Source organism: Lentibacillus jeotgali (assembly GCF_000224785.1).
Taxonomy (GTDB): domain Bacteria; phylum Bacillota; class Bacilli; order Bacillales; family Amphibacillaceae; genus Lentibacillus; species Lentibacillus jeotgali.
Map to the genome: position 1 here is coordinate 288358 of NZ_AGAV01000014.1, position 57671 is coordinate 346028.

The 57671-nt window shown below is 40.5% G+C and carries 50 protein-coding genes and 5 pseudogenes (1 of these 55 running past the window's edge); 3 read left to right on the forward strand and 52 right to left on the reverse strand.

All coding sequences use genetic code 11. From position 1 onward, the window contains the following. The 5 genes in view from hemB to hemA are tightly spaced (at most 21 nt apart) and all read right to left on the reverse strand, a layout consistent with a single transcriptional unit that may run on beyond the window. Positions 1-202, reverse strand: the 5' portion of a protein-coding gene (gene hemB, locus ON01_RS11205) for a porphobilinogen synthase (protein WP_029329099.1). Its footprint begins 773 nt before the window's first position; only the first 202 of its 975 coding nucleotides appear in the window; the start codon lies at positions 200-202; the stop codon falls past the left edge of the window. A 6-nt stretch (positions 203-208) separates the two neighbouring features. Further along, complete coding sequence (locus ON01_RS11210) at positions 209-982, reverse strand: uroporphyrinogen-III synthase (protein WP_010531139.1); 774 nt, start codon at positions 980-982, stop codon at positions 209-211. Then, entirely contained in the window at positions 982-1911 is a 930-nt protein-coding gene (gene hemC, locus ON01_RS11215; RefSeq protein ID WP_010531140.1) for a hydroxymethylbilane synthase, read from the reverse strand. The genes ON01_RS11210 and hemC overlap by 1 nt, the downstream gene beginning before the upstream one ends. Positions 1912-1932: 21 nt before the next feature. Then, complete coding sequence (locus ON01_RS11220; protein ID WP_010531141.1) at positions 1933-2754, reverse strand: cytochrome C assembly family protein; 822 nt, start codon at positions 2752-2754, stop codon at positions 1933-1935. A gap of 18 nt (positions 2755-2772) precedes the next feature. Then, positions 2773-4143: a glutamyl-tRNA reductase gene (gene hemA / locus ON01_RS11225; protein WP_010531142.1), complete on the reverse strand. Its 1371-nt coding sequence runs from the start codon at positions 4141-4143 to the stop codon at positions 2773-2775. A gap of 236 nt (positions 4144-4379) precedes the next feature. On the opposite strand from hemA, the gene ON01_RS11230 reads away from it, so the two are divergent. After that, on the forward strand, positions 4380-4874 hold the full coding sequence (locus ON01_RS11230) for a LiaI-LiaF-like domain-containing protein (RefSeq protein WP_342632880.1): 495 nt from the start codon (positions 4380-4382) through the stop codon (positions 4872-4874). 153 nt (positions 4875-5027) lie between these two features. On the opposite strand, the gene yihA is transcribed toward ON01_RS11230, so the two are convergent. From yihA to ON01_RS11265, 7 genes and pseudogenes are all read right to left on the reverse strand, one after another. Then, the gene (gene yihA / locus ON01_RS11235; protein WP_010531144.1) at positions 5028-5609 is read right to left on the reverse strand and encodes a ribosome biogenesis GTP-binding protein YihA/YsxC; all 582 of its coding nucleotides are present in this window, start codon (positions 5607-5609) and stop codon (positions 5028-5030) included. Then, positions 5596-7923, reverse strand: a complete 2328-nt coding sequence (gene lon / locus ON01_RS11240; protein WP_010531145.1) for an endopeptidase La — start codon at positions 7921-7923, stop codon at positions 5596-5598. Before lon ends, yihA begins: the two co-directional genes overlap by 14 nt. A 483-nt stretch (positions 7924-8406) precedes the next feature. Further along, positions 8407-9687 (reverse strand): ATP-dependent protease ATP-binding subunit ClpX, encoded by a 1281-nt coding sequence (gene clpX / locus ON01_RS11245; protein WP_010531146.1) that lies wholly within the window; start codon positions 9685-9687, stop codon positions 8407-8409. Positions 9688-10111: 424 nt separating this feature from the next. After that, a complete protein-coding gene (tig, locus tag ON01_RS11250; protein WP_010531147.1) occupies positions 10112-11398 on the reverse strand; it encodes a trigger factor in 1287 nt (428 codons plus the stop codon). A 142-nt stretch (positions 11399-11540) separates the two neighbouring features. Next, positions 11541-12521: a tetratricopeptide repeat protein gene (locus ON01_RS11255; protein WP_010531148.1), complete on the reverse strand. Its 981-nt coding sequence runs from the start codon at positions 12519-12521 to the stop codon at positions 11541-11543. 717 nt (positions 12522-13238) lie between these two features. Next, positions 13239-14720, reverse strand: coding sequence for an aldehyde dehydrogenase family protein (locus ON01_RS11260; protein ID WP_010531149.1), 1482 nt, complete (start codon positions 14718-14720; stop codon positions 13239-13241). 751 nt (positions 14721-15471) lie between these two features. Continuing rightward, positions 15472-15790 (reverse strand): annotated as a pseudogene (locus ON01_RS11265) (BlaI/MecI/CopY family transcriptional regulator); the annotation flags it as partial. Between ON01_RS11265 and ON01_RS18965 the strand changes: the two are divergent. Then, positions 15786-15983: pseudogene (locus ON01_RS18965) on the forward strand (class A beta-lactamase); the annotation flags it as partial. The pseudogenes ON01_RS11265 and ON01_RS18965 sit on opposite strands and share 5 nt — an antisense overlap. A 379-nt stretch (positions 15984-16362) precedes the next feature. Here the strand turns inward: ON01_RS18965 and ON01_RS11275 are convergent. Together ON01_RS11275 and ON01_RS11280 are read right to left on the reverse strand one after the other, a co-directional pair. Next, entirely contained in the window at positions 16363-17076 is a 714-nt protein-coding gene (locus ON01_RS11275; RefSeq protein WP_010531152.1) for a hypothetical protein, read from the reverse strand. Between the two features lie 1405 nt (positions 17077-18481). Continuing rightward, positions 18482-19429, reverse strand: a complete 948-nt coding sequence (locus tag ON01_RS11280) for a quinone oxidoreductase family protein (protein ID WP_010531153.1) — start codon at positions 19427-19429, stop codon at positions 18482-18484. 217 nt (positions 19430-19646) lie between these two features. On the opposite strand from ON01_RS11280, the gene ON01_RS11285 reads away from it, so the two are divergent. Then, positions 19647-20876: an IS256 family transposase gene (locus ON01_RS11285; protein WP_010531154.1), complete on the forward strand. Its 1230-nt coding sequence runs from the start codon at positions 19647-19649 to the stop codon at positions 20874-20876. Positions 20877-21535: 659 nt separating this feature from the next. Here ON01_RS11285 and ON01_RS11290 read toward each other — a convergent pair. The 38 genes and pseudogenes from ON01_RS11290 to ON01_RS11470 all read right to left on the reverse strand — a co-directional run bounded on the left by ON01_RS11290 (position 21536) and on the right by ON01_RS11470 (position 57570). Beyond that, positions 21536-21817, reverse strand: a complete 282-nt coding sequence (locus ON01_RS11290) for a hypothetical protein (protein WP_010531155.1) — start codon at positions 21815-21817, stop codon at positions 21536-21538. A gap of 4 nt (positions 21818-21821) precedes the next feature. Further along, a complete protein-coding gene (locus tag ON01_RS11295; RefSeq protein WP_010531156.1) occupies positions 21822-23963 on the reverse strand; it encodes a type IA DNA topoisomerase in 2142 nt (713 codons plus the stop codon). Beyond that, positions 23960-24478, reverse strand: a complete 519-nt coding sequence (locus tag ON01_RS11300; RefSeq protein WP_010531157.1) for a restriction endonuclease — start codon at positions 24476-24478, stop codon at positions 23960-23962. The genes ON01_RS11295 and ON01_RS11300 overlap by 4 nt, the downstream gene beginning before the upstream one ends. 20 nt (positions 24479-24498) lie before the next feature. Further along, positions 24499-25734, reverse strand: coding sequence for a MobP2 family relaxase (gene mobP2, locus ON01_RS11305; protein ID WP_010531158.1), 1236 nt, complete (start codon positions 25732-25734; stop codon positions 24499-24501). 3 nt (positions 25735-25737) lie between these two features. After that, positions 25738-26199: a hypothetical protein gene (locus ON01_RS11310; RefSeq protein ID WP_010531159.1), complete on the reverse strand. Its 462-nt coding sequence runs from the start codon at positions 26197-26199 to the stop codon at positions 25738-25740. A gap of 14 nt (positions 26200-26213) precedes the next feature. Further along, on the reverse strand, positions 26214-26534 hold the full coding sequence (locus tag ON01_RS11315; protein WP_010531160.1) for a hypothetical protein: 321 nt from the start codon (positions 26532-26534) through the stop codon (positions 26214-26216). Positions 26535-26793: 259 nt separating this feature from the next. Next, a complete protein-coding gene (locus ON01_RS11320) occupies positions 26794-27816 on the reverse strand; it encodes a hypothetical protein (RefSeq protein WP_010531161.1) in 1023 nt (340 codons plus the stop codon). 22 nt (positions 27817-27838) lie between these two features. Then, on the reverse strand, positions 27839-28966 hold the full coding sequence (locus ON01_RS11325) for a M23 family metallopeptidase (RefSeq protein WP_010531162.1): 1128 nt from the start codon (positions 28964-28966) through the stop codon (positions 27839-27841). Further along, positions 28963-29640 (reverse strand): hypothetical protein, encoded by a 678-nt coding sequence (locus ON01_RS11330; RefSeq protein ID WP_010531163.1) that lies wholly within the window; start codon positions 29638-29640, stop codon positions 28963-28965. Before ON01_RS11330 ends, ON01_RS11325 begins: the two co-directional genes overlap by 4 nt. Next, positions 29640-31568, reverse strand: a complete 1929-nt coding sequence (locus tag ON01_RS11335) for a VirB4 family type IV secretion system protein (RefSeq protein WP_010531164.1) — start codon at positions 31566-31568, stop codon at positions 29640-29642. Before ON01_RS11335 ends, ON01_RS11330 begins: the two co-directional genes overlap by 1 nt. Before the next feature lie 14 nt (positions 31569-31582). Continuing rightward, positions 31583-32215: a hypothetical protein gene (locus ON01_RS11340; protein ID WP_010531165.1), complete on the reverse strand. Its 633-nt coding sequence runs from the start codon at positions 32213-32215 to the stop codon at positions 31583-31585. Positions 32216-32244: 29 nt separating this feature from the next. Next, positions 32245-32553: a DUF5592 family protein gene (locus tag ON01_RS11345; protein WP_010531166.1), complete on the reverse strand. Its 309-nt coding sequence runs from the start codon at positions 32551-32553 to the stop codon at positions 32245-32247. Next, positions 32525-34471: a pLS20_p028 family conjugation system transmembrane protein gene (locus ON01_RS11350; RefSeq protein ID WP_010531167.1), complete on the reverse strand. Its 1947-nt coding sequence runs from the start codon at positions 34469-34471 to the stop codon at positions 32525-32527. Before ON01_RS11350 ends, ON01_RS11345 begins: the two co-directional genes overlap by 29 nt. Before the next feature lie 79 nt (positions 34472-34550). Beyond that, positions 34551-35141, reverse strand: coding sequence for a hypothetical protein (locus ON01_RS11355; protein WP_010531168.1), 591 nt, complete (start codon positions 35139-35141; stop codon positions 34551-34553). A 76-nt stretch (positions 35142-35217) separates the two neighbouring features. Further along, the gene (locus tag ON01_RS11360; RefSeq protein WP_010531169.1) at positions 35218-35460 is read right to left on the reverse strand and encodes a YdbC family protein; all 243 of its coding nucleotides are present in this window, start codon (positions 35458-35460) and stop codon (positions 35218-35220) included. Between the two features lie 20 nt (positions 35461-35480). Further along, positions 35481-37763 carry a VirD4-like conjugal transfer protein, CD1115 family gene (locus ON01_RS11365; RefSeq protein WP_010531170.1) on the reverse strand — a complete coding sequence of 761 codons (2283 nt, stop codon included), beginning with the start codon at positions 37761-37763 and terminating at the stop codon, positions 35481-35483. After that, positions 37747-38130 carry a toprim domain-containing protein gene (locus ON01_RS11370; protein ID WP_245545001.1) on the reverse strand — a complete coding sequence of 128 codons (384 nt, stop codon included), beginning with the start codon at positions 38128-38130 and terminating at the stop codon, positions 37747-37749. Before ON01_RS11370 ends, ON01_RS11365 begins: the two co-directional genes overlap by 17 nt. 68 nt (positions 38131-38198) lie before the next feature. Next, positions 38199-38456 (reverse strand): hypothetical protein, encoded by a 258-nt coding sequence (locus ON01_RS11375; protein WP_010531172.1) that lies wholly within the window; start codon positions 38454-38456, stop codon positions 38199-38201. Next, positions 38425-39657 carry an IS91 family transposase gene (locus ON01_RS11380; protein ID WP_010531173.1) on the reverse strand — a complete coding sequence of 411 codons (1233 nt, stop codon included), beginning with the start codon at positions 39655-39657 and terminating at the stop codon, positions 38425-38427. Before ON01_RS11380 ends, ON01_RS11375 begins: the two co-directional genes overlap by 32 nt. Positions 39658-39731: 74 nt before the next feature. Next, complete coding sequence (locus ON01_RS11385; protein WP_010531174.1) at positions 39732-40370, reverse strand: hypothetical protein; 639 nt, start codon at positions 40368-40370, stop codon at positions 39732-39734. Beyond that, on the reverse strand, positions 40348-41121 hold the full coding sequence (locus tag ON01_RS11390; protein WP_010531175.1) for a hypothetical protein: 774 nt from the start codon (positions 41119-41121) through the stop codon (positions 40348-40350). Before ON01_RS11390 ends, ON01_RS11385 begins: the two co-directional genes overlap by 23 nt. Before the next feature lie 39 nt (positions 41122-41160). Then, positions 41161-41760 (reverse strand): hypothetical protein, encoded by a 600-nt coding sequence (locus ON01_RS11395; RefSeq protein ID WP_010531176.1) that lies wholly within the window; start codon positions 41758-41760, stop codon positions 41161-41163. 53 nt (positions 41761-41813) lie between these two features. Beyond that, positions 41814-41999: a hypothetical protein gene (locus ON01_RS11400; RefSeq protein ID WP_010531177.1), complete on the reverse strand. Its 186-nt coding sequence runs from the start codon at positions 41997-41999 to the stop codon at positions 41814-41816. A gap of 14 nt (positions 42000-42013) precedes the next feature. Then, the gene (locus tag ON01_RS11405) at positions 42014-42247 is read right to left on the reverse strand and encodes a pilin (protein ID WP_010531178.1); all 234 of its coding nucleotides are present in this window, start codon (positions 42245-42247) and stop codon (positions 42014-42016) included. 5 nt (positions 42248-42252) lie between these two features. Beyond that, positions 42253-42555: a hypothetical protein gene (locus ON01_RS11410; protein ID WP_010531179.1), complete on the reverse strand. Its 303-nt coding sequence runs from the start codon at positions 42553-42555 to the stop codon at positions 42253-42255. Between the two features lie 432 nt (positions 42556-42987). Continuing rightward, positions 42988-43353, reverse strand: coding sequence for a YhjD family protein (locus ON01_RS11415; RefSeq protein WP_010531180.1), 366 nt, complete (start codon positions 43351-43353; stop codon positions 42988-42990). 385 nt (positions 43354-43738) lie between these two features. After that, on the reverse strand, positions 43739-44056 hold the full coding sequence (locus tag ON01_RS11420; protein WP_010531181.1) for a hypothetical protein: 318 nt from the start codon (positions 44054-44056) through the stop codon (positions 43739-43741). Positions 44057-44198: 142 nt separating this feature from the next. After that, positions 44199-44648, reverse strand: coding sequence for a GNAT family N-acetyltransferase (locus tag ON01_RS11425; RefSeq protein ID WP_029329100.1), 450 nt, complete (start codon positions 44646-44648; stop codon positions 44199-44201). A 370-nt stretch (positions 44649-45018) separates the two neighbouring features. Continuing rightward, positions 45019-46029, reverse strand: a complete 1011-nt coding sequence (locus tag ON01_RS11430; RefSeq protein WP_010531183.1) for a DUF3231 family protein — start codon at positions 46027-46029, stop codon at positions 45019-45021. Between the two features lie 277 nt (positions 46030-46306). After that, positions 46307-46546 (reverse strand): annotated as a pseudogene (locus tag ON01_RS19915) (hypothetical protein); the annotation flags it as partial. Between the two features lie 256 nt (positions 46547-46802). Next, positions 46803-47582, reverse strand: coding sequence for an IS21-like element helper ATPase IstB (gene istB, locus ON01_RS11435; protein WP_010529048.1), 780 nt, complete (start codon positions 47580-47582; stop codon positions 46803-46805). Beyond that, positions 47579-49162 carry an IS21 family transposase gene (istA, locus tag ON01_RS11440; protein WP_010530605.1) on the reverse strand — a complete coding sequence of 528 codons (1584 nt, stop codon included), beginning with the start codon at positions 49160-49162 and terminating at the stop codon, positions 47579-47581. The genes istB and istA overlap by 4 nt, the downstream gene beginning before the upstream one ends. Positions 49163-49254: 92 nt before the next feature. After that, positions 49255-49473, reverse strand: a pseudogene (locus ON01_RS11445) (hypothetical protein); the annotation flags it as partial. An 11-nt stretch (positions 49474-49484) separates the two neighbouring features. Then, positions 49485-50498, reverse strand: coding sequence for a DUF3231 family protein (locus ON01_RS11450; RefSeq protein WP_010531185.1), 1014 nt, complete (start codon positions 50496-50498; stop codon positions 49485-49487). A 1551-nt stretch (positions 50499-52049) separates the two neighbouring features. After that, positions 52050-52886 (reverse strand): alpha/beta fold hydrolase, encoded by an 837-nt coding sequence (locus tag ON01_RS11460; RefSeq protein ID WP_010531187.1) that lies wholly within the window; start codon positions 52884-52886, stop codon positions 52050-52052. A gap of 243 nt (positions 52887-53129) precedes the next feature. After that, positions 53130-53297 (reverse strand): annotated as a pseudogene (locus tag ON01_RS20235) (VOC family protein); the annotation flags it as partial. Between the two features lie 363 nt (positions 53298-53660). Next, positions 53661-55142 (reverse strand): spore germination protein, encoded by a 1482-nt coding sequence (locus ON01_RS11465; protein ID WP_010531188.1) that lies wholly within the window; start codon positions 55140-55142, stop codon positions 53661-53663. Between the two features lie 958 nt (positions 55143-56100). After that, positions 56101-57570: a spore germination protein gene (locus ON01_RS11470; RefSeq protein WP_010531189.1), complete on the reverse strand. Its 1470-nt coding sequence runs from the start codon at positions 57568-57570 to the stop codon at positions 56101-56103. Positions 57571-57671: the final 101 nt, after the last annotated feature.

Genomic DNA, 57671 nt, shown 5'->3' on the forward strand with positions numbered 1-57671 from the left:
CCATCTCCGCTTTTACATGGTCAAGCGAGATTTGAAAAACCCCCGGCATGGATGGTACTTCATTTTTTATGTTTTCACCTTCAATGATGAAAAGCGGATAAATAAAATCATCCATTTTTAGATGATTCTCACGTACCAGTGAACGCATTGCAGGTGAAGAGCGCAAGCGACGATGCCGCCTGAATTCCCATTCGTTCGCCATATCAATCTATCCTTTCTGTTCGAAATATTCTTCCATAATAGTCATCATACCATCGATTGTGAATTCCTCCGGTACTAGAAGGTGAGTTAACCCCCATTCAGAAGCACGGTCCTTGGTAGTTGTTCCAATACAAACAATTGGTGGAAGGTACCTGATCTGCTCTTCTTTCATTTCCATAAATGCATCGATCGAAGACGGGCTTGTAAATGTTAACACATCAAGATTATCCTGCTCCAATATCGCATTTAATTCATCTTTCTTTGAGAAACGAGCGCCGGTCTCGTATACTTCCACCGTTTCAAAACGAGTGCCTTTCTCTTTCAGCCAACATGGAAGAATATCCCGCGACTTGTTCCCCCTAATAACCAGAACCGGTTCTTCAATGCGTGAGTACGCGACGAAAAATTCATGTGTCATTGCTTCGGCACTATATGTGCTCGGAATAAAGTCTGCCTGGAAACCATAGTTTTCCAGTGCATGAGCAGTTTTACACCCGACAGCGGCAAATTTGCTTCCAGTCAAAAAATTATAGTTAATACCTTCTTCTTTTAACAGCTGAAAAAAACAATGCACGCCATTGGCACTCGTAAAAAACAGCCACCTGAACAACTCTGGGCTTTGACTCAGCTCCTTAATTCCTTCATCACGTTTACAGGAAATCTTTAATAACGGCACTTCCACTGGAATGCCGCCAAATTGCAGAATCTTACGTGCGAAATCTTTTGCCTGCTTTTCTTCCCGGGTGATTAAAATTCGTTTATTCTTCAAAGGAAGAGCCATTAACTGTCAAGCTCCTCTTTCACTTGCTCAATAATGTCTCTGGCGCCACGGGCTATCAGCTTTTGTGCTGCCTCTGTTCCGACATTTTCAGGGTCTGTGCCGCGTACTACTTCCTTTAATAACGTTGTCCCATCCGTTGTCCCAACAAATGCGGTCAGGAATATTTCATTACCGTTTAGTGAAGCATAGCCGCCGATTGGTACAGAGCAGCTGCCTTCCAGTAATTTCAGAAAGGTTCGTTCGGCAGTGACTGTTTTAGTTGTCTCAGCATCACTTATACCAGCCAGCAATTTACGTAATTCGTGATCATCTTCCCGGCATTCGATCGCCAATGCCCCCTGTCCAACTGCAGGCACACAGACATCAGGCTCGAGATACTCCGTAATAAGGTCTTCGCTCAAGCCGACACGTTTTAAACCGGAGACCGCCAAAATAATAGCATCATAATCTTCTTCATTCAATTTACGGATACGGGATTCAATATTGCCCCGGATCCATTTAATTTCAAGGTCAGGCCGTTCTGCCAGTATCTGTGCCTTACGTCTTAAGCTGCTCGTACCAACAATCGCACCCTCCGGAAGATCTTTTAAAGCAACATTGTTTTTGGCAATGTATGCATCGCGGTGGTCTTCTCTGACTGGTATTGTTGTGATGACTAGACCTTCAGGCATAACAGAGGGCATATCCTTCATGCTGTGAACGGCAAGATCAATTTCCTTTTCATACAACGCTCTTTCAATCTCTTTTACGAACAGAGCTTTACCCCCGACTTTTGATAATGTCACATTCAGAATCTGATCACCGCGTGTGACAATTTTTTTCACTTCGAACGAATTTGTCAGGCCGGCTTGTTTCAGCCGGTCAACCACCCAATCTGTCTGGGTTAGTGCCAAGTTGCTTTTTCGAGATCCGACCACAATATGACGCATCTGTATTCCTCCTAACGTGATCTATTGTAAATGAAAATTGGATAAATTACTGAACAGAAAAAAGTTAATCAATAACACAAGAAATGCCGCTGAATTGTAAACGGAGATTGCTCTTCCCTGGTACCCCTTCCCCAACCTCAGTAGCAGGTACAAGGTATATACAATAAGCACAAGTATCGATCCAATTGTTTTCAGATCAAACCAATAAAATTCAGCATTTGCCGCATAGGCCCAAGCTACACCTAGAATGATAGCAATCGTCAGAAGCGGCACACCTACTGTCACCGCTTTAAACGACAGCTGATCAAGCTGACTCAGATCACCGATTCGCCAGACCCAGCGAAACCCCTTTTTACGTTTTAAAAACCGGTATTGAACCAGATACATTAGCGAAAAAATAAATGAAATAGTAAAAAAACCATATGATATGAATGCCAGTGTTATATGGGTGATTAGCATTTCATGAACCAGTTCAATGCCCTGGGCCTGCATGTATTCTGTTGCTCTGTTCGAAATGGATAATAAAAGGATAAAAAAACCGAGCAAGTTAATGAAAAACAGCATGAACTGGACCCGGTAAAACTTGCTGAGAATTAGTGACAAAGAAATCAGCACCCAGGCATAAAATGATAAACCATCATATAACGTCAGTACCGGGAAGCTTCTCTCGATAAATATTTGCCGCAATAAAAAAACGGTTTGCAGAAGCCAAACCATACTAAGCAACCAGAAGGCGATCCTACTAGCCTTCCGGTTATTCTGTATAAACTCAATGAAGTACCCTACCAGACTTAAGCCATAAATGATCAGTATGATTTCATAAAGCCATTTTGATTCTTCCATAACAGGAATCCTTTCGTTTTAACGTAAAGATAAGTTTTTTGAAAGAGGAAAGGATACTTTTTCGTCTTTGTCTTTAAGTGTTGGGTTATTTTTTTCAGCCTGTCTTTGCAATTCGTCCTGAACATCCTGCTCAATTCCAAAGATATCAATAAACTGTTGAAGTGCTTCATCTTTATTATCATTTGCTGCTAATTCCTTAGCCTGGGTCACTGGCTCTTTTAACAGCTGATTCACGATACTTTTCGTATGTTTGTTCAGTACTTTCTTCTCACGGGCTGTCAAATCAGGCATTTTCCGTTCGATGCTTTTCATGGTTTCCGACTGTATGGATAACGCTTTTTTGCGAAGTGCCGATATGACCGGAACAACACCAAGCGTTTGAATCCACTCATTAAACGCGACGATCTCGCCTTCAAGGGTGATTTCAATTTTTTCAGCTGCAGCTTTTCGCGCTGTCAAATTTTCATCAACGATATTTTGGAGATCGTCGATATCGTACAGAAAGACATTGTCCAATTCGCCAATGGCCGGATCTAAATCTCTGGGTACCGCAATATCCACGAGAAACAGCGGTTTGCCTTTGCGGTTTTTCTGGATGGCCTCAACCGACTCCTTGGATAACATAACAAAGTCCGCTCCTGTAGAGCTGATCAGAATATCTGCGTCATGCAACAGTTCGTGCAATTCATCAACAGAACCGGCTTGAGCCTTGAATGTTTCTGCCAGCTGATGGGCTTTTTCAAGCGTGCGGTTGACAACCGTGATATTTGATGCTCCGGAGCCATGAATATTTTTGGCTGCTAATTCGCCCATTTTGCCAGCACCAAGTATGACGACATGTTTTTGCTGCAAATCACCAAAAATTTTCTTTGCCAGTTCCACTGCCGCGTAGCTTACTGAGACGGCATGTTCACCAATAGCTGTATCTTTATGAGCTTTTTTGGCAAATGTGATGGCCTGCTTGAACAACTCATTAAAAATCGTTCCGGTCGCCTGATTTTCTTGTGCAGTCAGAAAGGCATCTTTAACCTGGCCCAAAATCTGGGTTTCGCCCAAAACCATTGAATCAAGACCGGATGCCACCCGGAATAAATGTTCAACGGTTGCATCACTTTCGGTAATGCGCAGGTATGGCGAAAGATCTTCTTTATCAACGTCAAGCCAGTCAGCAAGAAATTGTTTGATATAGTAACGGCCAGTGTGAACCTGGTCGGTAACTGCATAAACTTCTGTGCGGTTGCAAGTGGAAACAATGACATTTTCCAGAATGCTTTTCTGCTGCTTCAAATGTACCATTGCCTCAGCAACGCGATCCTCGGAAATCATAAACCGTTCCCTGATTTCCAGCGGGGCTGATTTGTAATTGAAACCAACTTTAAGTAAGTGCACTATAACTACCCCCAAAACATTAAACAACATTAGCTTTTATTATAACATGGACAATACATGTAAATTATTTTAGAATGTGAACAGATTTTGAAACAAAAATAATCGTTCATACGTATTTTATTTGTATGATAATCCGTTTGTACTTTATCATACGCATGTAGAAGACGCAAGGAATCTGCCGGGCTGTGTCAGTGGTGTGACTTATCCGACGAAGCCTGACATTAAAATGAAAGCTGGTGAACATCTTGAAACGGCAACATTCTTTTGCTGCATACTTGCTGATCGGTATTGGTGTTTACTTTTTATTACGAGAGCTTAAGGTTCCCATTGTTACCGATTTTTATTCATGGACAACATTGCTTATTATTATTGGAATTGCCTTGCTTATACATAGTTATACATCCAGAGATTATCAGCATTTATTGAGCGGAACGATTGTGCTGGGGCTGGGCATCCATTTCCACGGACTTAATCATTATACGTTCTGGATTGATCATTGGGCAGTATACCCGCTCATCGCAGGGATTGCATTTATTGTACGCGGACTAAGAACCAAAAGCGGTGTCTTTACTGGAATCATTATGACAGCTATTTCCATCCTTTTAATGTTTTCGGTGCAGCTGCCGGCACCGCTAGACTGGATTTATGACCTCACATCATTGCTTGAGCAATTTTGGCCGCTGATTTTGATTGGCATTGGCATTTATTGGCTCAAAAAGAAAAGTAAATAGAGACCGGTACAAAGAATTTTCACGAAAAAATCCGAACAATGATTCAAACCTTTCACCTCGTTTAAGAATCAGTTCGGATTTTTATAATATCATGCGTTATTATCTGAACCAGCGAACTATTTATTCCGAAGCGGTGTTAGACTTATCCGGTAATCATATAAATTGTCTGATTGCACGCCAGGCATCATCTTTGCCTTCCCCGGTTTCTGCAGAGAAGGGAATCACGATATCCTCAGGTTCAATTTCCAGTGTTTCGTGTGTCCGTTTTAAATGACTAGCACGTTTTCCTTTAGCGATTTTATCAAGTTTTGTTGCTATCACGATTACCGGCAGTTCATAATATTTCAGAAAATCGTACATTAATACATCATCTTCGGTTGGTTCATGCCGTACATCGGTAATCATGACACAGGCTTTCAATGTATCGCGCATTGCAAAGTACTCCTCCATCATGGCACCCCATTTTTCCCGTTCCTTTTTAGAGACTTTTGCATAACCATAGCCGGGTACATCCGTAAAATAAAACTTATTGTTTATTTTATAAAAGTTAATGGTTTGTGTCTTGCCCGGCTTGGATGATGTACGGGCTAAATTTTTGCGCTGGATAAGCCTATTGATGAACGACGATTTGCCGACATTCGAACGACCGGCCAAGGCTATTTCCGGAAGCCGGTCATTCGGATACTGCTTTTTGCTGACCGCACTTATTACAATTTCAGCATCAGTTACTTTCATGTTTCTCCTCCAATGCATGTTCAAGCACTTGATCCAAATGATTAACCTTAATGAAGGTTAAATCATCCCGCACACTTTCTGGTATATCCTCAATATCCTTTTCATTTTCTTCCGGTATAATAATTGTTGTCAGACCTGCCCGGTGTGCACTTAGCGATTTTTCCTTCAAACCGCCAATAGGAAGCACCCGGCCCCTTAGTGTAATTTCACCTGTCATGCCGACTTCCTTTTTTACTGCTCTGCCTGATAGTGCCGAGACGAGTGCAGTCGCCATGGTAATACCGGCTGATGGCCCGTCCTTTGGCGTGGCACCTTCAGGAACATGAATATGAATATCATTTTTTTCATGAAAATCAGGGTCAATATTCAGTTCATCAGCACGAGAGCGAATATAGCTGAAAGCTGCCTGAGCTGACTCCTGCATTACATCGCCAAGCTTTCCGGTGAGCGTCAATTTGCCTTTCCCAGGATAATGTGATACTTCAATTGACAGGATATCACCACCGACCGTTGTGTATGCAAGACCTGTGGCTGCACCCACCTGATTTTCCTGTTCTCTCAAACCATACCGGAAAAGCGATTTGCCCAGAAGCTCTTCCATATTATTTTCAGTCACAACAACACGTTTCTTTTCGCCTGAAATTATTTTTTTCGCTGCTTTACGGCAAAGTGTGGCCAGTTGCCGCTCAAGATTCCGGACGCCGGCTTCGCGTGTATAGGTTCTGACCAATTTCAGCAAAGCATCATCACGAATCTGCAGATTCCCTTTTTTCAGCCCGTTTTCTTTCAGCTGTTTTGGAAACAGATGTTCTTTGGCAATATGCAGTTTTTCCACTTCCGTATAGCCTGCAATCGATATAAGCTCCATGCGATCCAATAGCGGTCCCGGTATGTTATTGACAAAATTGGCCGTGGCTATAAACAGTACATTCGATAAGTCGTATGTTTCTTCGATGTAGTGATCACTAAAGTTGCTGTTCTGCTCGGGATCGAGCACCTCAAGCATTGCTGAAGACGGATCCCCGCGGAAGTCACTGGCCATTTTATCAACTTCATCAAGCAAAAACACCGGGTTGACTGTTTTGGCATTTTTCATTCCCTGAATTATTCGCCCTGGCATGGCACCAATGTATGTACGCCGGTGGCCACGAATTTCAGCCTCATCACGGATGCCCCCAAGCGATATTCGGACAAAATTTCGACCGACCGAACGGGCAATTGACTTAGCCAGAGATGTCTTGCCAACACCCGGAGGTCCAACAAGGCAAAGAATCGGGCCTTTAATGGATTGCGTTAATTTTTGGACAGCCAGATACTCCAGTATCCGTTCTTTTACTTTATCAAGCCCATAATGGTCTTCATCGAGTATGTCCTGAGCTTTATCAATTTCAATCGTATCCTCGGTTTTTTCAGTCCATGGCAGTGCCAAGAGCCATTCAATATAATTGCGTATAACCGAACTTTCAGCAGAGCTCTGCGGGACTTTTTCGAACCGGTCCAGCTCCTTCATCGCCACTTCTTCAACCCGCTCCGGCATGTCGGATGCTTCAACTTTTTCTCTCAACTGTTCGGCCTCGCCGGATGTTCCTTCCTTTTCACCCAGTTCTTTCTGGATTGCCTTTAACTGTTCACGCAAATAGTATTCTTTTTGTGTTTTTTCCATCGATGTTTTGACACGCTGACCGATTTTCTTTTCCAGATCAAGAACTTTCTTTTCATCTGTAATGAGTTGAATCAGATGCTGCAGACGCTCTTTTACATTTACCATTTCCAATAAATCCTGTTTGTCTTTTATTTTCAGGGAGAGATGGGATGTAACAATATCGGCCAGCCTGCTTGGTTCATCAATATCAGAAACGGTGGACAATGTTTCCTTGGTAATTTTTTGCGAAACTTTTATGTATTGTTCGAATTGTCTGAGCAGAGAACGCATAAGTGCTTCTTCTTCATTCTCTTCACCATGTTCATCTTCCAGCTCAGTGAATTCGACCGTAAATTCTTCATTTTCATCGATAAAACGGGTTATTTCCCCGCGTCGAAGCCCTTCAACTAATACGCGTATCGTCCCATTGGGAAGTTTCAACATTTGCTTGACATATGCCACTGTGCCAACGCGATAAATATCTTTTGATTCAGGTTTATCCAGACTGACTTGTTTCTGGGCTGCCAGAAACACGGTCTGATCCCCCATCTTTGCTTTTTCCAGAGCTGCGACGGATTTGTCTCGTCCAACATCCAGATGCAATACCATAGATGGAAAGACGAGCAGTCCCCGCAGCGGCAGGAGAGGCAATTGTACTGGTTCTTTGGTCATTGTTACGTATACCTCCATCTATACTGGAATTTTCCCCGCATATAACGGTCAGTAAGCCGCCAGAGAACGGCGGCCAACTGTCCATAAATGCCCGATTCGGTTCAACTAACATTCAGTGGGGTAAAGCGTTCCACTGAATGAAGTTTCTACTTTTCCCCGCATATAACGGTCAGTAAGCCGCCAGAGAACGGCGGCCAACTGTCCATAAATGCCCGATTCGGTTCAACTAACATTCAGTGGGATAAAGCGTTCCACTGAATGAACTTTAACTCTATGTATATTTCGTTATTGGTTAAAGTCTATATAAAACTTGCTTATTTGTAAATAATTACAGCTGATAATTAGTATTGCCTATGAGGGAAAAATTACTCAGTTTTTCCGTTAACATAGAAAGAGACTGACATTTGCATGCCCTCGAATTTTATTAGAACAGAGGGTTCCCGCAAATGTCAGTCCCGGATTATTCAATTTCATTCATTTGGGTTATGCACTCTCTCTTGGGAGTTTTTCATTCTCATCCCTTACAGTACCGTCACGGAACACCAATTTTGGTCTTCCATTTTCCAGTTCAACTGTATCTTTTGTGATGATGCATTTTTCGATATCGTCACGGGAAGGCAGTTCAAACTGAACATCCAGCATGATGCTTTCAATAATTGAGCGCAGACCGCGTGCACCGGTTTTCCGCTCAATGGCCCTGTTTGCAATTGCCCTGAGCGCTTCTTCCTCAAATTCAAGCTCAACATCATCAATTTCGAAGAGTTTAACATATTGTTTAATCAGCGCATTTTTTGGCTTTGTCAAGATTTCAACCAGTGCATCCTCATCAAGCGGTGTCAGGCTGCCGATGACTGGAATTCTGCCAATAAATTCCGGTATCAGACCATAGCGCAGCAGATCTTCAGGTAATACTTTCTGCAACAATTCGCTTTGGTCCAAGTCCTCTTGCTCCTGATCAGAACCGAAGCCGATAACTTTTTTGCCCAGGCGGCGTTTAACAATTTGATCAATACCATCAAAGGCACCGCCGACAATAAACAATACGTTACTTGTATCGATCTGAATAAACTCCTGATGCGGGTGCTTACGTCCACCCTGAGGAGGTACACTGGCCACTGTCCCTTCCAGAATTTTCAGGAGTGCCTGCTGAACACCTTCGCCTGATACATCGCGGGTAATGGAAGGATTTTCTGATTTGCGGGCAACCTTGTCAATTTCATCGATATAGATGATGCCTTTCTCCGCTTTTTCAACATCATAATCGGCTGCCTGAATCAATTTTAGCAGAATGTTTTCAACGTCCTCCCCGACATAGCCTGCTTCTGTCAGTGATGTTGCATCAGCCATTGCAAACGGAACATTCAGGATTCTGGCAAGCGTTTGGGCAAGCAGTGTTTTACCTGATCCCGTCGGACCGAGCATAGCGATATTACTCTTAGCCAATTCAACATCATCGGCACTGTTTTTCGTTGTATTTATCCGCTTATAATGGTTATATACTGCCACGGATAAATTCTTCTTGGCCTCTTCCTGACCAATGACATAATCATCCAGCGTTTCATTAATTTCTCTTGGCTTAGGAAGCTCTTCAAACTCAGTAGCTTCTTCAGTACCAAGTTCCTCTTCCACGATTTCGGTACATAGTTCAATACATTCATCACATATATAAACGCCTGGACCAGCTACTAATTTACGGACTTGATCCTGACTCTTGCCGCAGAACGAACATTTTAATTGTCCTTTTTCTTCGTTAAATTTAAACATTACATTTTCACTCCTAAAAGTTTAAATCTGCTTCCTGTCTATTTTTGTGTACATTTTAACTTATCGTCATCATACCAAATCAAAATGTGAAAACAAAACAATAACTCTTCTGAAGAAGCTGATTTTTTTAGAAACCTTGGCTTACCAGCAGGCTTAGTGGTGAAAGACTTAGTTGCACTTATGCAGTAGTACAGTTCTTAGCTGCTGAAAAACCGTGGTACAGTATTTTGATCCTTTAAATTATCGTATGTTCAATGGACAGGATAGATAACAAAAAACGGCGAAAGAAAACTTCATTAAGAAGGGGGCTTTCTACCGATGAAACGAATCGAGATACATTGACGGAGATATAGGTCAGAAAGTTTAAAGCAAGGTGTGACGACCACACCTTGCTTTAACATGCTTATTACGTTGAGCTTACTTATTATATGGCTTTGCTATGCTCGACCAAAAATTCAATTGATTTTCTTGCTTTGAGATCTTCTTTTAGGGCATCAGTATTTCCGCCAAGCATTTGTTTAAGCTGATCGACCTCAGTGCCATACATCGATGCCATATTGCCCAGCTCTTCTTCCACATCGTCATCAGTCACTTCAAGATTCTCTTCATTGAAAATAGCTTCAAGTGTTAAGTTCGTTTTGACGCGTTTTTCCGCATCTTCACGCATTTGTTCTTTCAGTGCGTCCTTGTCCTGACCTGAGAACTGGAAGTACATGTCCAATGTCATGCCCTGCATTTGCAGACGCTGTTCAAATTCCTGAATCATGCGATCCAATTCTGTTTCAACCATGGCATCCGGAATGGTAACTTCTGCATTATCAGAAGCTTTTTCAATCAAAGTTTCCCGTTTTTGATTGTCAGCATCCTGCTCTTTTTGGTTTTGCAATTCTTCTTTTTTCTTCTCTTTCAGTTCATCAAGCGTTTCAACTTCTTCATCAACATCTTTTGCAAATTCATCATCTAAATCCGGCAATTCTTTTGTTTTGATATCGTGAATTTGTACGTTAAATACAGCTTCTTTTCCTGCCAGATGTTCAGCATGATAATCCTCAGGGAATGTGACAGTTATTTCAGTTTCTTCGCCTGAAGCTTTGCCGATTAATTCCTCTTCAAAGCCTGGGATGAATTGACCGGATCCGATTTCCAGCGAAAAATCTTCGCCTTTTCCACCTTCAAATGCTTCTCCGTCAATAAAACCTTCGAAATCCATGACGACAGTATCGCCTTCCTCAATGCTTCCCTCTTCTTTAACAGTTAATTCGGCATGATGTTCACGTTGATGTTCGATTTCGTGTTCCACATCTTCATCTGTGACTTCAACTGACTGTTCTTCAACCTCAAGCCCTTTGTAGTCTCCGAGCGTGACTTCCGGTTTAACGTTAACGTTAGCCGTGAAGATAAGGCCTTTTCCTTTCTCGATTTGATCAATGTCAACATCCGGCTGTTCAATCGGCTCAATTCCCGTTTCTTCAACAGCATTTACGTAAGCGTCAGGCAGCACTATATCTACTGCGTCCTGATATAAGGATTCGACACCAAAACGTTTTTCAAAAATTTTACGCGGTACTTTTCCTTTACGGAAGCCGGGGATTTGAACATCTTTAACAACTTTTTTAAAAGCCTGATCCAAAGCTTTGTCAAATTCATCGGCACTTACCTCAAACGTCAGTACCCCTTGATTTCCTTCTTGTTTTTCCCATTTTGCTGACATAACATACCCTCCAAAATCTATTATTCCATTAATGATGACGGTGTATTACAATACGTCCGATTGATAATGAGCAAAATTTCAACCATCTCATTATAACATAATTATGCGCCCTTTCAAGCAATACCGGCAACTGATACGCCGACTATGCTTCGATAACTGTGGAATATAAAGCTTCGCACATTTTAATTTCATCCATATATTGGATTAGACGGTCATCTTCGTTTTCAGTTGTTTTCATATGTATATCCAAATAATCTTCACCTATTTTGGTTAATGCTGCTGCGATAGAGGGAGCCTCACCTTCCGCTGGCATCAACGGGTACCGTACATAAAAATAATGATGCAATAATTGTTCCATTAACCGGTATAAGGTTGGGTTTTTCTGTTCCTCATCACTTATGGACAGCAATGTCTGTTTTAAAGTCGGATGAGTCTCCAACTCCGGTATGTCCTCGGGTGCTGTCTCATGTTTAATGCCCAATTTATGTATCAAAACTTTTTCAGAAACTCCCTTTTCCTGCAGCCAAATAAAAATGGCTGTTTTCGTAACCGGATGTACCCGGTCATCAGTTAAAAGGGACTTTATTTGCCTTGTCGGAGTCAAATCCATTTTACGGATTTGGTCAATAAGTCTGAGCTGGTAATCATGATTTTCCTCTTCAACTGAATTAAATAATTCATTTATGTATTCAGGGGACTTTTCAATCCGGATGTCATACCACATTTTTCGGCTCATATCATATAGCTGCTGGAATTGTTCCTTCATGTCATCCGGTACTGTGCTTTTTTCCAATTCCTGCTCAACCTGATCTATTAATAATTGATATTGACTCGTCTGGAATAAAATCGTTAAGTATATATGGACGTATTGATAGTAATGCTCATCTTTATGTATTAATAACCCCTCACAAAAATCCTGCGCTTCCTTATACCGGTTGAGTTCCATCAGGCACATCAGCTTCCCGATGATAATCTCATGGTTCTTAACATCGAATTCCAGCAGCTGATCAAGTTTGGCCATTGCTTCTTTGTACCTTTTCTCTTTCAGCGCCACAAGGCTTTCCTCTTCCAGGACTGTCCGCCATTTTGGGAAAAGAATGACATTTTCCCGGTTACTTTCCATAAATTCACACCTTTCTGTAACAATTGCCTTAATAAATAGCCATACCCCGGATCAAGTAATTTAAAACCTGCAAATTTTGACCCGTAACGATTTTTGCCCCGCATGTAACGGGCAGTAAGACTTTATTATGTATGAAAAAAGAAACCCACTTCAAACACTTGGGGTTTCTGAGGCTGACATACGTCCCAGACAGGATTCAGATCTGTGACCTACAGCTTAGAAGGCTGTTGCTATTCCTAAAATAGAAATGGACATTCTAAGATGAACCCTGATTTCACAGTATTTTATTATACACTAATCAGATGAAATATGATAGGTCCCAACCCCAACTAATGAATTTCAACCCCAATTCAACCCCAAATTTTTAATAACGTATACCGAATTTCTTCATATCTTGCATATACTAATTGTGTCCACTAGCGTTGCATTAATATAGATTGAATATTCAGTAATTAATTTAGCTCTATTTTTTGCCAAAAAGACAAACCTTAATGAAAAAGTGGTGTTGTCCATTTGGTAAAATTATACATTTATTCCAGGAGAAACAGCGACAACACCTCTAATTATGGTTTCAACACTTCCAATATTAATAGGTTTTTACTTTATTGTTTTGTGTGTTCTAGACTAACCATAAATTCACCTGAGTAAATTGGTTCTCTTAAAGAAGTGTAACCTGTCTCTTCCTTAACTTCTCCTTTTAAAATGGATTTAACGGCTTCATTCCGGTATATACGGTAAGTCCAAATCGTTCGGTAAATTGATGACATGTGTTTCTGTGTAAGCAAGCAATCCTTCTTTACCATATTCCCGGCCCACACCTGATTGTTTCACACCTCCAAATGGGAAGCGTACATCCAGCCCTTGAACGGCTGCTGTATTAATCATGGTTGTACCAGCCTGTATGTGCTTGGCAACTTTAATGGCATGCTCTTCTTTTCCCCAAACAGAGCTTGTTAAACCGTAAATGCTGTCATTTGCTAATTCAAGCGCATGCTCATCACCATCGAAGGGCAGAATAGGTACAGTTGGTCCGAACTGCTCTTCCTCAACGATTGGATCATGATAGTCAGCACCCAGTACAACAGTTGGCTGCATAAAATACCCTTCATCATATAAATCTGGATCAAGTACTTTTCCAAGTTTAATGACTTCTGCACCTTTACTTTTGGAATCGTCTATTAAGTCTTGAACAATCTCTACTTGCTTTTTGTTATTCACCGATCCAATTGTGACATTATCGTCAAATGGATCTCCGACACGAATCCACTTGTTCGCTGCTTCAATATACTTATCCACGAATTTATCATATATTTTGCGATCAACGTAAATCCGCTTGGCAATCATACAAATCTGTCCGGCTGTTAGGAAATTTGAAATGACCATCCGCCGCATAGCACGTTCGTCTTCCACATCAAAATCATCCAAAACAATAGCAGCATCATTACCGCCTAATTCCAGTGTCATTAGCTTGATGGCTTCCGATGCGGATTTCATGATGTCTTTCGCTGTTTCGGTACCACCTGTAAATGCAATTTTCGCGACTTTCGGATTTGATGTCAGCTCAACACCAACATCTGCGTCCCCGTGCACCAGATTCAAAACACCAGGCGGAAATTCATCAGCAATGATTTCGGCAACTTTGCTGACGGCTAATGGTGCCAAAGGACTAGGCTTGAGTACCATCGTGTTTCCAGTTAATAAGGCAGGTGCCATTTTGATCGTCGACAGCGCAATGGGATAGTTCCATGGTGATATGGCCGAAATCACACCAATAGCATCTCTGGCAATGATTGTTTTTCCACCATTATCATGTTCCTCGACATTATTTTCCAGAACCTCTTTTACATTATCACACGCAAATTCCATCCACGCTAAGGAAACGCCAATCTCCCCTTCTGAATCATAAAGGGGCTTTCCATGCTCTCTGGAAAGCAGCTCTGCAATCTCAGGAGTCCTGTCTTTAATGGTTTGAATGGCTTTTTTCATTCTTTCGACACGGTTATCAATAGATGACTGTCTCCAGCTGGTAAATGCTTCATGAGCTACATCAATCGCTTTAATCGTATCCTTTTTTGTGTTGAGGGGCGCATAACCGACAACCTCATCCGGATGTACCGGATTTTTTCTTGGATCCTGCTCTTTTGCCCTGTATTTTTCACCGTTGATAATCGCATCGATTACGATTGACTTGTCTGACATTGAAAACCTTCCTTTCTTTGCAGATGCCCATTTTATTTTGGTATTCATCGTATTAGTTCCGGTATTTTTTTGCCAGTAATAAAGCATATTATACCCAAAGGGACGAAAGCTGCACACAATTATCATTCTACCCTTAATAAAGAAAATTTAGTTAATCAAAGCTTACGACTTTAATTTTGACGATAACGTTAATTATGAGAAACAAAGGGCAAAAAATGCCTTCAACTTCATTGATAGAAACTGACTATGGTTCTTTGCTTGTTCCACAATCTGGCTCTTACGCGCAAGACGGGTGTAACTCTTATTCCATTCTTGCGCCCTATCGCGACACCCATTTATTGCTTGATTTACATTTCCTCATTGTTTACTTGGATAATAGTTTCTCCCATATTGGATAAATAAAATAACCGACTAAAACAGCTAATACCATAATTAGTACGGAGGTAATAAAGCTGGCATCGTAGGTTAAATACTGTAGAAGGACTATTATTCCAACAACTAAGACTGTAAATAAAGTTTTTTTAAAAGCCATAAAAACACCTCCATTATTAAACATATCTAAACCACTATTATTTCTACAAGAAATTATTCCATTAAATTGCCCTTTAAAGCAATATCGAGCGAAGCTATTTTTCCAGATTAGCGCTCCGGTTTCTGGAATAAGCATATTAACCTAATAAGGCGATGGCGTTAGTTCAAAACTTTAGTCTTCTTCTAACTGTGAGAAGCACAATCATGCTTTCAACCAATTTCATTTTTCGGTTCCCTTTTTGTTAGTCTTTTCGTCCAAAATAGAACGTAATTCATTTATGTCCTCTTCTGACAAAGAATCCTCCTGGATGAAATGAACCAGCATAAACTTTAATGTTCCGCCATAAATTCGCTGAATAAAAGACTGTGCTCTGCACGCTAACACTCATCTTGCGAATAAAGAGGAAAAAAGTATAAGCCCTCTGATCTTTGACACCGATCACTTTTTTGTGAGTAAGACGATCCAAGAGAGTGCGTACGGTTTTTGGCTTCCAATCCGTTTGCTCCTGCATGGAGGATATTACTTCATTGGCCGTTTGTGATAAGAGTGGGGCCGGAAGTTATGGAACAAGAAATGACATTGTAGTTGTTTGGCCACCAAACAGAGAGCCAATCGTCATTGCGATTATGTCCCGCCATGACACGGAGGATGCCAAATATGACGATCTACTGACTGCAGAGGCTGCCAAGGTCGCACTTAATGCTCTAAAGTGGATACTAGAAGCGGGATAGTTTGAGTAATTTTGGAATCACGACAGGTTGATTAAACAAAAAGTGAATAAAAACTTAACCTTAGACCGATCATTCTTTTTAGGGATAGTCGGTCTTTATCCCATTTTCCCTCTGAAAACAGTTCTACTGTATTACCTCTATTCAACAAATTGGCCCTTTTCAGATAAGCACTCCTAATCCAAAGAAACCCACAAGTATCCAGCTATCTCTCCAAAATTTGTAACTCCTTCTCTGAAAGTTATTAAATTAAATGGCCTTTATATTCGGCATTCTCGCTAATTCTTATTCCTGATTAGCGGCCGTTCGTATTATAAGGTCAGCCAGTCATTTATGGTTGACCTATTTTGAATAGATTTTATGCTTAAAGACGTGCGCTTGTCTACCAATTGAAAAAAGCTTTTAATGCAATCATTGTGACGGCGTAGGCAAGAGATGGAATTAAAAAGGAAGGCAGATGCGCATTTTTTTCGAATGGAAGTTCTTTACTGATAACGTTAAATAACATTGCACCAGAACTAAAAGCAACCATCGAATCAACAATTAGGCCTGACGATGGGCCGAAGATACCTGTTAATGCCCCAATCAATGTTGCGCCGGCAAGCATATAACGCCCTCTCTTTTTGTGCAAGCGATAGTGTTCCTTTCCCAAATGATAGGACAACCCAATAAAGTGAAGACTAACAGCCAATCCATAGAACAGTGATTCAACCCGCTGAACATCAGAAGCAAATACAACATAGGTGATAATAAAAGAGTAGGCCATAAAGAAACTTACTTGTACCATATAAATAGTCTGTTCCTTTAGCCGGGATGCTGTCTTTGTCTCAGCGAAGGCGTATACCGCATAATAAATTAGTAAACCAAGAAGGCCAAGAAAATAAATCTCTGTGTCAAGGGCCAACGATCCTCCAAGCTTATCCTGTTTCTCGTGAAGCGTCGGCAAGATATACACAAACACATAAGCGATAGCTACACCACCCGATATCGATAGTAGCTTTTGCTGCCCAATTGGAGAGCGTTCGACTATCGTTAATGCGTATAGCTGTATGACGATAAATACAATACCTATAATGATTGATTCAATTGTAACCATGTCTGTCTCCTTCAACGATTGGTTTTTGAGTTATTCCCATTAATTAAAGTGGAGAAACTACAGTTTAGGTAGAAATCTTGTTCCATAATGACTTAACTAATACAGAATCGGCCACTTTGTTAATTCTCCCTGATGAGAGAGCTTTTACCGCAAGTAACACCTTACAGAAGGGTGGAAAGGGGCAATTCACCCTTTTTCCTTTCACTGTACCGCATCATACTTTTAATATTTCCTTATCGCCCATATATAATGTCGTAATACTTCAGGAATTATGACAGAGCCATTTTTCTACGGATAGCCATTTAACTAAATGTTTCTTGTTAATAGGGATAGGGTATTTTAATTGCAAAATACAAAAATGTGCAAGCATTTATGGATTAGTAGCCGCTGATTAAAATTGAGAAATGATGAATAGTTTTGGATGGAAACAAGTAATATGACATTGGTTGCTATTTTCTGGAGTCGATAAAAGGATCGCAAGCAGCAACTTGCGATCCGGACAGTTATCCGCAAGGCACGGCGACTCCGAATCGGGATTTTCACAAAAGAGTAATTACCCCACGTTTACGGAGACGGCAGGGTGATTACTACTTTTCATGGCTGTCAACAAGTAAAACAACGAGTGTTCCAAACATCAACATCAACTCGAGAGTCTTGTCAATTTCAATCACTCGCTCACCCCTTTCTGAAGGGATTCGAAGCCGCCAAGTAAAAAGAGTAAACTTTTTACTGCTTCCCACGAGAAGCGTCACCCTGTATAGCATGTCTACTTTAGTATACTACAAAACAGATGTTCTATGTGTTAATTTTTAGTAAATAGTACAACATTCTCATAAATTAGTGTTATTAAAGCCTACTGACTGCACAAAAGGATGTTTATTCCGATAGGCACTCGTTTAAGGAGTATTATTAAGCCAATCTTTACTGGAGATAAGTTGTTGTATGAATTTTGATAGTAAAGAAGTGGATTTCTTGGTATAATCCACTGAATTTTATTGCTCCTATTATATAGGGACCAGATTTCTGAATACAAATCCAGACTAGATGGATCTACTTCTGAATAAACCTCTAATTCCGGTGTACCAGCATGCTCATAGCCACTTGATGGGAACTATTCAGAAAATATTTTTTCCATGCTTTCTGTATCGCATCCGGCATCGACCCATTAGCGAGATAAGGTACGTCCAGCTTCAAAATGAAACTGGGTAACTGAATGATACAAAGACGTCATTACTTACGTAAGATGAATAGAACAAAAGCTGTTTAGTATTGGGGCATTATTTAGTCAACAAAGTGGAGGATTAGCCCCCTCCACTTTGCTTTAAAGAAAGATCAAAAAGAAATGAGGTTCATATTCCATTCTCGAGCCCGTTCGTATTGTTGAATGTGAGTGATGTTGTTCAACCTAAACTTTAAGACAAAGTTTTCCCAAATAATGATTATTGAGAGCTAGATGTGCATCACAGGCATCTTTTAATAAAAATGTTTGATAAATATGAGCTGTTAAATTCCCCAATTTAATATAATTGTTGAGTCTACGCATAATCTCGTGATCAGGGTCGCCGTTATAGCCAATTGCCCTTATACCAAATGGAACCTTAGGCTCCGGATATATCCCATTAGGATAGGCAATACGACCATCAGATCGAATACACTGAATTGCTTTTTGTGCAAATTCGCCACCAGCGGTAAGTAGTGCAGTATCAAGGCCATCAGGTGCAAATGAACTAGCTGCTGATAAAATATCATCTTTTCGCCCGTTTACAACATCATCAATTCCTAGATTTTTAACCATAGTGACACCGTCATCACCTGAGGCTACTGCAAAAACCCGTGCCCCCATATTCTTAGCAAGCTGTACCGCTAGGTGCCCTATTCCTCCACTGGCCCCGAAAATCATAATAGTCTCATCTTGTTTCAGTTCTAAAATATCCTCAATTCCACGCAATGCAGTTAAACCTACCCCAGATATTACACTGGATTCCGAAAGAGTTAAACTATCGGGAATGCAAAATACATACTTAGAATCTAAAGCAACGTATTCTGCATAAAAACCGCCTTTTGGGTTAAGAAAGCCTGGGGCGTATACCTTATCACCGACATTAAAACGACTAACCTTTTCTCCAAAAGCTACAACAGAACCAGCACCTTCAGATCCTAATACATAGGGAAACTTTGGCTCAATGCCAAGCATTTCTGCATATCCGCCTTCTCGTTCAAAAATATCCCATTCTCCTACCCCTGCATAATCAACACGAATTAGCACATCACTCGGTCCGATGTCGGGTACCAAGATATTTTTCAACACAAACTCATCGGGGCCGCCAAATTTTTCAAGCACTTCAGCATTCACAGTGTTTATACCTCCTTCGTTTGATTTACTACATATCTATTATACAGACTAACCCTGACAAGGGCTATCACTATAACAGGTAATTTTATTAATAATAAAAATCCATTTATTCAACAAAGTGGATGACGTAAAATAGTTTGTGTAAATTCTTTGAGACAAAAAAAGAGGTAGGGTACCCTCGGAATTGGCTATAAATAGAGAGAGGAGAAACCCTACCATGACTCAAAGTATAACGAATGATGGCTTTATGAATCAACTGGATAGTCTTGTACGTGATTTTGTCAAAGACCAGCTCGAAACGATTTTGGTAGAGGAAAGGGAACAGTTTTTCAACGAAGAACATCCTGAATTGAAGCAAGTAAAAAATGGTTACTACAAACGAACGCTTGATACCAAGCACGGCCATATTGATGATCTTGCTGTGCCCCGCGACCGCCATGGTGAATTTCAAACGGAATTGTTCTCACCTTACCAACGCCGTGATCAATGGGTTGGCGAAACGGTAACGAGAATGTATCAGAAAGGTGTCAGCACGCGTGAAATCGGGCAAATGATTGAGCACATGCTGGGCTCTGCTTATTCGGCAACAACGGTTAGTAACATCACAGACGTTACACTCGAAAATATCGAAACATGGCAGCAGCGCCCACTAAAGAAACGTTATTCAATCCTTTATCTTGACGGGACTTACCTGAAGCTGCGCCGCGATGATGTCGCCAATGAAGTCGTGTACTTGGTCATCGGTGTGTCTGAAGACGGTTACCGCGAGATTCTCGGTTTCTATGTCGGTGGCCAGGAAAGCTCACTCGGCTGGAAAGAAATTCTCCGCGATCTTTACAATCGGGGTGTTGAGGAAGTGTTGCTTGGTGTTTTTGATGGCCTGCCCGGACTTGAAGCAGCGATGAAAGAAATTTATCCAAAGGCTGACGTCCAGCGCTGTGTGGTACATAAAGTTCGTAATGCCATCAACGCCGTTCGTAAAAAGGATCAAACAGCTGTAGCCGAGGATTTAAAGGCTATTTATGAGGCCAGCACGAGTGAAGAAGCCATGAGTCAATTTAAAACTTTTCAAGAGAACTGGCAAGGCAAGCATCCAAAAGTCGTCAAATCATGGGAAGAGGACTTAAATGTGCTTCTGACATTCTTGAAATATCCCTTATCAATCCAGCGCATGATTTATACTACGAATATCATTGAGCGGACGATGAAGGAAATCAAGAAGCGTACAAAAACGATGAACAGCCTTCCCAGTGAAAAGGCAGCAGAAAAGGTGGTATACCTTCAATCAACCGAATATAACCAAAGATGGTCAGAGCGGAAGCTCAGAGGCTTCGCAAGTGCTTATCAAGCGTTACAGGAAATGTTTGAAACGAGATACGGCAAGCACAGCGGATCACAAACGATCGAATTTTCAGATATTATCCCGGGTACCCGGGATAATATCTGAAAATACCAACACCACCTATTCTGAGGAGTATCCTATTTATTTACACAAACTTCTTGACGGTACCACAAAGTGGCTTTATAAACCAAAAAAGGACGCAATTCTTGTTCCGGAATTTGCGCCCGTTAGTTATACATAAGACTTACACAATAATTGCATATTATATAAATGATGTGACAATAAGTCATTATAGCAAACGTTTAAAGTGACAGCTCGTGTTCCAACGTTCCTTGCTTCCCAAGTCCCTTACAACGTAGCTATCCATACTGGACGTAGGTGCTCCCTTTAAGCCTGTGAGCTTGATACCGCCGTTGTCCGGTATAGCGTATTTCAGAGGGCGCATTTTTACTCTACACCACTCACGTCATCGTTGGATGACACATAAGTTTCCCTATGTTTTAACTCTAGACCCGTACATTCGAAAGTTTGTCAGTTCCTTTCTCAAAGAACATTCTCACCATATCCAGTTTTTCAGCCGCGCGGCATATCCGTCGGCATACCTTCTCTAAGAGAGTGGCTCCAGCCTTCGTTCTGCCGAATCACCTGTGCTTCATACCCCAAGGCCTGTCAGCCTTAACGCATGCAGGATTTGTTGACGGGATGGTTTCAGGAAACTTGGTTCCATCTTGTAACGTTAGAATTTAATAAAATTCCCCGCATGTTCACGCCTCAAAGCGTTTATAGCGGAACTTGTCGCGCGCGCCCGTTAACGGAATATATTTGGTTGGTTCACCATCTAAGATGACGGTTTTCGTATCCAAGTCTAATGGAATCAAAGCATCCTCATCTGCTTGAATAATCGTTTGAATTGCATCCAGTGTTACAGGATCAATAGATATTTCGACTTCACCATCTTTGACAATGAATACGACACTGAATTCTTTACCTTCCTTCACATAACCGATATCTACAGACTGATACGCACCATTTACATACAAATCCATACAATCACCCTTTCGGAAACTCAAATGTTAGTTTTTGTTCTGTCGTATTATAGCGCAAGTACGCATCAAATGTCTTTCCTTTCTTGCTCTTAAATCCTTTCACTAAATTGGTTTTATTACCTACCAGCAACTTTTTAATGTTGGTTTCACTGATTGCTTTCCCTAAGAATCGTTTAGGCAAAGTAAACGTGCAGCCATCTCGATAACGGGAACAGCCATAAAACTTTCCTTTATCCTCAATCTTCCCTCCTGCTTTACCACATACCGGACATTCACCAACAATGTTCTGTTCTTTAGCTTCCTGAAATTGTGATTCAAGCCTCTTCATTTTCGCTGGCGCATCTTTCAAAAGTGATGCCAGCATCTGTTTTATCTTGGAAATGAAGTGTACTTGTGAACCTTCATTTTGCCCGATTTTGTGTAAATAAGTCTCCCATTTGGCCGTCATCTCCGGACTGGCTAAAACTGTTCCTTCAACCGCCTGACATAACATTTGCCCTTTCCCCGTAACCGACACTTTATTCTTGTTTATCTCGATATATTGCTGCTTTTTCAATGTATCAAGTATATTTGCCCTTGTTGCTTCAGTCCCAATACCTTCATTCTCTTTCAATGTATGCTGCAATGTTTTATCATCAATTTCTTTACCAGCCTGTTTCATAACGTTAATTAATTGGCCTTGCGTATAGGCCTTTGGAGGTTTCGTTTTTCCCTCAGATATATCAATCTTAACGTTACAAGATTCCCCTTCTTTTATAGACGGAAGAACCGTATTGTGTTGTTCAGCATTATTCTCATCATCAGACGTTTCTTCCGTGAATAAAACTCTCCAGCCTTTCTTTAATTCCACTTTGCCGGTTTTCTCAAAGCACAAACCGTTTAAATCAACCTCCACCTTTGTTTCTTCATATTCATAATCGCCAGCGAACATCGCGAGTGTCCTTGCTATAACTTCCTGATAAATGTTCCATTCTTTGTCGGTCAGATCCTGTTTATTTGGTGCCTGTTTTGTTGGAATGATGGCATAATGCTCGTTGACTTTGGATCCATCCACATAACGCTTTCGTGCATCAGGATAGACAATATCCATGGTGACGTTTAAACAGGATTGATAGGTTGATAGATGACTTTTTAAGTAAGCAAACTCACTGTCCGTAATATGATGACTGTCCGTTCTTGGGTACGATAATACCTTTTTCTCATACAATGACTGTGCCGTTTTTAATACGTCGGATGGACTATACCTCCATTTTTTATTGGCTGTTGCTTGCAGCGTTGATAATGAATGCAGCTTCGGCACTTTCTGTTTCTTTTGCTCTTTTGTAACCTGTTGTATGGTGCCTTGATTTTCGCCAGATGATAGACTGTGAGAACCCAAGATGTTCATGGCTTCTTCTTTTGTTTGATAACGTGCTTTCACTTTTGCATCAAACGAACCGTTCTTGACACTTACATTGCCAACCAACTCGAAAAAAGGTTTGGAGACAAAGTTCTCGATTTCCTGCTGCCGTTTATACAATAAATAAAGGGTGGCGGTTTGTACCCTGCCAACACTGAAGACGCCTTTCATGCCGTTTTGTTGCAGGAGCAATGTATATAAACGGGATGCATTCATACCGACTAGCCAGTCACTCAATTGTCTTGTCTGGGCTTCTTTATACAATGAAACATAGTTGTTCCCATCCTTAAGTTGCTTGAACCCTTTCTGAATTTCATCCACTTCCAATGAGTTTATCCATAAACGCTTGGTTGGTTTATTGGAAGCGCCGGCTATATTGATAATGCTTCTGGCGATATTTTCACCTTCACGATCACAGTCAGTTGCGACAATGATGTCATCTGTTTCCTTCAATAATCGCTTCACAACGTTAAACTGTTTCGTTTTATCCTTACCTACTTGAAACTGAAATGTTTCCGGAAATATTGGTAAGTTATCTAATTGCCACTGCTTCCAGGATTCACTATAAGATTCCGGTGGGACGAGTTCTACTAAGTGACCAAATCCCCAGGTGATATAAGTTTTGCCTTGAAAGAATCGATCATCGTCTACCTCCATGTAGCCATCTTTTTTACGAACATGTTGAAACGCTTCTGCATAGTGCTTTGCTTGACTTGGCTTCTCGGCTAATACTAATGTAACTGTCAACTCAATTCGCTCCTTTTCCGTGTAAACTGTTTTGGTTGCTTCGTTGGATTAATCTTTACAATAAACTTTTCTAACTCATACCGGTTTAATAATGTGACGCCGCATGCTTTGGCTAGTGTTTTAGCCTGCTTCGTGAAAAAGGAATTCGTGATCACCCACGCTTCATCTGCTTGATAAAAAAACATGGCTGCCAATACTTCGCGTACGGCATCCATGCTGACTTTATGTTTATAGCCATAGCGCTTGGCCTGTATTACAATTTTATTTCTGCCTTTAAGCACCACATCTGCTCCGTAGTCACCTGATTTTTGTGTAACAACTGGCCGATACCCCAGCTCCTTAAACAATACTTGCAGGTACGCTTCAAACTGATAGCCTTTCATACGGTCAATATCTCTTATGCCTGATTTTTTCATCAGGTTAAACCGTTTTTTCTTCTTAACGTGTTTTAGTATCATTGGTAAAACAAACAGAACAACCACCATAGCACTGAAAAAGAATAATAGATTGCCCAATCACGTCACCACCTTTTTGTTTATTCATAGCCATCCATTAGTCGATCAAATTCCTGCAGGTTTCGATCTTTTTGATAATCATAAAATGTTCGACGCATAGCTTTACTTAATTTCATCATGGAAGCATTAAACGCATAAACAGTCTGATGTCGATCAGTAAATGATTTTTGAGACGGCAATGATTGCCATCGTTTTGGCTGAAACAATAAATCCTTTTGCGCTTTCGCATATTCACGCATCTCGGACAGCACTGCATTCCCCATGCGCTTCTTCAAGTCATCCAGTTTTGTTTGTTTATATTGCTCATATTCGCTGCTTTCACCATACATCTCTTTCATCACGTTCACTTCCTCATCCAATTGCTGGTGCAACTGTTCCATGTCACCTACATGAAACTGCTGTAAATAAATCGTTGTTATTTCATCTATATACGGTCTTGCATCATGAATCGATTGATAACCATATCGCCATTGTTTCTTATCCGATGGAAGGTGGTTCATGGTTTCCTGAAATAATGCTTTTGTTTTGCGATAAGTGGACAACGAAACACCATTTTCTTTTTTATGATGAACGGTAACACGGACAAGGTCATCAATTTTATTCCGTTCATGCGTTCTATCCAGAATCATGTTGGCCACTTTGGATTTCATTTTATCCAGTGTCTTGGGTTTACGTTTGGCACGATATTCTTCCTGCCACGTTTGCGTTTCCTTATCAAAAACGTCCATTGTTTCACGTGTTGGATAGGTTTCAGTTGAAGCAATATGGACATGAATGTTGTCGGTATTATAATGTAAAGATGCTGTCCATACAGCTGAGTTTTCCATGCCTTCTGACTTCAACACAGTATCCATCGTTTCCCGGACAACCTTCCGCATGTTGGCTTCATCAACGATATGTGTTGTTGGATTATAAAGACCTTGTTTTGTCAGCCATTCATTATCAAAACTAATGACATCCTGCCACATGGTCGATTCATTTTGTTGTGCTTTTTGGAACTGTTGCTTCAATGTTTTTTTGTCATTCGGATTCAACTGATCACTATCTTTTGTGAATAGGTCACCTTGTTTTGCTTCATCATCCATGTAATCCATGAAGTCATGAAAGACAAAAAAATCACCCGTTTCTTTGGATGATTGGTTCACATGAATATGACGTTTGGCATCTTCACGATCAATATAATTGATATAATCATTAAATGTATTGGACCCAGGCGTGACAAATTTGCTTCGTAACACAACCGCAGGACTGCTCATGCATTAAACCTCGCTTCCTTGTTGCTTTTGTGACTTTCGCTTTTCATAATCGAGTTTCTTTTGACGATGTTTATGGATACGTTTTTGAATTAAGTCTTCTGCTTGCTGCATCCCATTCGTCTTGTATTTTTCAGTCGTAATCAAATCTTTAAACTCATTGATCAAATAATAATGATTCATAAACTCTAAAAGTATTTTTGTATCACGGTCAACCACATTGCCGGTGACTTGAATACGATGTAATTTATCTTGCATGGTCGCAAACTTTTCATCCATTAAATCCGATATCATATTTTTGAACAGAGCATATTTTTCATCACGGTCTGTATAAAAGTAATCAATGGCTTCCGTAATCACATCTGCTTGTGATACATGTTTCTCATCTGCAATGGTTTGTATCTTGTCTTTTGTTGCTGGACTTAACAAAAAGTATGAACCTTTCTTTGTTGTCTTTTTTTCATGCATTTGTCATCATCTCCTTATATATTTATCTTGAACACCTTCTCCAAATAATCATCTACTTCTTCAGGATCAACATCCAACACAGTGGCTAGTAACAAATACATTTTCATGGATTGTTTTTCTAATTGGTCAAGCCGATTGTACGTTATTTCTAATGCATCACCAACGCGACTTATCGTTGAATCCAATTCTTTTTCAGCTCGTTTAATGCCATTAAACTGTGCTAAATCTTCAATGTGTCTTTTTAATAATTCATTCCGTGACACCTTTTGTTTTCGTGCTTCGTCATTTAAAACTTTGACGGCACCGGTGTCTACATCACGTACTTTTATTTCCATCACTGCATCATTCCTTTCCGTTAATTGGCTGCATGTTCACACAACAATATGACGTATATGCCTTCCCTTTCTGTCAACTTCCTTCTATGCGTGTAACACCTGCATGAGAGCGCAATAGTATTGAACAGGATAAGGGGAAAATGTCCCCACACAAGGTGGGGAACTAGGCAGAGCCTAGTTTTCCGGTAAGACCAATTTTTCAAGTGATTATATAGCTTTTATATAGGTGTCTATATAGGTTTAATATAGGTCTTGGGCGCTATTTTTCATCCTTTTTGGCGGAACCATTGTTATCATCTTGTTGGTTATTGCTCGCAGCTTGTTTATCCCTTTTCGCATTATCGGCATCCACTTTGTCATGATCTTGTTGCTGATTGTCATCCTTATTTTGCGTCAAAGCATTCAGTTTTTCTTCACGATTTTGATATTTATCCTGGAGCTCCTTCACCTTCTTTTTCAGTTTTTCGATTTCACTTTTCGCGTCTTCGATAGCTTTATCCTTTTGTTCAATCTCCCGTTCTGTGTCAGTTTGTTCTTCCTGCGTTTCAAATGCCATGTCTTGTTCCAATGATTTTTTCTCTTCCTTAAGTGTCGTTATCAGGTCTTCCTGAAACGGTATATCTTCCTCAATAATGGTGGTGATTTCTTGTTTTGTGCGTTCCATATCGGCCATAATACTTTCTTTCTTGTACCCTTTATCTGTCTTGGTTACCAATGATTGATTGATGTCGATCTTTCGGTAATCCCCAACGATAATGACTTCTTCCGGCTCAGGCAAATCAGATTCGTTAATGTCCTGATCGGTCACTGTTGCTTCACCACCTTTGTTTTCCAGTTGTTTTTTGTACTCCTGTTTCAGGATGTTTTGATCACGATGTTCCGTCACGAATAACCCGATCACTTGAAAGGATTCTGGGACATCTTCAATCTGAACAACCATGTTATTGTCTGACTGATACACCAATTCCGCATTGTATTTTTGACTGGCATGTTGCTCTTTTGCATAAAAAGAAAACGTCGGTTCGACGGCATCTGTTCCGGTATGGTTACGTTCCATGGTCACCTCCATCAATTCATTTGACGGGTTATATTCCCAATCACGAAGCGTTAATATGGTTTGACTAAGCCCGCCAATTGATTCATTAAATGCTGTTTGAGCTATCGCGCTGTCATCATACATCCAAGTTTTGGACGTAAAAAAAACGCCAAACGCTAGGCCGACGACAAGTAATAGACTGATATAGGTTTTGTTTTCACGTCCGCGATTCAATTTATTTTTCACTTGGTCACACACCCTTCCTTGATTACTGTTTACCGGTTAAAAATGGTTTAACGTACGGCATCGGATCAACTTTTTCGCCATCTATAATGACTTCAAAATGCAAATGAGCTCCAGTAGATGCACCTGTTGAACCAACCTTGCCAATGACATCACCTGCTTTAACTTTTGTTCCTTCTGACTTTCCTTTTTCCATCATGTGCGCATATCTTGTCCGCATACCGTTACCATGTTTGATTTCCACATACCAGCCATAACCTGTACCCATGTTGCTGCTGCTTGATTGAAACGTCGTGCCATTTGCTTTACTGATAACAATTTCACCATCCGCAAATGCCGTTATTGGTTTTCCACGAATACCATTCGATGCAACATCAATGGCACCATGAAACGACGAGCAGCCACCGCAACTCCGGTTGCCAAAACCGGATGTAATGTTTTTGGTATGTGATGATATCCACGCTTTATCGCCAATCAGTTCCATATCTTGCTGGTTCGATGGTTCACAATTCATCGTTAAACCGCCTAACTTTTGTGCAATCTCTTTCGTCGTTGGCACCCAGTGTTCATTTAAATTGTTTGGATCATTTTCAGCACCAACCGGCGCATAGACACTTCCTAATTGTTCGATTGTCACCAAACCATCGACTTTGATGCGGTTATATAATGTTTTGGACATGGATTCTAATCCGTCTTTCAATGTTGGAAAAGAAAAAAGGCCACTGCCATCCGGGTTCATCAAGCCACCCGGATTATTTTTTTGTTGAACCGCATTTGATGTTCCCCAGGCTGTTTCATGCATGGCAATCGAAGAAAACAAGACTGGATCAATACCACGCTTTTCGGATAGGTTCATAATGTCATCACCATATCCTTTTAAGGCACCTGAACGTTCCTTGTTTTGAAAAACAGACTTCCACTTTTCCTGGTTAATCTCACCTGTTGCTGAGCATACATAACCGGCAGATGGATTGTTTTGTTTCGATTGTTGTTCGTCAACACTCCCGCCTAATGCGCCAATAATCGCAAACATAATGGTCATTAAGACTAAACCAATCAATATGGGAATGACATTCGCTACAGCAAGTCCAATTATCCACCCGATCACTTTTTTCTTGCCAATGGCTTTTACGGCACCCCAAATATGTTTCATGTGTCCTTCTTTCCTTCCATGCCTTCATCAGGGGTTACCATGTTGTTCACGAGCCATTGATCGTTGTGCTGCACCATGGTCAGATAAAACAGCTGCGTTCGTTGATTGGTCACACGTCCATTTGATGTAATATGCCACGAGGCAAATGCACCAAATATCATGTTGTTAGATTGTGATGCATTAGAAGCAAACAGTTCTATGGATTCAATACTGCGTTCAACATTTGCTTCCTTCACTGTTTGAATAGATTGCTTGATTTCCTCCAAAAATGAAGGGGTTACGACACCTTTCCATTTACCCCAGTCGGCGATTTGCGATAAATAAAGAGCAAGCCCTTGTTTTGCTTGCTCCTTTGCAGTGGTGACAGCCTGCGCACCAAATTGTTTTTGATATGTGGTTTCATGTTGATCTTCCGTTTGCTGGTTATTATTATCTTCTGTAGCATTCTGTGTATCTTGTTCAGCATTTAAATCAGGTTTAGCACTTAATGCTTCATCAATTTTGTCTTCCTGAAGTTCTGGTGGTTGCTCGGTTTCCTGCTGTGATTCATCGAATAAACTCTCTGGGTTTTGTTTTTCTACGTTATCGGTTGTCCATTTCCAGACATACATCGCTATGATTAACAAAGCAACGATGAGAAGGAATATAAACTTATAAAGAACCCGTTTCTCCATCACAAGCCCCCCTCAAACAGATGCAATTCTTCGTCCGATGCTTCAATGGAAAGCATTAAGTTGCCAACACCACTGATACTCAATAAACATTCCCCTTGTTGTAATTGCGGGACATGTTCCAATTCACTGTCCGTCAGTTGTCCTTCAAAAACGGTCCGTAACGTGTCCAATGAATTGGCATCCTGCTGCATTACAAATTTATATTGGGTTAGTTCAAATAACGTCCGTATTTTGGTAACCGTATCCGTGTCGGAGTGGTCAGGCACAAAATCACGGATCGATTGACTGGCCAGAATGAGTCCACCGAAATACTTCCGTGCCTCTCGTGCAAAGTCCGTTAAAAACTTCACCGCCAGCATGTTTTCTGAATGAACCAGTCGATGCGCTTCATCAATCATGACCAAAAAACGTGTCGCTTCATCGACATCAAACGCTTCATCTTCATACATGAGCTTCTTTTGTGACGAGCCTATTTGGATCAAGTTGTCCCAAATTAAGTTCAATGCGTTAAACATCTGAGCATTGAACACATTTTTTTCGAGTCCTGTCAAATTACGAATCGAAAAGAAAATCACTTGTTCATCTGTAATGTCAGGAATCGTTGTATGACCATTAAACAAATAAGCAAAACTGTTCACCAGATTATCAATCACCAATTCAATTTTTTCGAGTCGCTTAACCCTTGTAGATGACAGCTCTGAACGAATGATTCGCTTCTGGGTATTGTCATAGAGTTGGTTACGGATAAACATTAAAAAGTCACTGAATATGGGGTATGCCTCATTAACCAGTGACGTAATACCAGTTGTATGAATTTTATCCGAAAAACCGAGTGACTCATAAAAAAGCCGCAGCATCTTTTTAAATTCTTCGATTTCCTCAGCAGAAGGGTCACCTGCAAGAAACATATAAAAGGTTGCCACCTTGGATATGTGCTGCATAAAACTGATTTCCTCATTCTTTTCCGGATGACTATTGTCTTCTGTACGAAAGATTTGCAAAGGATTGATCACGCCGTCACTGCCATCAAGACTAATGGTGTGTCCATTCACGGACTGAACAAGCGTCTTAAATTCACCGGTGACATCAAAACCACGAATAAAATGGCCACGTGCTTCATTATCCATCAATAATTTTTTAAGCGTCGTTGACTTACCGGCACCCATCTTCCCGACAACCACCGCATTAAAGAATCGCCTCATCTTATCCTTATGGAAAAGATCAAACAGCACATTACCTCCGGTAAACGATGTTCCTAAATAACTGCCGGTACGATCATTTAATTCCGAGAAATGATAAGGCAAGCCTGATGCGAGTGTCAAAGCTGGCATTCCTTTTCCCTCCCGTTTATTTGGAAAGGCCAGTTGTTGTTCGTAAGGAAGAAATAAAGACTGCCATTCCCAATAGGTTTCATTTAAGAATACCTGTCCTTTAAACCCGAACGACTGTAACTTGGACATGGTCCGTTCCACTTTCTTATCCAGTTCCCAAATGGTTGGTGACGCCACAAATAATCGAATATGCAGTAATTTAATGACTTCCCCCATTTCACTTATTTGCCGATACAGATCTTCCATCTCCTGATAACCGCGTTGTGCATCCATCCGTTCAGACTCATGTTTGGAACTTCTAAACCGGACACCCTGTTCCACCATACTTTTATTAATCGTACTCACCATCTCATCCTGATGCATTGTTGCCACATCGGTTACAACGGTCACATCATACATGGCCATAATCTTATCCAACCACAACACATCAACGCTGGATGGATAGTCAAAAACATGAATGCACGCTTCATAGCCATCCCCTTTTTTGATGTATTTGTCTTTAAAACGAATACCGCCTTGTGGTTGAATCGCTGTCAGAAAATCTTTATCCAGTTCAGGTGATTTCGGTTTACCTGATTGTTTTGTCTGCATTGCCATGAGAATCATCCTTTCTATAACTTCGTGTTTTGATTGTTTAATAGAAACAGAATCTGTTCCTTTTTGGTTCGTGGCAGTTCTGTTAATGGAAAAGCCTGCTGCATCCCTTGTATCGCATCGTTTTTTCGGTCAGTCAGTTCCTGTTTATCATCGGCATACACAAAAATAAAGAACTCACGATTTGAACGTTCGCGTTCCAAAAAGTCAAACTCAACTAATTTTTGGTCGATATATTCCAATCGAATAGGATTGGTTGTCTGTTCGCGCTTTTTCAGCCAATACGTGCGCTGGGCTTCGGTATTCGCTGGAAAGTTTAAAATGATCTCTTTATAGGACCTGAAATAACTTCGTAAAAACCGGGTTCGGTTCATCAATAAAATGTTCAAATCCGTATCGTTCAAGGCATGAATGTTTTTCGTTTGGATCTGGAGAATATCCATCACACCATCCTTCAACAAAATATAATTATCGTGTATTTGAATAAACGGCAGTATCTCTGGTGTTTGCCGTAACATTTTGTCTTTCTTAATGCTTGAAGATTTATCACGCTGTTTCGTTTGAAAAACGCTCTTGATTTTAGTCGCCCATGACCTTCGGTTCGTCTGTTTATTAGATCCACCGTGAGTCACCTTGCCTTCTTGGCTCATGTTAACTGTTGACCTCCTTCCGTTACGCGTTACTGGCGCAATTGACTGTTTTCCTGCTTGTGCTTATCCATGGCATGGTAAACCGTTTTTTTATGGCGAAAAAATAGAATGAGTGATTCATAATGTCTTTTTTTCGGATTGTGGCTGGATGGCATGAATAGATAAATCATGAAACCAACCACTACCAAAAAGTACGGAATCATAAAAACACTATGAACCAAATCCCGCAAAATCGTTAAAACTAAGAGGGAACTAATCAATAAAATGACTAGCTCCCGCATTTCCAACCCTAAAATTTTCGGTTTTGCCTTAATCTCTTTTGGAATCTCGTATGTCATGGTCTCTCAGCCCCTTTTGCATATCTTTTGGTTTTTTCACATCCTTTTTATCCAATCCTTGTCGGATACTTCCACGAACATGATTCATTTTCTGTCCGGCATCGTAACCGGTGTTATGTGCCCGTGTTAGGAAATGACTGGCTCGCTGCACCGAACGATTTCCACCAAACAAGGTATGTTTTGGTTTTGGATGGATATGGCCATCTGAAGTTCCCACATTTGGCTGATTCGTCATTTTCGGTGATGTTGGGATATTAACATGGCCAGATGGTTCTTGCGACTGTCCACCATGGATAGATGATGGTGTGACACCACCTGAATGATCGGAACTCATACTGGCCGATTGTTGACCTTGTCTTGGCATTGAATTGACAGATGACGGTCGAGCTTCCTGTGCCGGTTGCCCTTTTCCGACAGTACTGCCATCATTGTTCTCATATCGTGGCACCGTATTGCCTTTTATGGTGTTTGTTGAGAATTGGCCTTCTCGACGCGGTGATTCAGCATGTCGCTGGGAAGGCATTGGTTTCACATGGCTGTTATTTTTCAGTGCCCGTGTCATGCCAGCACCACCGGCAACTGTACCACCGCTAATCTTGCCGCCTGTTTTTAGCATTTTACCACCAGCTTCAGCTGTCATTTTGCCGCCTGCACCAACCATACGACCAGCAGCATAGCCGCCCATCATGGCCTGCCAGCCAGAACGCAGTCCGGCATCAATGCCCAACAACCGTTGCACAATATCAGGCGCATCAATCAATGCCCAAGCTCCCGCAATCAACAATAGGATGGTACCAATAATGCCAATATGTTGTTCCATATCATTCGCCCATTGCGCATAAATGATGAACATCCGTAATAGCACCATCATCACAAAAATGACGGCAAACGTACTGGCAATCTCGACTAACACTTTTTTCAAGCGTTGACCGCCCGTTAAGTCCGTTGCTGCCGTGAACATGGCAAATAATTGATGAAACGCCAAGTCAAACATGGCTCGCCCAATTTTGATAGTTGTAATGACCAGCGCAAAAGCTGTTACTGCCAATGTAGCTATTACAATACCCCAATTCACGTGATACCTGTAGTAGCTTTGTTGTCCCAGATTGGTAGCTGGTACTGTGTTTGAGTTTAAGTCTACTATCCTTGTTCCACCATCACCTGTTGAAATAAGGCGTTGTGTTAAAAAATCATATCCTTGCCCACCGCTATCTTGTTTTTCTTTCAATTCACTCACCCACGGTTTTGTTGTCCAACTAAACCAGCCTTCATCTTTTTGAACATCCAGTTTTTCATTCACTTGGATTGAAGAAGGATCTTCTAATTGATTCCCGTAGGTATAATCCGTTGTCCCAATATCTTTATTTTGGGAATCTGGTGGATGCGGAAGCAAATTTTCATTGCCTGCCACGGTCTCCTCATTGCTTCCATTTGCGTAATTGAAGTCACTTTCAACATAATACCTCACATCAGCGATATTCCGTTTAAGGACGTTATCGGAGAGTGTTCCGGGTTCATCTAATGCCGATACACCTTCGTTCAACAAATCATTCATCATACTCATGAGATTCGGCAGGATGACGATGACACTCACAGCGATCAAAACATTCATCAGCACGTCATTACGTTTTTCAATCTTATTCAACATAAACTGAAATCCGACAACGATAAGTGTGACAACAAACATGCCAAACACATAGGGCTGAATCGTTTCGATAAATCGATTCATAGCCGGATTATCATATACGCCGCCAAGTGTGACAACATCTGTTGCCACACCTTCGATCCAATTGTTAATCCAAACTAATGCTTGAATAATTCCCCACCCAATATTACGGATGAGGTCATCATAAAGCCACCCACTGCTGATATCTAAAATGGCAGCTAAATCTTCATAAAGCTTTTTCAACTCATCCATGAATAAATACACTTCCCTCCTTCATTGACATAAAAAAAGAACCTACCCTGAATACAGGTAAGTTCTTTTTTATATTTACTTAGTACGTTAAGTTTATTTCTTGATCGTTGACATAGTCGATGCTAAATTGAATTTCCTTTTCTACCTCGCTGTATAAATCATCATCAAGAAATGTATTGCTTTCTGTATTAGCATCACCGATTATCGTATTTAAATTCCATGCAGTTCCCTGGTATGCATAAGTCGAATTAAACTGTCCCCCATGTACAACAGCCATTCCGCCATTTTCAAAAGGGTTGTGACCTGACACCCGATTATTATACTCTTCACTCATAGCGTCTACTTTTTGCTTTTGTTCATCATCAAGCGTATTAAGGTTCATGTGAAATGCTGTCATATCTTTATCTTTCAGAGCTTTATCATAGGCTTCAAGCAATTTAGTGTTTTTCACATAATCTTGTTTCGCATCATAAATCAAAACGTAAAAAGCTTCGTTATTATCCTTTTTTGTCATCACATCATCTAATGTCGTTTCATTCAATCCAGCTTTTGGTGTTTCGGTCGTTTCATCACTGTTATCTTCTGCAGCACTATCCGTTCCACCACAGGCACTTAAAACCAGTAAAACCGATATTAGTATTAGGGTGAATAACGTTCGTTTCCGTATCAAGTTACCATCATCTCCCATACAACCTTTTGACGACAGTATAACAGTCCTTTTTGGCACTTAAAATGATTATCTCGTACTATTCTACATCCGGTACTTTCATATCTAGTATCGTTTTTAGCTTACTTAGCTCATTGGCCGTAAACGTAAAGCCTTTGCCCAGCCTCGTTTTATCCGGATTCCACCACCTCACATCATATTTCGGTTCATCACCATTCCAGCTAATGATGTTAAGTTCTTTTGTCCAGCCTGCCTGACTTTCATGCAATACGGCGATTTCTTCAATTACATCCCAATCCACACGATATTTAGGTTCTTTCATAACTTCTCACTCCTTTTCTTTTAAGATAGCGCCTGTTCACGTAATTTATCGGCTTCCTGATCACCATTGGACTGTTTACTTGATGGTTGTTGCTCGGTTACCTCATTAGCTTTCTCATTTTGATTAACCTGCTCTTCAATTCGTTTCGTTGCTTGCTCCTGCCACGTTTGCATAACGTCGTCAGGTAAATAATCCTGTAATGCTACCAGTACCTTTAAGTGTATTCGTGAAAAATGAGGATGATGGACAATGAAACTTACATAATGAAGAAATGACCAATGATCAACTTCATGAAGCAATGCTTTGGTTCTTGCTTCATCCAATTCACCCTGACTCTGTTCGATCTGTAATAGATGCCGTTTAAATCGTTCAAATGCCTTGTCTGTCATAGCGTCAGCCATTCGTAAAAATAAGTCGTCGTTTGACTTAGCCGAATAAACCATGCTGTTTAAGTCCATATCATGATACGTTTCGGACATAATCGGAAGCATCATGATGGAGTGGTCTGTATCAAAGTCATCAGCCAAATACTGATAACGGAATTTATGACTAGTTTTATCATGGTTAAAAATCGGTTTTGGCTCAATCTTTTTTCGGTTCTTATCCTGCCGTTTGTTCACGCGTATCAACACGGACTGCCCTTCTTTTAACCGCATCAGTTCATCAGATGTTAAAAGCGAGCGTTCTTTTGTGGACTCGCTGTGCGACTTATCGAATGAATGATAATCACCACTTCGGCTGACATCCGTAATCGTTTTGGCCCCAAGCATGCTGGAGTAGTGTTCAGCTGTGTTCTTATCTTCGGTAAGGATATAGATTTGATTGGAACAATTGCCAATAATCGTATCCGATTCTTCACCATAAGCCGATTTCACCTGGGAATAGGCTTGAACGATTAAGTGATACCTGAAGCCGCGCCCGGCACCCACTGTTACCATACTGGCCATGCCATCGATGGCCGGCATATTTCCAAACTCATCAAGGATGAATTGGACATGCCGTTCCATTTTGCCATTTTTGCTTTTGGTTGCTTTTTCCGAGTTGACACGGTATAACTGACTAACAAAGATACTGGCCAATACATCGTTTGATTTATCCGAATCAGGCGTTGCCAAAAAGACCGCCACCGGTTTGTCTCCGAACCCGATTTCAGTTAAATCCAAGCTGTTATGGCCGGTTACTTTAGCGTTAGGTTCAAGTGTAAAGATTTGCAGTTTATCCATGGCCACACTGAAGATACTACCGCGTGTATTGCCTGTCGAAAAGTTACTGGTAGCATACATTAACCGCGCCGGATTATTCTCATCCCGCGCCTGGAAGAATTCGTCCAACGCATTATTCCCCTCTTCATCCGTTTCACTGCCCTTACTGGAAAGAAAATTGGCAACAGAGTACATGGTGACCCGTTCTTCCTTGCCGATTTTCACCATGTCCTCGGTTAAAGCCAAAATAATGGCCGTTACCAGTGACTTCGCACTGTTTGACCAAAACGGGTCTTTAGCGTTTGGATTATGATACAAACTGAATGCTACGCTGTTGGCATATTTTTGCGCATCACTCACCTTGCCCTGTTTCCATGAATCAATGACCAACTGTAAAGGATTGAACCCCATACTCATGGCATGTTCAATTAAATTAAATACGTACACGTCATACCCACGTGCCTTTAAGGTTTCATAAGAAGCTCCAGCCAGTTCCCCTTTCGGATCATGAATCACCATGGAGGGTTTCTCCTTCGCTCTGCTTTGGACATCGATCATCGGAACCACAAATGTCTCACCCTTACCGGAACGCGTAATCCCAATGACCATGGTATGAACAGGGGCATCATCCAACAGAAGCCGATATGGTTTTCCTGTTTCCTGCAATCCGCCAACAATCGTGCCACCTTTTCCGTCGTATTCCGTTTTGGATGCCGGTATAATCTGATACTGTTGCTTCATGTTTTTCACGGATTCAAATTCATTCGTGCCATGTTGCCCACGGTTAATGGTTTGATAATTCATTTTGATATTGTATAAGAATTTTAGAAGACTAATCCCGACAAGGATATAAAAGCCTACATAAAACGCAAGCCATTCTTTCTGAAAAATGAACACGTATTCCCAATTTACTGAGAATGTATTCAAGTTGACTTGTTCCGGATTGTTGGCAAAACCTTCAATCAAATGCAGCACTTGCTGGAAAAAGTGTAATAGGAAGTTTGCAAGTAAGAACCCTATTATGACGATAAACAATATAAAGGGCCATACAAACTTCCAGTTGCTTAAACGTTCGGTTAGTGCCTTATGGTTCGTGTTCAATGGCCATCACCCTTTCATGTTGCTTCGTACGTGCTGCCATTTGGTTATACGTTTTAGTGAATGCTTTGCGGTTTTGTTGCAGATTTTCATTGGCGTCTTTCGTTTCTGACGTGTAGTCAAAAACGGACCAATTTTCGCCTACACCGTCCTCTTCAATGGTGTTCACGATATCCCTTGTCGCCTTCCAGCCAGCCTGATCATCATCCATGGCAATTAAAAGGTGTTTATCTGCAAACTGTTCCTTGTGTTTGGCCAAATAATCTTTAACCTGTCTTGTTTTGGTTGCGCCTGTTAGAGCTATAATGCCAACATTTTCATCGATCTCACGAAAGGACAAAGCATCCAGAATGGATTCACTTATCACCACATTTTCAGCATTCTGCGGAATGTCCAGAACAAAAGCGCTGGCGCGCCTCATCACGTCCCAAGTGAGTGCTAATCACTTGGGGCGTTTCTCGCTTCTACCATGGTGCCGTTGCAGTGTGGGCAATGTAACTGTACCTCTTCGTTATTATTTTTGTCCACGCTAAATTCACCGATGAGATATTCTGGAACTTCATCGACTCCTCCACAGTCTTTGCATTTAAATAAAACTAATTTGATTTCTTCATCCAATCCAAAAGGATCTTCTTCTAACCAGATATCTACTTCCTTTGATGCATTATCCTGCTTCCTTTGGTTTGAAGATGCCATATTTCCTCCTTCTTTCACTTTCTATTTCTTCCATGTAATGATAAAGCCAACCATAGTCAGAATGCCATATCCCCACCAGTTCCATTTGTCGATGGCAATGCGGACATTCAATTGGGTCCTTTCCAAAGGATTCAATTATACGTTGACGATACGTTTTCTTCTTGCGCTTTTTCTCCAGTACCAATGAGATTTGTTTGGTTCTCATAAATGCGTGTAAACTTAATATTTGTTGGGCTTTACGATGCGACCTCCTACTATACAATCCAAAACCCCCCACCATACGAAAGTGTTTTGGAGGGATGTGTTGCAGAATTTCAAATAGAAATCTATATACGGGAATTTTTTTATCTATTCGTTTTCCTGACTTGTGATCCTCGTACCAATAATGAACCGTTTTTCCGTCATAAGCCTCAATCCGATATTCCGCAATGGCAGGACGAGCTAAATACCTGCCGATATATTTAGCAACGCCTTTCGCATTTTTCATCTTTTTTTCGGCGTTAACATAAAACCCTTTCTGGTATCTTCTGTACAAATCATCAATCAGGTCATTAACTTTTTGATTGTCGGGAAACCATTTCTTGATTAAATCTAACACAACTTTTTGCCAGGATTTCCTTAAAAATTCGTAAGGGATATATCCATTGTTCACCCATTCATTTTGATTATCCAATGCCCCTTCTGTAACCAGGGCATGGATATGTGGGTTAAACTTCAAGTCACGGCCAAATGTATGAATGACAGTAATAATTCCGGATTGTAAACCTCTTTTTTTACTGCGTTTATGATTATGATATTTAAACACTTCAGCAACTTGTTTACTTAATTCATTTAGTTTTTTCCGATCATTATAGAACACATTTCTTAACTCCCGAGGGATGGTAAAAACCATGTGCCGGTGCGTAACATCAAAAATCTTTTCCTGTTGTTTATCCGACCAATCATCCGTATACTTCTTTCCGCAACGGTGGCATAGTCTACTTTTACAGGTGAAATAAACAAATTTCGGTAAAGGATTTCCTTCACAGCCAAGGCATTCATATCGTGCAAACCCTAAGTCACTGGTTCCGCATCTGATTGTTTTCTCTACTGTTTCTTTAATGTGATCTCGATAAGATTCAGGAAAACGACCGGAATGAAGATACCAAAAACCAGCAAAATGATCTTTTAAAATGTGTTTAATAACTCCTGTACCTTTCATCAGCTTATCTCCCTCAACAGGATGACTATATTTTACCATAAAAATTATCCACAACTTCAGAATTTTATAGTTTCCTAAGCAATAAAAAAATCCCTCGTTTCTTTGGAGGGATTAAAAATAAGCTGTATTTCCTTGGGATCAAGGTTTTCATCGATGCTGGAACGGAGTAAAACGCGATCCAACGTATGGTCTTCGCCGTACAATGGAAAAATTAAGTTTCGCTTGCACATCCAACTATTATTGGAATAATCCTTGTTCAATAATGGTTCGGCTTTTTGAAAGACATGTTGCACGATAGCCTCATCTTGTAAGTCAGCGACAAAACCGCGTGTTGTCTGTTTTGACAGGTCGCGGTAACCATTATCTAATGCCTCACTTTTGAAATAGTTTTTCGCATATGAGAACACACGGTTTGACCAATCCAAGGCCTGCCGTTGTTCTGTCGTCAGATCGGGGTAGTGTTTTTCAATTTCTTGTTCATAAACTGACATATCCCCTTTTTCATGAAATTCAAGTATCATCCGTGAGCCGCAGTGATTTTCCCGGTTGCACTGGATGAAATGCTTGTTATTTTTATACATAAAGGCTTCATGCTGGTTGCACTCCGGGCAGTTGCAGATAAAATAGCGGCCTTTATCTTCAGCATGCAAATCACTCAAAGCATTTTCGATATTTTGAAAAACAAGTTTCTTATAGGGATTCAGTTTGCTCATCATCGTCACCTACTTTGACAGCGATTTTAGCTTCAAATCGTTTTAATACAGGTACAAGGACCTGTTCTTCAATGGCTTGATCTGATTTCAGGGCTGTTCCCTTAGCTAATACGTCATCGAAAGTCGTGTGAAATGCATGCATTAATTCGTTATGAAGATGATAGGCTGTTCTAAATCCGTGTTGTTGTATGAAGGACTCGCCAAATAACGACAGTTCCAAATGCTGATACCCTTCATGCTTGAACACCAATACATCAATCCGCTGTTTTGGGAGCGATTGATAATTCGTGACCACATGCGTGACAAACCAATTGAACGATTTTTCATCGTTCATATAGCGTTGAATAGCGTCATGCTCGGACGATTCACCCTTGCTTTGATGTTCTTCCGTATCCGGATGATTCGATTGTTTATGCTTCGAAAATGACTTATGGCTTCCCAATGTTCGAACGTTGGCGCACTTATCTGATTGGTCCCCGTGTTTCTCAGAGGCTTTTGCCGTCTCTTCTGTCACCCATCCAACAACAGCACGGTAAGCATTACGTATAGCCCCCAGAATATCTTCCATTTTCGCATAAATGCTCGTTTCAATATACGGTGAAACACCATCATAGATTTGTCTTAATTGTTCATCCGTCATGTTAAGCCTATCGCCCAAGACGGTATGGAATCGTTTTTTGAATGCCTTAAATGCGTTATCTTCCGGCTTAACAGCTTTGACATTGGAAAGCAGTTTATCTTTCATTCTCATTCTTGTCACCTCCAAAAAAGGACTCCCTGAACGGAAGCCCTACATGTCCATCTCTTGTTCATGTGTCTTGTTTTGTTTCTTCCCAAGTTTCATCGCCTTTTCGTTTTCCAAGTCCTTTTCAATCTGACTTAACTTTTCCTTTTGTACCGACGTTAAGTCCATGTCTTTTATGTCATCCAATACCTCGCGTTTGAGCTCATAGACCTTCTCATAACCGTGTTTTGCTTCAAACGCCTTCATCTCTTGTTCTCTTTTTTGAACATCTTCAGATGACGCTTCCTTTTCATCCGGTTGTTTATCTAAAGCGTCCAGAACTTGTTGCTTATAAGCATCCTTATAACTGTTTTCTTCCTTTGTGGGCTGCAGCTTTTCCAGCACATTTTGTTTATAGGCCTGTTTAAACTGCTCTGATTGATTCACCCCGTCATCATGTTCCTTTTGCACCTTGTCTTCGATTGTTTGAAGTTTGTCCTTCGGAAACTTTGATTTCAGAACTGTATCTTGATACAGGGATTCCAGCTTCTGCCGCTTCCATTTATAGCCTGCATTATCAGGATTCAACATTTCCTTTTCCTTTGCTGACAGAAAGTCAGCGTACTTGTTTGCCAATTCTGTTTCAAAATCTTTTATAGCCGGCATGTTCAACCTCCCTCAATAAAAAAAGGCTTCCATACGCTGGAAAGCCCGTTTGATTAATGGTTTAACTGTATGAGGTTTTGGATGGTGACAGAATCGCCCAGATTAAATTCATCACTGATTGCCTTTTCGACACCACGAATATCATCTATCGATTGAATGGGTTCCTCTAATGTTATATCGACATTGCCGCCGCCATCTTCATAAAGGTAACTTATGAAATATTTGTACTCAGCACTCACAATGCTTCACCTCCTTAAAATCCAACAACACGACCGCCAAACCAAGAAACAAGACTGGCAGCCAAGTAAACAATGCCAAAGCCAATTGCAACGTTAACCATCCATCCCGTATACATTTCCTTCTTCTGGGGATCTTTTGCAAACGTCCACAATAACCCAATGATAACCAGCACCAGCCCGGCTAAGACTGGTGCAATTGGTTTAATCCCGTCTGTAATATTTTGTATGGTTTGAATTGCGTCTTGCACGTATCTCACTCTCCTTTCTTCGCAACGTTCGTGATCTGTTTCTGGTTCGATACATTAAAGTTTAAGATGATGTCTTGATGACGTTCATGAAGCCATTCATAATAAGAAGACCCGTCAGCTTCGATAATGTCTTTTGCCAGTGTTTCAAATTCCTTGAACCCTTCAGGTTTAACAGGTCTGCGTTTTCTTTTTGATGATGATTCTTTCTTCGATGTTTCAGCAGCATCTTTGGTGGCTGCCTTATCGTCCTGCTTAACGTCTTTATCCTGATGCTTATCTACTGTTTTTCCAAATTCGTTATTAGACATGATTTACACCTCCTTATCTGAGCAAAATAAAAACCCTTTTCCGTGAAAGAAAAGAGTTAATGGGAAGCTATAAACTTCCTGATACTAATAATTTAACACCGTTTTTATAGCATTTTGTCTCTTTTTTTGTATCTTTTTTATACCCTATTTTGTATCCATTTTGTTTCCTTTTACGTAAAGTTATTGTTAGGTACAATTAAAATCATTTACTTTTAGCAGGTAAACCCCATTTTACTTTGAAAAATGCTGAATCACCATATTATTTCGGGATCCTATCCCACATTAATCCAGAGAAGTCTCTTCAACCGCCCATTCGATACCATGAATGGAAATGTAGCAAGCAAGAGTTGAAACTGAAGCGAGCACTGCGGAAAAAAAGGATTTTGGTCAAGGTCATTCGAGAAAAAGTACAGCTTTCTGTGATACAGAGCACTACCATCCTTCATCTCGACGTTCAAAAGCTGTTGATTTACTACCGTATAAATAAACTTCTATAACCTTCCTTGTCATTTCTTTTAATTTACCAGGCGTATACGTTATGACGCCTGTATCATGCCTGCTAGACCATCTATAAGAGCATTGTGCGATTTGCTTTACGTCTATATGATATTGCGTGTACATAAGCTTTTTAGTGGAAGATAAATCTTGCTGTAATTGCGTAATGGATGAATCTATCTTGCCCTTATATACATTACGCATTTTAAAATCCGAAAAGTTCTTTTTATCGTGTTGTAATACTCTAATAGCAAGAGGAAGTAAAATAAACTGATGGACAAGTTTATTCATTTGACTATCCATAAAATCACCTCTAATGAACATTAATATTTCTGTTCTTTTCATTTTAGAAAAATTCGGGTATACTATAGATAGAAGATCATACAATAATAAAAACCGTAGACGCTCCAACGCCTACGGTACAATAGACCGAACCCCATTAAGAGGGGCGGCGCAGTAGGAAGAATAACCCCTTACGCCTGCGCCACCCCTCATATGAAGCCAGTCCATTGTTAAACACATTATAACATATCAATTATGGTGATCTGTGACAATTAAGGCATTTGTTTTGAAAAGTATGAAGCCGCATTCCCTTTCCGTTGAAAAATGCGGCTTTTTCAAAAAGTGGTTGTTTGCAGTTAATTCTAACCTCAATATCGTAACCAAGATGAATGATGCACTCACCTTCTTAGTGATAACAGTCTGCTGTTCTGGGCATTGATTCATCTTTTTCACGAATAAATACGACCCCGCTAGGTTTAGTGTCAATTACAACTCCTTCAAGTTCTAACTTCATTATTTCCCTGATACCAAATAGCCATTCTCTTTCCGTTACGCTTCCTCGCTTACAGGAAATGCTGAGAACCTGTCTATTATTGCCGACTTCGTGTAAAAAATGTGTTGATCCACTATCATAAACCTTTATGTTTGGTGATTCATCAGGCGAAAACGTTTTAACCATTTTTACTTCGTTTTGACAGTTAGCAGTTACATCTTTAATCTTCATATATAATCCTCCTAACAAGAACATTTGTTCCCATTATAAGCAATGGAGGATAAAAAATCAACTATAACAAATACTTGACTAATGCTTATGACTTTTATACAGTCGCCCCAGATGATTGAAGACCGTTCTAAGACGACATCCTTTATAAATCTTGTGAAAGTCTAACCATATCGATGACTTGGATGCCATTTTCAAAAATTGGTTTATCATAATGTCTAATAAAAAAATCGCGATCAATAGAAATCATTCTAAAACCGCATTTTTGATATAATGCCAATTGAACAACTCCTGAATTGCCAGTTCCTATTTCAATGGTTTTATAACCTTCATGTTTTGCAGTTTCAATTGCATGAAGCACAAGTTGCTTCCCATATCCTTGGCCATGGAAATCTTCATTCACTGCTACACTTACAATTTCTGCTGTTTCTGGTCGAGTTGGAATAAGGACATATGTACCTATAATTATTCCATCAAGATTCATAATAAAGCACTTACCTCTTGAAGTGTATTCTCTGACTAGCTTCTCCGATGGATCTGCCAACAATAATAACTCCAACGGCAATTCCTCATCCTTATTTAATTCTCTTATCAATTTGAACACCTCAAATTTCATTTATTCAGGATAACGGATTAAAGATCAGAAAATGGACTGACGACTCAACCCATAATTGTTCAATTCTTGCGCCCGTTCGTATTATGCAGGATATCATTTTATCGAGTGACATCGGCATTAGTTCCATACCGTTAACAAAATGGGGGAATCCAATGATATAGGAATCGAGGAAGGAAGTATTTTGGATTCCCCTTTTTCAATACTCGCAACCAAAGAGGTATTACAATGACTAAATATCTCCGAGACATCTGGACAGCGTCTTATGGTCTGTTTCAAAAAGAAGCTGCTGGCTCTTATTCCATTTTCGCGCCCGTTCGTATAATTGAATAAAACTTTTCCATTTAAAAAGCTAATCTTTCTTCCTTGCTAATTGATCCCTGTCAACGGACATTGGAGGTTCTTCCATCCATCCATTTTCAATCATTATTTTAACACTATCTGACGCATATTTCATAATTTCAGCAATCTGCTTTGTATACGCTAATTGCAGGTCTTTACGTAAGCTCTGGGCCATGCTTGTCCCATAGTAGGCAATACTGGCACCGATAAGTGCGTTGGTATGATACATCATTAATTTATCGGAAAATGGTGCATAAGTGGAATGTGTTACGTCTGCATCCGATGTAATCGGAGATTGAATGTCATTATCATTAAGTTTGGAAGCAAATTGTGTTATCTGTTTTTGTGCAAGTTCCTTTCCTTTCACCATATGATCTCGAATTTTTTGCGTACTTGTAACTTGACTAAAGGCCATCATCAAGGATCTACCAAGTACATTGCGCTGTACATTGGCAAACATATGTGCAATCTCTAACGTAGCAAGCGGGCGATTCTCCCCAAACCACCCGCCAAGGAATTTTTGATCCGTTACAAAATCAATGCCGCTCGGAGGTGTTAGCTGAGGTGCTCGTATATAAAAACCTTTTTTCAGTAATAACTCATTTGATTTCGCCTGAAGATTCATGGATTCTGTCATACAATTCTTATAATAGGTATGAAGGTCCTGTCTCGTTGCCAATGAAAGAGCCATACTATAACCATTGATGCCTACCGTTCCCATTTGCTGTATGTAATACAGCATAAAATGATCCGTCACCAGCCGGGGAGCGCTTAAATCTACATCATTTTCAGTAAAACCCTGAGGAACCGGCCAGTTTTCCCCATTAAAAAAATTGGTAAGTATCGGTATATGCGATTGTGATAATTCTAAGCTTTCCTCCAATATGGCTGCGATATCAGGGTCTTCGACAATTTGTAAAAAATGCTTCATGACACAAATAGCTAATGTGTCGTTCTGATAAGAAGCCCAAAGTTGTGAGATCTCAGCGGATGTCAGGGATGCGTTATGAATTGGTTCCATGTTGTTTTCCTCCCAGGTGTATTTTGTAAGTTATTTTTTGGCTCTTTCAAAAAAATATGCGTACCTCAGAGAAAAACAAAATACCCCTGTCTCTCTTTAACAATATGCCCCTACAATGGTAAATTGGGCACTGTTTTTTATTCTGGAAGTGCGTCCGTTGTTTAAATAAAAAATCCCGCAATACAGGATTTTTTATCAAGCTTGTTTTTAATGATACGACTTTTTAACGGTGCAACTATATTTCAAAGAAATGACACCTGCAACAAGGTTATACCGTTTATTTAGTAACTATTTTCCTCATGATTATTTGTAATAAAAATCCCGCAAGCAAACCTGGAATGACACTCAACATTGGAAGCCAGATTGGCCCCAACAATACCCCAAATAAAGTTAGTTTAGACGAATAGATGGTTCCTACGGTCACAAAATAGGCTGAAAATACAAACGGTAAAAAGGAATATGGTTTTTTTTCGATACCTGCATCTTTATAGGCATCCCACATCGCAAAAAAATACAAATGTATTTGTCAACTCAAAATCCGGCCAAATGTTCATTTAATTTCCGACCAATTGTGAATAGTTCACATGTGTTTTTCACAAAAAATATCTTACATGTCAACACCGTCCAATAAGCTCTCTATCTATGAAATTTTCAAGGTACAGTTAATCTCATTGGCTTTATCGGCATCAATATCTGTGTATGAATAGCTGAGTCTTATTACACTAATCCCCCCTCTAAAGCCTGCTTGCTGCTTATGCAGGTAATATTCACGGTTAGCCACTACCCTGAGTTCCCAGCCATTCCTTGGTTTCTTTCATACGGTAAGAGCTCCCGTTCATATTAACAATATGGGCCTGATGGGTAAGCCGGTCAATCATCGCTGCTGTCATCACCTCATCCTGAAAAATCTCGCCCCAGCGTTCAAAAGATAAATTCGTTGTAATAATCGTCGACTTACGACCTGCCCGCAATGAAAGGTGGGTGAAGAGCTGTTCAGCCCCTTCTTTATCAAATGAAATATAGCCCATTTCATCGGCAATCACAAGGTCATATTTTTCAAACCGACTTTGAAAGTTTCGAAGGGTGTTCTCTGCCCGTGTTTCCTTGATTTGATTCACAAGGAGGGGGACACTCGTAAACCACACTTTGAATCCTTCCAAACAGGCCTTCATCCCCAAACCGATAGATAGATGCGTTTTCCCCGTCCCGGAATTTCCTGAAAAAATGACATTCCGTCCTTCACGGATGAAATCCAGGGATTTCAAGGTTTTAAGTTTCTTCTGAGCATCTTCTGGCAAGTCTGGAACCGAAAGGTCCTCCAAGTATTTTTTCTGACTAAATGCAGCCCGACGGACACGGTTGTATCGGGCGGATTCCCGGCGTGCATCACGCTCTTTCTGAAGAAGATGGGCCAGAAACGCTTCATAACCACTATCCTGCAGATTGGCTTCTGAAGCATGCTCCGCCACGTGTTTGCGTATCATCGGCAACTTTAGTTCTTTCGCATAATCTTCAACATCTGCGAGCCATTCCTTTTGGGTTTTGAGTGTCAATGAGCCACCTCCGTTGGTTGTGCTATTTGAAATAATTGATCATAATCTTTCATATGATTCCGAGCCTGTTCGTTAATCGTTTTTGTGGCCTGCGATGATGGTTTTGTATGGCCGGGGTTCTCCTTATGCTTGTCACACATCACTTTAATTTTATCAGTCGTCACATGTTGCGGATGGATAGATTCGAGTCTGTCAATACTGGCTAAAACGTCATCGAGATTACCTTCATCCCGTAAGTAATGACATAATCCTATGAAATCACGTTCCTTACCTGTATAATAAGACTTGTAAATTTCTTTTATTTTTTGATCGGCCTGATGCAGGGCTAGACTGCCCGCCAATGCACCAGGCTTTTTTCTTAGTGTTTCTAAAATATGCGAGAGTTCCAGATTCCACCGATGGTGGCCGCTTAATCGCTCATGATCGGCTACACATGTTTCTTCATAAAAACAACGGATACGCTCGGCGTAAACTTTCACCATCACCATTTCCCCAACCAAATGATCCGGAACCGAATAACGGTTTTGATCGATGATCACGGTAGCGTATTTATCTACCCGGACATAATCAACACGAGCCCCGTCCCATTTGGGTGGTGCTGGCAAAAGATGTTCACGTTCCTGGTCCAGTCGCTGCCTGGGGGTTTGTCCTTCATATTGGCTAAAAGGTTTCTCGTTCAGTTTGTTTAGGCACACATCCTCCAGGTATTGATTGGCCTCTTCCAAACTATTAAACGTATCCTGAAAGGCAAATGCTTTGCGCCGGACGACATCCACACTCCTTTCCACATGGCCTTTTTCATTACCGCGGCGTATATTACAGAACCGGTATCCAAAACCATAATAAAGCATAAGTTGCATTAATCCCTCAGTCGGCTCTTTATCACCAGCCAAACGTTTGACGGCCACTTTCATGTTGTCATAGGTAATGGTCGTGTAAACACCATCTATATGGTCAAAGAAACGGGCATGTGCTTCTTGGAAGCACTCCGTGGTTTGTTTGGGAAATAAGCAGGCCCAACGGTAATTTCCATAAGCCGGTGTAAATACCGCCATTTGGAATGTATGCATCTGTCTGCCAATCGTCAGTTTGACTTCTCCCCAATCAAATTCGCAAACATCTCCAGGAAGGTACGTCTCTTTAATAAAAGCCTCTTTGGGCCTGCGTTCCAGCTGCCTCACGAATCGCCGAACGCTACTGTAACTAATATCCATCTTTTCATCTTCCAACGCCTCATACATGTCGATGATTGTTTTTTGTTGTTTAGCTTGTCCTTTGTGACGCTTTTCCCGGTTTTCCTGAAGGAATTCCTGAACCCGCTGTTTGATTTCAGGTGTTAACTTACGTTTAGCCCGGTTACCTGTTTTATAAGTGGGTTTCTCCGTCAAGGATTCAATCAGGGCCTCGACATGAACATGCTGGCCTCCCTCCATAAGACGACTACGTTTCTTTTCGTACTCCCTAACGTATTTACTGACGGTTTCCCGGTGGATACCGGTATCCCTCGCAATCTGCCGCATCGACCTCCCTTCGTGTGCATACAGAATTAATGCCTGGTATTTCTGGTTCATTGTGATCATCTCTCCTGCCCCCACTTGTATATTTTACAAGTGAGATTATCAATCTACTGGCCGGATTTTCAATGAACATAGTGGTCGATTTTTAAGTTACCATATACATACAAACAAGGATAAAACATCAACCAGCCATAATTCGCTTGTTGAACAGCCTCCTGTGTCTCTCCGAAGAAGCTTAATAAAATTACTTCATTAAAATTGGCCTGAACATTAACTAAAAGTTCAAGTGCAATTAACAGAATCCCCTTCAAATATTGTCTATTTAAAAGCTGACCAAATCCGGGAAGAGCAATACTCCATAGCAATTTTTCCATACATAAAATTCCTAGTCCTTTTTCTTTGCTAATTCATCTCGGTCAGCTGCACGCGGAGGCTGTTCCAACCATCCATTTTTAATTAAAAGTTCTCCTCCATCTTCCGCGTATTTTCCAATTTCAGCTATAAGCCTGGCGTAATCCACGCCTACGTCACGGCGGGGCATTCCTGCCATACTAGCGCCATAATAACCTAAACTAATTCCGATAAGTTCTGACCCCTTGAATGCCATGAATTTGTCTGAGAAAACAGGTTTGGTTGAATCAGTCACTTCCGACTTCATTCCTGTGGGGGCCGGCAAATCACTTTTTTCCAAGATGGAACGAAATACGTTAATGTGCTTTTCAGCAATCTCTATTCCGCGTAAAAAATAACGGGTCACTTCTTTGGATCGAGCAACTTGGGAATAACCGATAAGAGTTGCCATTCCCATATCGTTCCGTTCTATATTCGAGTGTAAGTTTATAATCTCAGTCGACGTTAACGGCCGGTTATCCCCAAACCAACCGGTTAGAAATTGTTGCGATTTTACAAAATCGATACCACCAGGGGTTGGCAAAGAAGGCGGGCGCTTATAAAGCCCTTTTGCAAGCATCAACTCGTTTGACTTCTTGAGGATGTCGTTGGTCTCGGACAAACATTGGCTGAAATAAGCGAAAACATCCTGCCTTGTAACGGTCGCAACCGCTTCACTGTAAGCATTCATGCCCAATCTTCCAAACTGTTGGAGCCAAACTAACATGTATGAATCGGAAAATAAACGAGGGGCGTTCACATCTACGTCCTCTTTTATGGTAAAGCCTTTGGGAACCGGATATTGTTCTTTGTTAAAGATTGACGTCAGTTTTTCGACGTGTGTTTCGGATAATTGTAACGCGTAAGATAAGAGTTCCCGTATGTCCGGGTCTTTAACGTGATTCAAAAAGTAAGTCATTTCACAGATAACGAGCGTATCGTGTAGATAACCCAACCAAAGGTGGTTTAGTTCTGCTGCTGTTAGATTGGTTTGATGTGAGATTGACATATTGTACTCCTTTAAAACTGCTTTTAGCGTATCTTTTACAATATCCGGAGAAATATACGATTAACAACCCATTCACTTATTACACAATCTGGTCCTTTTGGCCTCAAAGCGGAGTGCAAATTTCATTCCGGATTTGCGCCCGATTAAAAAATGACTTTTATTCGCTTAACACCCTGAGTTTGGAAGGATTGTCTTACTTATTCTGATCTTTCAATTTTACAGATCCACTTATAATAAAGTATTACACTTACAAGTAAAAAGGGGTTAACCAGTGCGGAATACCGTAAATTCCACCAACCGTGATTAAAATACCCCCATGGTTCAGGTAATGTTGTGACAGCTTCATAAAAAGTGATGGCTGTCACCCAACACAGAATATAAAACACACGTTTATAAAGTAATTCCCCAAAGGGAAACCCATTCACAAAAATCATATTAACGGGTGGAATCAATACGATTAATGTTGGAAGGTCCCTCAATTCAATACCTTTAGTGAAGTACCAATAGCCATGATATTTCGCATCAATAAATAAATCGACTAGTATTTGGAAAGCGATGGTGAACATCCATATATGCACGATTTGATTTTTAGTTAGTCTTTTATTTGTTGTGAAAGCAATCAGATTAAAAAGAATAATTGCAAAAATGAGTCCGAGCATTATAATTATAGAGTATCCTTTTTAAAATTAACTTGCCTCTAAACCTTCATTGGTATTCAACTTGATTTCTTCCCCCTATGATGATCTTCAACAATATGGCCCTAAAATGACAAATTGAGCGCCTTCCTTTATTCCAGAAGTGCGCCCGATCGTATAAAGAGTATCATTAATCCATTTTTATTGAAGATTAGCCCCCTTGAAGGTATCTAGGAATTTTTTGCACATTTGATAAAAACAAACGTTCCTTTTTGTTGACTTACCTAAACAAATAGGTTATATTTAAAACAACCCTTTAAGGGAATGTATGTTCTAATTAAGAAATTGACCCCCTTTTATTTTTGACCACCTTAATGGTGGTCTTTTTTTAGGTCTTGCGCCCGATTATGTAGGATTGAAATTTATCTTTTTACCCGACTGACATCGGCATTAGTTTCAAACTGTTAATAAGAAGGGGAATCCAATGATATAGGAATTGAGAAAGGGGGTGTTTTGGATTCCCCTTTTTTAAATGCACGAAACCTCAGGGAATTACAAAGACTAAATACCTCCGTCATCTGAACAGCGTCTTTGGATATTTACAAAGTGCTCCCTTTTATCATATGCATTCACTTTTCGGGTGCTTGTATTCATTAATCAGGACTATGGCCTGATTCAAAAAGAAGCCCTGACTCTTTATTCCATTTTCGCGCCCCGATCGTGGCATAGTGAAATCTGTTTTTAAACCCAGCGATGAAACGGTTTTCAATCCGCACAATAACGAGATTCCTTCACATTTTAAAGCAAAGGAGCCTTCTGTTCATGAACCTATATTAATCATTTCTGTTTTGTTGATTTTTTAACTCTCTAACTTCTTTTTCACCTTACTTCGTAAAGTTTGTCATAGCGACAGTCTTTATCTGTCTCTCAAAAATGTTAATAGTTCCTCATTAAATTCTTTGGGATGAGTTGCATTCAAACCGTGCGGCCCACCTTTTATTAAGGCTGATTTACTGCCGGGAATCGCTTCATGTGTTCGCTTTCCACTTACTTCAAATGGCACAATCCCATCTGAATCACCGTGTATAACCAGGGTAGGGACATTAACTTTAGCCAAGTCTTCTCTAAAATCTGTTTTGCCGAAAGCTTTAATGCAATCCAATGTCCCCTTAGGCGAAGCAAAGGCCGCAATATCCTTATTGTATACTCGGAATGGTTCGCTTACCAGCGTCTGTTCTTCGGCAGTGAAAAAGTTTTTCGTGAAATCTTCAAGAAATGCAAGACGATCGTTTTTCACCCCATTTTCAAACGTTTCAATGGTTGCATCGTCCAATCCTCCGTCAGGGTTGTCTTCTGACTTGTATAGATAAGGCGGGACAGCCCCGGCAAATACGGCCTTACTCACTCTATTTGTTCCGTAGGCCGCGATATAACGAGCTACTTCACCGCCACCCATTGAAAAACCAACAAGCGTTACACCCTGAAGATCCAATTGTTCCAGTAGCTGATGTAAATCCACAGCCAAAGTATCATACTCATATCCATTCCATGGTTGAGAAGAATTCCCAAATCCTCGGCGATCATACGTAACGACTCTGTAACCAGCTTCTACGAGTGCAGGAACCTGGTATTCCCAAGAGCGACCACTTAATGGCCAACCGTGAATTAATACGATTGGCTTACCAGTGCCATAATCCTCATAATAAAGTTCGATTGGCGCCTGATTTTCTTTTCCTACAGTGATTTTTGCCAATTTATTCCCTCCTAACCGTCTGCCTAGTTAGCTTCGGTTTCTTTCCCCGTAAATAGGGAAGAACATTTAACCATACTAGAATACTTCCCGTCGCATCTTTTTTATAAACACCGCGACTTTATTTCAACTACACACTTACATCAGCTCAGATAACTTCTTATTCCACAAAAAGACCCATCGTATTAAAGCAAAAGTAGGAGCAAGTCTTATTCTGTTCTTGCGCCCGATCGTATTGTTGAACTGTTAGGGTGCTACGAGTTCCACTTTCATTCTGTCCGGATCTTCAAAGTAAACGGCGTAATGGTCATCTCCCCAAGCGAATGGATGCTGCTTTTCATAAAGAATAGTAACTCCTTTATCTTTTAATTTCTTGGTATTATCATCAACGTGTTGACGCGATTCCGCATGGAATGTCCGATATTAGCTGGTATTCCGGAACATTTTTTTCTTCAATTGTAAAGGAATCCAGCCAGTAGGATGAAATGTAATTTATGCTCTTTTATTACATTTGTACGATTTTATTTAGTCATATTTCGCTTAGTATACGGTTTTTTTTGCGTTTTGCAGGTGATGATTCATTAAACAGTTTTTACGCTCAAAAGTATTTATAGCGGATCATGGCTAACGTTTTGAACAACGTTAATAAAACTGACGACCTTTGAAATATAATATTCTTAACGTTTTAAATCTGCGTTTGCTGGTGGAACTCCTATATAAAAAATTATTAGAGAGAAAAAACAAGCTGTCGAGCATCGACAGCCTGAGAGCTGAATATCATCTCTTTTCTGCAGGTTGGCGATAGTTATTTCTCGGATGGACAATGTCTGGCCTACTGTTAGAGAACTGCATTGGAATACGAAATATTATTTGTACCATTGCCCTCAGATTGAACGGAATAACAGGCCATAAATATGGTGTTCTTAACGACTTAAAAGATGCTAAAAGCAAAACATGTATTGTAACACCTGCAACAAACCCGATTGATCCAAAAAATGCTGTGATAAGGACTAATAATACATTCACAACTCTATTGGCTGTACCTAATTCGTAGCTTGGTGTTACATAGTTCCCAACCGCACTTATGGCTACATATAAAATTACTTCAGGGATTAACATGCCAACATCAATGGCAATTTGTCCAATTAATACTGCTGCGATCAGTCCAAGGGAGGTGGCAAGTGCTGTTGGGGTATGGATGGCTGATAATCGCAGAAATTCCATTCCAATAAGTCCAAATATAATTTGTATGGTTAATGGTATGCTGCCTTCTTCAGTTGGCCCTATGAAGGCTAAATCCGCTGGCAGCAATGTCGGTTCAATCGCAAATAACAGCCATAATGGCAACAGATACAACGAGGAAAAAACAGCTAAATATCTCATCGCTTTGACAAAGGTTCCAATCATAGGAGACTGCCGGTACTCTTCCGCGTGCTGCAGGTGCTGAAAAAATGTAGCAGGGAGGATAATTAAACTCGGAGAGGTATCTACAATCAGTAGGACATGCCCTTCCAAAAGATGAATTGCTGCAACATCCGGTCTTTCGGTATAGCGCACAATGGGATATGGAGAAAATTTAAGTCCCATGATAAACTCCTCTATCGTCTTATCGGCCATTGGAATTCCATCGAATTCTATAGCTTCTAACCTTTCCTTTAATAAATTGATAAGCCCCTTATCAGCTACATCATCCAAATAACAGATGGATACATCTGTTTTTGATCTCTCGCCCACTTTCAACATTTCCATGCGCAATCGGGGATCCCGCAACCTTCTTCTTGTTAATCCTGCATTTTCAATAATGTTTTCGGTATAACCGTCCCTTGCCCCTCTTATTACTCTTTCGGTATCAGGCTCCTTGGGTGTTCTCCCCGGGTAATGGCGGACATCGATGATAAATGCTTCCTTTACGCCGTCGATAAACACAGCTATTAATCCGGAAAGCATTTGATCCACAGCTTCATCCATTGTTTGAGCCTTTTCAAACTGATGATGAACAAGGCGGTTTTCGATAATTTCTTTCGTTTTTCTTGTATTACTTTCAAAATCATTAATTTCCACCAGTTTTTTAATTAACTCCTGAATAAAGGACGTATCGACCAAACCATTGGAATAATAAATCTGTACTTTCTTTTTTAGAACAATTATTTCCCGGTAACCGAGATCAAATGAGAGATCAATACCGACTCTTTTCTTCATGTATGCCTCGATTTCATTGATGCTACCGGATACAGGAATTTTTTGATCCGTTTTTTTCATGTACATCCTCCGTTCTCGGATTAGGCGTTATGAACAAAATATAGATTTACTCTTAATACAACAATTCCATAAGGAATCATTGTATTTGCGTTTCCATCCCATTTCTTCTAGAAAGAATACATTTAATACTTCTTTATAGGTAATTTTTTCCACATAACCCGAGAAATATTCATTTGTACAAAAAAACCCATTTATCCACAAGGTATTGTTGCATTATGTTGAGTATTCACTAATAAAGCATAGGGCAGAAAAAGTCTGCCCTATGCTTTATTAGAAAGATAATTACCACTTAGTTGTTCCACAAAATGGCTTGTGTATGGAATGGGCGCCACAAAGGAGGATGGCAACGATTATTGGTTTTCGGGGCCATAATACATATATTTCCATTCTCATTCGAAGATATCGTTTTATCACCGGCTTTTTTAGCCATTAGAAATTGGCTGTATTTTCTTCTCCGAGATATTACTATAAATGCTAACGACTTTTGCGACACTTTTTTCGATCATTAGAAGCACAAATTTCCGCATTAACTAAGTTTTCGATAATGAAAAGTGACGCAAAAATCTGCTTTTCCGCCATTTTGATCCTGATTAAGTTGATCTTTAATGGCGAAAAATGGCTTATGTCCCCTGAATACAAGAATCGTTGCCACCCCCCACAAAAAGCCCATCCCCTGATTTTTCAGCTCATTATTAACCAGTTAGAGCTTTTCCCGATTTCCACTAGTTCATCATGCAGCAGTTCCCCATCACGGATTAACGTTACTGGAACGTACACCGTTTTCGGGGCAATTGTATATGGGTGTTTTTGCCCGTCCCCTCGAAAAAACACCCAAATTTATTTTCTAGAATGCTCATTTCCCTAGCTCCAGTATTCCGGCACCTATTTGTGAAGCTTAAATGGGAAAATGCCCTTAACGGTGGGATTTTATCGTTGATTGAAATCATTGTCTATCCCTCTATTTATCTTTTTCATTGGCAGTAGGCCGTTTAACATCACTTGGGCGTACTTGATATGGGCGTTTGTTTTGCTTGTTAAACGGCAAACGAATTAAGGCATCCTTGAAATCTTGAGGGCGGAACGGAAATACCAGCGCAAAGAACGGCCTTCCCAGCGATGTCAGCCGCAGCAGGTGTACCATAATATAGGCAATGGCAATCGCCATACCAATGATTCCGTAAACACCCGCTACGATGATTAATGGAAAGCGGATAAGCCGGATCGTGTTACTCATTTTATATACCGGGATTGTAAATGACCCCAACGCAGCCAGTGCCACAAGAATCAGCAGTACATTACTTGTCATCCCCGCCTCAACAGCCGCGATTCCGATAACGATACCGCCGACAATACCGATTGTCTGACCGATTTTGGTGGGCAGTCTGGCACCCGCCTCGCGCAATAATTCAATGGAGAACTCGAGGAGGAGTGCTTCCAAAATCGGTGGAAAAGGTACCTGTGTTCTGGAATAGCCGACTGTGACGAGCATTGTTTGCGGAATGATTTCAAAATGATGCGTCAGTACTGCAACGTATAATGGTGTGATCAAAATTGAGAAGAAGACGGCAACTAATCGAATCAGCCTGAACGCCGATGCAGTCATCCAATTATAAAAATAGTCGTCGAACGCGCCAAAAAATTCAATCAATGTGGTCGGCCCGAGTAAAACATGCGGTGAACCGTTGACAAAGATAGCAACTTTCCCTTCAACCAGTATGGAAGCAATCCGGTCAGGCCGTTCCGTATCCAACAACTGCGGAAATGGTGAATTTTTGTTATCGGCAATCGTTTGCTGGATAAATGAACTGTCAACAACCTGATCGATTTCCACATCTTTGATGCGCTGAACGGCCGTATTGACATTCTCCTCATCAACTATCCCATTTATCGAAACAACAGCAACATCCGTTTTGGTGACAGTGCCGACTTTTAATTTTTTTATGCTTAATTCAGGAATGGCTAACCTTTTTCGAACCAGATTCAAATTGGTATCAATATCTTCAACGAACGCTTCTTTCGGTCCGACAACACTGAATTCGATTTTAGGACGGGATATCTCACGTTTTTGATCAAGCGGCAGCGGAATCAGCAAATACGTTGGGCTGACGTTTTCCATGTAAATAAATATGAAACCTTTCACAAGCTTATCCTGAATTTTATCCTGACCAGGATTATCCGCTAATTCGGTTTTGGTGAACGGAATATACTCATTTAGTTCGTTTAAATCGTTATATATGTATTCTTGTACACGCGGCAGAATATATTTTTCCAGTTTTTCCGGATCAACAGCTGCTTTTAGATAACCCAAATGAATCATGCCATTTGCATGTTCATGCTGATAATGAATAAAACCATCTTTCTTTTTTAATTCAGCTAACAGCTTGTCGAATCCCCTCTGTACTCTTTTCTGTGATGTTTTCTTATTCATGCGAACATCCTTCTGAGCTGAGCGATATGTTTACTTTAGCATGAAAGATTAAGTGCGTTATTATTCACCGGTTGGACTAGGGTGCCATATAGTTGTCTTTT

Coding starts and splice junctions, on each gene's coding strand:
- clpX (WP_010531146.1), bottom strand. CDS start 9,687: ATGTTTAAATTTAACGAAGAAAAAGGACAATTAAAATGTTCGTTCTGC.
- ON01_RS11285 (WP_010531154.1), top strand. CDS start 19,647: ATGACTCAAAGTATAACGAATGATGGCTTTATGAATCAACTGGATAGT.
- ON01_RS11420 (WP_010531181.1), bottom strand. CDS start 44,056: ATGAAGATTAAAGATGTAACTGCTAACTGTCAAAACGAAGTAAAAATG.
- lon (WP_010531145.1), bottom strand. CDS start 7,923: ATGACCAAAGAACCAGTACAATTGCCTCTCCTGCCGCTGCGGGGACTG.
- mobP2 (WP_010531158.1), bottom strand. CDS start 25,734: ATGAGCAGTCCTGCGGTTGTGTTACGAAGCAAATTTGTCACGCCTGGG.
- ON01_RS11345 (WP_010531166.1), bottom strand. CDS start 32,553: ATGACATACGAGATTCCAAAAGAGATTAAGGCAAAACCGAAAATTTTA.
- ON01_RS11360 (WP_010531169.1), bottom strand. CDS start 35,460: ATGAAAGAACCTAAATATCGTGTGGATTGGGATGTAATTGAAGAAATC.
- istA (WP_010530605.1), bottom strand. CDS start 49,162: ATGATCACAATGAACCAGAAATACCAGGCATTAATTCTGTATGCACAC.
- ON01_RS11325 (WP_010531162.1), bottom strand. CDS start 28,966: ATGAAACATATTTGGGGTGCCGTAAAAGCCATTGGCAAGAAAAAAGTG.
- ON01_RS11470 (WP_010531189.1), bottom strand. CDS start 57,570: ATGAATAAGAAAACATCACAGAAAAGAGTACAGAGGGGATTCGACAAG.
- ON01_RS11275 (WP_010531152.1), bottom strand. CDS start 17,076: ATGGTTACAATTGAATCAATCATTATAGGTATTGTATTTATCGTCATA.
- ON01_RS11350 (WP_010531167.1), bottom strand. CDS start 34,471: ATGGATGAGTTGAAAAAGCTTTATGAAGATTTAGCTGCCATTTTAGAT.
- ON01_RS11210 (WP_010531139.1), bottom strand. CDS start 982: ATGGCTCTTCCTTTGAAGAATAAACGAATTTTAATCACCCGGGAAGAA.
- yihA (WP_010531144.1), bottom strand. CDS start 5,609: ATGAAAGTAACTGATGCTGAAATTGTAATAAGTGCGGTCAGCAAAAAG.
- ON01_RS11220 (WP_010531141.1), bottom strand. CDS start 2,754: ATGGAAGAATCAAAATGGCTTTATGAAATCATACTGATCATTTATGGC.
- tig (WP_010531147.1), bottom strand. CDS start 11,398: ATGTCAGCAAAATGGGAAAAACAAGAAGGAAATCAAGGGGTACTGACG.
- ON01_RS11260 (WP_010531149.1), bottom strand. CDS start 14,720: ATGTCAGACAAGTCAATCGTAATCGATGCGATTATCAACGGTGAAAAA.
- ON01_RS11430 (WP_010531183.1), bottom strand. CDS start 46,029: ATGGAACCAATTCATAACGCATCCCTGACATCCGCTGAGATCTCACAA.
- ON01_RS11415 (WP_010531180.1), bottom strand. CDS start 43,353: ATGGATAGTCAAATGAATAAACTTGTCCATCAGTTTATTTTACTTCCT.
- ON01_RS11315 (WP_010531160.1), bottom strand. CDS start 26,534: ATGGAAATAAAAGTACGTGATGTAGACACCGGTGCCGTCAAAGTTTTA.
- ON01_RS11380 (WP_010531173.1), bottom strand. CDS start 39,657: ATGAAAGGTACAGGAGTTATTAAACACATTTTAAAAGATCATTTTGCT.
- ON01_RS11450 (WP_010531185.1), bottom strand. CDS start 50,498: ATGTCAATCTCACATCAAACCAATCTAACAGCAGCAGAACTAAACCAC.
- ON01_RS11385 (WP_010531174.1), bottom strand. CDS start 40,370: ATGAGCAAACTGAATCCCTATAAGAAACTTGTTTTTCAAAATATCGAA.
- hemC (WP_010531140.1), bottom strand. CDS start 1,911: ATGCGTCATATTGTGGTCGGATCTCGAAAAAGCAACTTGGCACTAACC.
- ON01_RS11335 (WP_010531164.1), bottom strand. CDS start 31,568: ATGGCAATGCAGACAAAACAATCAGGTAAACCGAAATCACCTGAACTG.
- ON01_RS11255 (WP_010531148.1), bottom strand. CDS start 12,521: ATGGAAAGTAACCGGGAAAATGTCATTCTTTTCCCAAAATGGCGGACA.
- ON01_RS11375 (WP_010531172.1), bottom strand. CDS start 38,456: ATGGCATCTTCAAACCAAAGGAAGCAGGATAATGCATCAAAGGAAGTA.
- ON01_RS11290 (WP_010531155.1), bottom strand. CDS start 21,817: ATGGATTTGTATGTAAATGGTGCGTATCAGTCTGTAGATATCGGTTAT.
- ON01_RS11390 (WP_010531175.1), bottom strand. CDS start 41,121: ATGAGAATGAAAGATAAACTGCTTTCCAATGTCAAAGCTGTTAAGCCG.
- ON01_RS11410 (WP_010531179.1), bottom strand. CDS start 42,555: ATGTCTAATAACGAATTTGGAAAAACAGTAGATAAGCATCAGGATAAA.
- ON01_RS11340 (WP_010531165.1), bottom strand. CDS start 32,215: ATGAGCCAAGAAGGCAAGGTGACTCACGGTGGATCTAATAAACAGACG.
- ON01_RS11395 (WP_010531176.1), bottom strand. CDS start 41,760: ATGCCGGCTATAAAAGATTTTGAAACAGAATTGGCAAACAAGTACGCT.
- ON01_RS11330 (WP_010531163.1), bottom strand. CDS start 29,640: ATGGAGAAACGGGTTCTTTATAAGTTTATATTCCTTCTCATCGTTGCT.
- ON01_RS11465 (WP_010531188.1), bottom strand. CDS start 55,142: ATGAAAAAAACGGATCAAAAAATTCCTGTATCCGGTAGCATCAATGAA.
- ON01_RS11310 (WP_010531159.1), bottom strand. CDS start 26,199: ATGCATGAAAAAAAGACAACAAAGAAAGGTTCATACTTTTTGTTAAGT.